The organism is Bacillota bacterium, from assembly GCA_012727955.1.
Taxonomy (GTDB): Bacteria; Bacillota; Limnochordia; order DTU087; family JAAYGB01; genus JAAYGB01.
Window position 1 is genome coordinate 57,672 of sequence record JAAYGB010000066.1, and the last position, 40,482, is coordinate 98,153.

The 40,482-nt window shown below is 53.2% G+C and carries 33 protein-coding genes, 1 pseudogene and 1 other annotated feature (1 of these 35 cut by a window edge); of the genes and pseudogenes, 9 read left to right on the forward strand and 25 right to left on the reverse strand.

Annotated elements, in window-relative coordinates:
- Together GX030_10905 and GX030_10910 are read right to left on the reverse strand one after the other, a co-directional pair.
- Window positions 1-394, reverse strand: the 5' portion of a protein-coding gene (locus tag GX030_10905; GenBank protein ID NLV92882.1) for a threonine/serine exporter. 59 nt of this gene lie to the left of the window's left edge; 394 of the gene's 453 nt are visible here — the first part of the coding sequence; it begins with the start codon at window positions 392-394; its stop codon lies off the left edge, out of view.
- Between the two features lie 2 nt (window positions 395-396).
- Window positions 397-1,188 (reverse strand): threonine/serine exporter family protein, encoded by a 792-nt coding sequence (locus GX030_10910; GenBank protein NLV92883.1) that lies wholly within the window; start codon window positions 1,186-1,188, stop codon window positions 397-399.
- Between the two features lie 206 nt (window positions 1,189-1,394).
- On the opposite strand from GX030_10910, the gene GX030_10915 reads away from it, so the two are divergent.
- Window positions 1,395-2,351 (forward strand): D-2-hydroxyacid dehydrogenase, encoded by a 957-nt coding sequence (locus GX030_10915; protein ID NLV92884.1) that lies wholly within the window; start codon window positions 1,395-1,397, stop codon window positions 2,349-2,351.
- Window positions 2,352-2,391: 40 nt separating this feature from the next.
- Here the strand turns inward: GX030_10915 and GX030_10920 are convergent, their stop codons facing one another.
- From GX030_10920 to GX030_10960, 9 genes are all read right to left on the reverse strand, one after another.
- A complete protein-coding gene (locus tag GX030_10920) occupies window positions 2,392-5,952 on the reverse strand; it encodes a DNA polymerase III subunit alpha (GenBank protein ID NLV92885.1) in 3,561 nt (1,186 codons plus the stop codon).
- 47 nt (window positions 5,953-5,999) lie between these two features.
- Window positions 6,000-7,781, reverse strand: coding sequence for a DUF4080 domain-containing protein (locus GX030_10925; protein NLV92886.1), 1,782 nt, complete (start codon window positions 7,779-7,781; stop codon window positions 6,000-6,002).
- 33 nt (window positions 7,782-7,814) lie between these two features.
- Window positions 7,815-8,762 (reverse strand): serine acetyltransferase, encoded by a 948-nt coding sequence (locus GX030_10930; GenBank protein NLV92887.1) that lies wholly within the window; start codon window positions 8,760-8,762, stop codon window positions 7,815-7,817.
- Window positions 8,763-8,976: 214 nt separating this feature from the next.
- Window positions 8,977-10,200, reverse strand: coding sequence for a D-alanyl-D-alanine carboxypeptidase (locus GX030_10935; protein ID NLV92888.1), 1,224 nt, complete (start codon window positions 10,198-10,200; stop codon window positions 8,977-8,979).
- Between the two features lie 76 nt (window positions 10,201-10,276).
- Window positions 10,277-11,581 carry a pyrimidine-nucleoside phosphorylase gene (locus GX030_10940; protein ID NLV92889.1) on the reverse strand — a complete coding sequence of 435 codons (1,305 nt, stop codon included), beginning with the start codon at window positions 11,579-11,581 and terminating at the stop codon, window positions 10,277-10,279.
- A gap of 12 nt (window positions 11,582-11,593) precedes the next feature.
- Entirely contained in the window at window positions 11,594-12,766 is a 1,173-nt protein-coding gene (locus tag GX030_10945; protein NLV92890.1) for a phosphopentomutase, read from the reverse strand.
- A 14-nt stretch (window positions 12,767-12,780) separates the two neighbouring features.
- Window positions 12,781-13,422, reverse strand: a complete 642-nt coding sequence (gene spoIIM, locus GX030_10950; GenBank protein ID NLV92891.1) for a stage II sporulation protein M — start codon at window positions 13,420-13,422, stop codon at window positions 12,781-12,783.
- A 92-nt stretch (window positions 13,423-13,514) separates the two neighbouring features.
- Complete coding sequence (locus GX030_10955) at window positions 13,515-14,159, reverse strand: histidine phosphatase family protein (protein NLV92892.1); 645 nt, start codon at window positions 14,157-14,159, stop codon at window positions 13,515-13,517.
- Between the two features lie 48 nt (window positions 14,160-14,207).
- On the reverse strand, window positions 14,208-15,404 hold the full coding sequence (locus tag GX030_10960) for a TIGR00375 family protein (GenBank protein NLV92893.1): 1,197 nt from the start codon (window positions 15,402-15,404) through the stop codon (window positions 14,208-14,210).
- A 204-nt stretch (window positions 15,405-15,608) separates the two neighbouring features.
- Here GX030_10960 and GX030_10965 point away from each other — a divergent pair, with 204 nt between their 5' ends.
- Window positions 15,609-16,598, forward strand: coding sequence for a zinc-dependent alcohol dehydrogenase family protein (locus tag GX030_10965; protein ID NLV92894.1), 990 nt, complete (start codon window positions 15,609-15,611; stop codon window positions 16,596-16,598).
- Window positions 16,599-16,694: 96 nt separating this feature from the next.
- On the opposite strand, the gene pflA is transcribed toward GX030_10965, so the two are convergent.
- The 9 genes from pflA to GX030_11010 form a co-directional block, all read right to left on the reverse strand.
- The gene (pflA, locus tag GX030_10970) at window positions 16,695-17,465 is read right to left on the reverse strand and encodes a pyruvate formate lyase-activating protein (GenBank protein ID NLV92895.1); all 771 of its coding nucleotides are present in this window, start codon (window positions 17,463-17,465) and stop codon (window positions 16,695-16,697) included.
- A 7-nt stretch (window positions 17,466-17,472) separates the two neighbouring features.
- A complete protein-coding gene (gene pflB, locus GX030_10975; protein ID NLV92896.1) occupies window positions 17,473-19,701 on the reverse strand; it encodes a formate C-acetyltransferase in 2,229 nt (742 codons plus the stop codon).
- A 330-nt stretch (window positions 19,702-20,031) separates the two neighbouring features.
- Window positions 20,032-21,210 (reverse strand): sugar isomerase, encoded by a 1,179-nt coding sequence (locus GX030_10980; GenBank protein ID NLV92897.1) that lies wholly within the window; start codon window positions 21,208-21,210, stop codon window positions 20,032-20,034.
- A 179-nt stretch (window positions 21,211-21,389) separates the two neighbouring features.
- On the reverse strand, window positions 21,390-23,369 hold the full coding sequence (locus GX030_10985; protein ID NLV92898.1) for a sodium-translocating pyrophosphatase: 1,980 nt from the start codon (window positions 23,367-23,369) through the stop codon (window positions 21,390-21,392).
- Between the two features lie 297 nt (window positions 23,370-23,666).
- Window positions 23,667-24,221, reverse strand: coding sequence for a cob(I)yrinic acid a,c-diamide adenosyltransferase (locus tag GX030_10990; protein ID NLV92899.1), 555 nt, complete (start codon window positions 24,219-24,221; stop codon window positions 23,667-23,669).
- Entirely contained in the window at window positions 24,202-25,011 is an 810-nt protein-coding gene (locus tag GX030_10995; protein ID NLV92900.1) for a tRNA 2-thiocytidine biosynthesis protein TtcA, read from the reverse strand. Before GX030_10995 ends, GX030_10990 begins: the two co-directional genes overlap by 20 nt.
- Window positions 25,012-25,070: 59 nt before the next feature.
- Window positions 25,071-26,036 (reverse strand): glycosyltransferase family 2 protein, encoded by a 966-nt coding sequence (locus GX030_11000; GenBank protein ID NLV92901.1) that lies wholly within the window; start codon window positions 26,034-26,036, stop codon window positions 25,071-25,073.
- A gap of 152 nt (window positions 26,037-26,188) precedes the next feature.
- Window positions 26,189-26,980, reverse strand: coding sequence for a DUF2797 domain-containing protein (locus tag GX030_11005; GenBank protein ID NLV92902.1), 792 nt, complete (start codon window positions 26,978-26,980; stop codon window positions 26,189-26,191).
- Window positions 26,981-27,034: 54 nt separating this feature from the next.
- On the reverse strand, window positions 27,035-27,874 hold the full coding sequence (locus GX030_11010; GenBank protein NLV92903.1) for a histidinol-phosphatase HisJ family protein: 840 nt from the start codon (window positions 27,872-27,874) through the stop codon (window positions 27,035-27,037).
- Window positions 27,875-28,058: 184 nt separating this feature from the next.
- On the opposite strand from GX030_11010, the gene GX030_11015 reads away from it, so the two are divergent.
- Window positions 28,059-29,036, forward strand: coding sequence for a bile acid:sodium symporter family protein (locus tag GX030_11015; protein NLV92904.1), 978 nt, complete (start codon window positions 28,059-28,061; stop codon window positions 29,034-29,036).
- On the opposite strand, the gene GX030_11020 is transcribed toward GX030_11015, so the two are convergent.
- Entirely contained in the window at window positions 29,020-29,742 is a 723-nt protein-coding gene (locus tag GX030_11020) for an amino acid ABC transporter ATP-binding protein (protein ID NLV92905.1), read from the reverse strand. The genes GX030_11015 and GX030_11020 overlap by 17 nt on opposite strands.
- A 178-nt stretch (window positions 29,743-29,920) precedes the next feature.
- Window positions 29,921-30,182 (forward strand) — a binding site (T-box leader).
- A 75-nt stretch (window positions 30,183-30,257) separates the two neighbouring features.
- On the opposite strand from GX030_11020, the gene lysS reads away from it, so the two are divergent.
- On the forward strand, window positions 30,258-31,724 hold the full coding sequence (gene lysS / locus GX030_11025; GenBank protein NLV92906.1) for a lysine--tRNA ligase: 1,467 nt from the start codon (window positions 30,258-30,260) through the stop codon (window positions 31,722-31,724).
- A gap of 128 nt (window positions 31,725-31,852) precedes the next feature.
- Window positions 31,853-31,960 (forward strand): annotated as a pseudogene (locus GX030_11030) (spore coat protein).
- 369 nt (window positions 31,961-32,329) lie between these two features.
- On the opposite strand, the gene GX030_11035 reads toward GX030_11030, so the two are convergent.
- From GX030_11035 to GX030_11045, 3 genes are read right to left on the reverse strand one after another with little or no spacing between them, the layout of a single operon-like run.
- A complete protein-coding gene (locus GX030_11035) occupies window positions 32,330-33,382 on the reverse strand; it encodes a carbohydrate kinase (GenBank protein NLV92907.1) in 1,053 nt (350 codons plus the stop codon).
- 1 nt (window position 33,383) lies between these two features.
- Entirely contained in the window at window positions 33,384-34,367 is a 984-nt protein-coding gene (locus tag GX030_11040) for a hypothetical protein (protein ID NLV92908.1), read from the reverse strand.
- A gap of 49 nt (window positions 34,368-34,416) precedes the next feature.
- Complete coding sequence (locus GX030_11045; protein ID NLV92909.1) at window positions 34,417-35,256, reverse strand: HAD family hydrolase; 840 nt, start codon at window positions 35,254-35,256, stop codon at window positions 34,417-34,419.
- A gap of 174 nt (window positions 35,257-35,430) precedes the next feature.
- Between GX030_11045 and GX030_11050 the strand changes: the two genes are divergently transcribed.
- Genes GX030_11050 through GX030_11065 form a run of 4 tightly spaced genes read left to right on the forward strand, consistent with a single transcriptional unit; the run spans window position 35,431 to window position 39,506 of the window.
- Entirely contained in the window at window positions 35,431-37,002 is a 1,572-nt protein-coding gene (locus GX030_11050; protein ID NLV92910.1) for a spore germination protein, read from the forward strand.
- Entirely contained in the window at window positions 36,992-38,140 is a 1,149-nt protein-coding gene (locus GX030_11055; protein NLV92911.1) for a Ger(x)C family spore germination protein, read from the forward strand. Before GX030_11050 ends, GX030_11055 begins: the two co-directional genes overlap by 11 nt.
- A gap of 32 nt (window positions 38,141-38,172) precedes the next feature.
- Entirely contained in the window at window positions 38,173-39,285 is a 1,113-nt protein-coding gene (locus GX030_11060) for a GerAB/ArcD/ProY family transporter (protein ID NLV92912.1), read from the forward strand.
- Window positions 39,282-39,506 carry a hypothetical protein gene (locus GX030_11065; protein NLV92913.1) on the forward strand — a complete coding sequence of 75 codons (225 nt, stop codon included), beginning with the start codon at window positions 39,282-39,284 and terminating at the stop codon, window positions 39,504-39,506. The genes GX030_11060 and GX030_11065 overlap by 4 nt, the downstream gene beginning before the upstream one ends.
- Before the next feature lie 32 nt (window positions 39,507-39,538).
- On the opposite strand, the gene GX030_11070 is transcribed toward GX030_11065, so the two are convergent.
- Entirely contained in the window at window positions 39,539-40,357 is an 819-nt protein-coding gene (locus GX030_11070) for an FprA family A-type flavoprotein (GenBank protein NLV92914.1), read from the reverse strand.
- Window positions 40,358-40,482 lie beyond the last annotated feature (125 nt).

The window sequence follows — 40,482 nt, forward strand, 5'->3', positions numbered from 1 at the left end:
TCAAGACAACTCCGGCAGCAATTGCTCCGGCTAAGAACAGGGTCGTAGTGGCGCTGGTGATGCCCCGTTCCCATTGGGACTCCAGAAAATATAACATCGTCAAGTAGGCGTCGGCTCCCGGGACCAGGGTAATCAGCCCCGGTACCAAGAAGGCTGTCACGGGAGCTCGAAATCTCCGGGCGCAAATCTCACTGCCCAAACCCACCGCAATCCCACCAAAAAAAGCACCGACGATTCGATTGCCGGGAAAAAGAGCCATTCCCACCAGATAACCGCCCCAGGTTCCCGCTCCCACGAAGCCCCCAGCCAGGAGATAACGACGGGGAACCTGAGCGACAACGCCGTAGGAGTATCCGACGACAAAGCTTGCCAACAATTGGAGGAGCGCTTTCATGACTATACCACTCCCCCTAGGCCAAAGACTGCAGCCACACCAACGGCGATGGCTAGAGCCACCATGAGAGCTTCAGCGGCGCGACTTACCCCTGAAACCAGTTCTCCAGACATCACGTCACGCACAGCACCGGTGATAACCGCTCCCGGCACCAATACCATAAGCCCACCCAGGATTACTGCATCCCGACTGCAGGTCGCCGAAACCGTGGTGGCAATTAATCCCCAGATGGCGGCAATCACCCCACCCAGGGACGAGCGGAGAAACATATTAACTCCCCAACGCCGAAGAAAATAAGAGCTAGTAGAAAGTGAATAACCACACAAGAGAGCAAAGAGCATATCAAGGGCTTTACCTTGGAAGAGGTGGGCAAAGGCGCCACTGAAGATTCCCGCCGCTATCGCCACCACGGCCGGAGTGTAGGCTAACCGATTCCTTTTTACGGCGCACAGCTTGTCCCAGGCCTGAAAGACATCGCTTTTTCCTTCGGCCAGGTCCCGAGACATACTGTTGATCGCGGTAATCACCGCGATATTGTTCTCTATGTAGCGAATTCGGCGCACCGTTGTGAAGGAGGCACCATCGGCATCCTCCATCGCGGCAAAAAGACCCGTGGGAGTAACAAAGGCATCAATCTTCTTCGCTCCTACGGCCCGGCCAATTCGCTCAACGGTATCCTCCACCCGGGCTGTCTCCGCCCCTGCCCCCAACAATTCCACACCGGCCTCAACGGCTAGCCTCCAACCCAGACAAATAACGTCGGTGCTCGGTGCAGCTGCAACCTGTTGTTTCATTATAGTATCTCCGTTTCTTTCCATGATCCTTCCCATCCTATTATCGGGCTTTCGCCACCCAGGGTCAATATCTCACCGCTGTCAGCGGAAAAACAAGGGTCTTTGCCAGTTTCCGCCGAAACATCCTAGGGATCCCTGGTGCATTGTTGCTGATGGTTTCGGGTATAGAGACACATGGAGAGTTTCCAGGAAGAGGTGCTGCATTAATGACCGATAAGTTTCACGTGCTGTTGCTTTTTGACCTAGATGATGAACAGATCGGGGAAATTGAGGCTGTGGATAGTAACATCGTGGTGCACAAAGTTACCGCCGATGAGGAGCCAACGGAACTATTAAGCAAAGCCAAAGCGATTTTCGGCTGGCCGCCTGTGGAGTGGCTAAGTCAAGCCAAGGAGCTGCAGTTGCTGCACTTGCCCAGTGCTGGAGCCGATCGCTACACTGATCCAGCGATCTTTGCCAACCCCAATGTGGTGGTCACTAACTCCTCGGGCGTCTTTGGAATTCCCATCGCCGAGCATGTCCTAGGCATGTGCTTGGATTTTGCCCGGAAACTGTCAACCTTCGCTATTGCCCAAAGACAGCGCCGTTGGCAGAAGCTGGAACTAGGCGAGCTGTATGGCAAGACCATGGGAATCGTTGGCCTGGGAGATATTGGCCTGGAAACCGCCGCCCGGGCTAAGGCCTTTGGCATGCGAATTGTCGCCAGCAAGCGCACCCCTGCCCCCTGTCCCGATGTAGTGGATGAATTGTATCACGGCCCCACGGCCATCCAGCGGGTGATGGAACAAAGCGATTATATCGTCCTTGCCCTGCCGGGAACTAGACACACCGAGGGGATCATCTCCCGGGAACTGTTGTCGGCGTGCAAGCCTGGGGCCTTTATCGTCAATGTCGGGAGGGGTAAGATTATCGATGAGGAGGCTTTAATCGAGTTCTTGCAGTCAGGAAGACTGGGAGGGGCTGGACTAGACGTTTTCCATACAGAACCCTTGCCTGCTGACAGTCCCCTCTGGGATCTGGACAATGTCCTGATCACTCCCCACAACGCCGGAAGTACGCCAGAACACGGCCGGCGAACCACTGCGATCTTCACCGAGAATCTCAGGAGGCTCTTTACCGGCGAAGAGCTGCGAAACGTCGTTGACCTCCAGCTTGGCTACTAGACAAAGGACCACCTAAGTTTAAGCGACCTTGCCCTATAGGCTAAGGTCGCTTAGTACTTTGGACCACCACGGTACCCACGCCGGTAACGGCCTCGATGGCAGCGGGCAGCTGACTCACGGAAGCATCAACCCAATGCTTCTCATCAACGATGCATGCCACATTCTGTTCCTTAAAGACCAGATACACTGGATGTTCCCCGCGATGGTTGACCAGCACTTCTCGTAGGGTATACAGCTGCTCAGGATCGGAACCAGAGACTTTGATCCACAGCTCCAAGGTGTTTGGTTCAGCGGGCTTGCCATTGGAGCTCAAGGGCTGAGCTTCCTTCAGCAGTTGAATCCCGTTGACAATCAGACGAGCCTGGAAGACCTCCTCGGTTTCCTCCTCTTCGGTCTCCCCCGCTGCCCCCGAATCCGTTGTCTGCGCTGGTTCATCGATTATGGAGTCATTTCTCCCCTCTACTAGGAGGGGTTCATGGCTGTCCAAGAGGTCCTTATACCTTTGCCAGGTTCTGGGAAAAATCGTCAAGTCGATGGGTCCGCTGCGGTCTTCTAAGGTGGCAAAGGCCATCTCATCGCCCTTCTTGGTGGTTATCCGCCGCAGCTCGGTAATGACACCGGCCACCTGGACCTTGGCTTCGTCGGGTTGTTTACTCAGACTGCGGGAATCGACTATGTCGAGGTTCGCCAACAGGTCCTGATACTGATCCAAGGGATGTCCCGAGAGGTAGAAGCCCACCAACTCCCTTTCATCCTGCAACCGGACGGAGACCGGCAGTTCTTCGATCTCGGGCAAGGGCAGTTCCGTATCTAGTTCGGAAAACCCTGTGGCAGCAACATCAAAGAAACTAATTTGATCTTCGTGGGAGCTAGCTTTGTTCCCCAACTTGAGGGCGTCATCGACTATGGCGAGCAGTTGTGAGCGCTTTGCCCCTAGACTGTCGAAGGCACCTACCTTAATCAAACTAATCAGTACCTCTCGTCCCACGGAAACTCGGCTGCAGAAATCATATAAGGAGGAAAAGATTCGCTTGCTCCGCTCCTTGACTATGGCTTCCACCACGGATTCACCGACGTTTTTCACTGCCGTCAGTCCAAAGACGATGCTTCCATCGGACCTGGGCACGAAAACCTTCTCACTGGTGTTCACGTCCGGCGGCAAGACGGTGATCCCCATTTCCTGGCATTCCTGTAGGTATTCACCGAGCTTGATGTTCTTGTTCTTGGCCATCACCGAAGTCAGTAGGGTAGCCATATACTCCGATGGGTAATGCACCTTCAGGTAAGCAGTCTGATAGGCCACAAGGGCGTAGGCACAGGAATGGCTCTTGGGAAATCCGTAATTGGCGAATTTCTCAATATCAGCATAGATATCGGCCGCCAGTTTGGCGTCATACCCCTGCTCCACCGCTCCATCGATAAACCGCTGCCGCTGCTCCTCTATAATTCTGGCAACCTTCTTCCCTATCGCTCGCCGTAACAGGTCTGCCTCTCCAAGACTCATACCGGCAAAGCGGTGAGCCACAGCCATAATCTGCTCCTGATAGGCCATGATCCCGTAGGTTTCCTCGAGGATCGACTGCAGATCAGGATGGGGCCATTCCACCCTCTCCTGTCCATGGCGGCGTCGAATCACCGTGGGGATATACTGCGCGGGTCCGGGCCGATACATGGCATTGAGCAGGGTGAGATGCTCCAAACTCTCGGGCTGAAAGTCCCGCAGCATCTGACGCATCCCTTCAGACTCAAACTGAAAGACCCCGGCGGTCTGCCCCTGGCTAAAGAGTTGAAACACCTTTGGGTCAGACAGATCTATCTCATCGATGTCCAGGGTAATCCCCCGGAGCTTTTCAATCCACTCCAGGGTCCCTTGGATGACCGATAGATTCCGCAGCGCCAGAAAATCCATCTTCAGGAAGTTCATATCCTCTAACACGCCCATGGGATATTGAGTGGCGTACTTTGTTACCACCTTCTGTCCCTCGGGCTTGTACAAGGGGATGTCTTCCCTTAAGGGGCGGGGGGCAATTACCACGCCCGCGGCATGGGTAGAAGGATGACGGGGAAAACCCGCCATAAAGTCGGCAATCTCGATGACCTCTTTCGTCTCCTCGTCGGTGTCAAAGACACTCTTCAGCTCCGGTGATTTCTCCAAGGCATCGGGCAGTGATTTGGCATCAAAGGGGATAGATTTGGCAATCCTATCTGCCTTGCGCAAGGGTACCCCCAAGGCCCTGGCTACGTCTCGGACGGCAGCCCGAGGTTTCAAGGTCCCGAAGGTGATGATCTGGGCCACTCGATCAGGCCCATACTTATCGATGACATACCGAATTACTTCATTACGGCGGTGGTAACAAAAGTCGATATCGATGTCCGGCAAGGTTACCCGCTCGGGATTGAGGAAGCGTTCAAACAACAGACCATAGCGCAAGGGATCGACATTAGTTATCTCCAAGGAATAGGCTACCAAAGAGCCCGCGGAACTCCCCCTCCCTGGACCCACCGCGATATTTTGGCTGCGGGCAAAGCGAACAAAGTCCCAAACAATAAGGAAATAGTCGGCATACCCCATCTGGCTAATGACGCCCAGCTCATATTCTAACCGCCGAACCACCGGATCGCTCAGCTCTCCGTAACGCCGCATCGCCCCCTCCCGGGCCAGATGCTCCAGGTATTCATCGGCGCTTTTAAACCCGGGAGGAATGTCAAATTCCGGAAGATGGATGGTATCAAAGTCCATCTCTACGTTGCTGCGTTCAGCAATCACCAGAGTATTGTAGAGAGCTTCGGGATAATCGCCAAAGAGCCGATACATTTCCTCGGCAGACTTGAAATAGGCCTGGTCCGTGGCCATCCGCATCCTGTTGGGGTCGTCTACGGTCTTACCCGTTTGAATACAAAGCAGAACATCATGATAGTAGGCATGTTCAGGGCGAAAGTAATGATAATCATTGCTGGCCACCAGGGGAAGCTGGTTCTCTCTGGAGATCTGCACCAAGCCGGTGTTGACAATTTGCTGTTCCTGCAGTCCATGATCCTGGAGCTCCAAGAAAAAGTTGCCCTTACCCAAAATCTCCTGGTACCCAAGGGCAGCCCCCTTGGCGGCAGAGTAATCCTGGCTCAGCAACAACTGCCCAACTTCCGAGCCGATACAGGCAGTTGATCCCGCCAAATGGCCCTGACCATAGGTTTCAATCAGTTCAGCCAGGAGTATTTTATCAATGCGGGGCTTGTAATACATCTCGCTGGAAGATACCAGCTGGTAGAGCATCGACAGGCCGATGTTGTCTAGAGCCCAGAGCACCAGATGCCAATTGGCATCGTCGCCCTGGTCCTTTTCCTTATCGAACCGGGAGCGGGGGGCGACATACACCTCTACTCCGGGAATGAATTTGAAGGGTTTGCCTAATTTCTCACTGAAACTTTGCGCCAAGCGATAAGCCTGAGCCGTCCCATACATGGCTCCGTGATCCGTTACCGAGAGTGCAGGCATGCCCCACTCGATGGCTTGGGGAATAATCTCCTCCAGCCTCGCTGCCCCATCTAGCAATGACCAAGGGGAATGACCATGAAGGTGTACGAAGTTACCACCCGCAACCACGCCGGTATCCTCCTTTCAGAAAAGGTCAAATGATGTAGTTACACACTCTAATCCACCGAGAAGCCAGATATTGCTGTCACTGCCGCCCGTCCCGTAATGGGATCCTGCTGATCATAGTCAAAGAGATACCAAGGCCCCTCTCCAAGGATTGCCTCTGGTCCAGTCTTGTCCAGTCTAATCTGTACAATGCGAAGGTGCCGATCAATCTGCCGATTCGGCAGGCCCTTGAGCGCAGGGATAAATTTCTCCTGCCAACGGGGATCTCCAATGAGCCTGTGGTAAGTGTCGCGGTTTCTCAATTTTAGATCCCGAGGTTTTGACCCCAGCACCGGCAAATCTCGCCGGGGCTCCTTGGCAGCGTAGTCATAAAGCATCGCTTCCAGTGTCCAAGCATCTTTTCTGTGCCGCTCTCGGAAAAACTCTGCCAAGAAGCGGTACAAATTGTACTGCTTGTGGGCCACGGAAAAAAGCCCTCTGTCCAGCCAGTACTTGGCAAAGTCTTCCAAAAAAGCCATGAAACTACCGTCATACAAATGAGTAACCACCAAATCCAAGGTGAGATCAAAGCGATGGGTGTTGTAGTAAGACTCTACCAGGAGTTCCACTTGCTTTAGGTATCGCAGATCATCATAGGACATGGTTGGCGTTGTCAATATCTCGTAGGGAGGTTGTCCTTGGTACACCAGACCCAGCTCTTGGCTGTCATACCACAGCCCCGACCCCTTCAAAACCTTGAGGAATCCCAATTGGATCCTGGTGGGCTTGAGGGAAAAAACCCGATCCAAAGCTTGTCCAAACTCCGGTAACGTGTCCTGTGGCAAACCGGCGATCAAGTCCAAATGGGTTTCAATATTCCCCCGGTTGGTCAGTGTCGAGACCGTCTCTGCCAACTTGTTCCAATCCTGGCGGCGGGAAATAACTGCCAAAGAATCCTCTGTCGTGGTCTGGACTCCAATCTCAAACTGGAATTTCCCGGCTGGAACTGTGGCCAGTAACTGGAGCATGTCGTCGTCCAGCAATTCCGCATCGATTTCAAAGTGAAAAATGCTATCGCCGGGCAGGTCCCGCATAAAGCGCCACAGCTCCATAGCCCGCTCCTTGTGGCAGTTAAAGGTCCGATCAACAAACTTGATTTGAGAACATTTGTTCTCCACTAAGGCGCGAATCTCCTGCTTCACCCGATTTAGAGGGAAGTATCGCACACCCCTGGAACGAGAGGAGAGACAATACCGGCAGGAAAAGGGACAGCCGCGACTGGTTTCTAGATAAACCAGCTTGTTTTCCAGATTTTTCAGGCCTTCTTCAGAGTAGGCTGAGGGAACCTGGGACAGATCCTTGATGGACTCCGGCGGGTTACTGGCAATTGTTCCATCGGGCAACCGATAGGTTAATCCCGGGATTCGGCGTAAACTGCCGCTTCCCTCCGTTAAGTAGGTCAGCAGCTGGGGAAAACTCTCTTCTCCCTCGCCACTAATGATGAAATCTATGTCGCCCTGGGCCGCTAGGAGACTGTCAGCATCATAGCTAACCTCGGGACCCCCGAGGATAATCTGGCAGTTGGGCCAGATCTGCTTGATCATTGTCGCCAACTCCAGGGTCTGGGTAATGTTCCAGATGTAGCAGGAAAAGCCCAAGATATCGGGCTTTTCCTCGTAAATTCCGCTTAGGATGTCTAGGGGTGGCATGTTGATGTGATACTCTTGGGTCTTAATGTTGATGGGGAGATGGCGGCAAGCCTCCCGCAGGTACCGCAAAGCCAGCGATGAGTGGATGTATTTCGCCGTCAGTGTAGCTAGAACTAGCTTTGGTTGTAGATCCTTCTTAGTCATGGGAATGTCGCCTTCTTTTTTCGTCAGTAAGATTTATTCTTCGCTTTCGTTGGAAATTCCGCTGCCCCTACGTAGTTTTTCTACCACGGGGCGGGCCAGAACCAAACTCTGGGGCGGAACACTTTCGGTCAGCCAAACATTACCACCGATCACCGACCCCTCACCCACCACCGTATTCCCACCGAGCACCGTGGCCCCAGCGTAGATGGTCACGTTATCTTCGATAGTTGGGTGGCGTTTTTGCCCCTTAATCACTCGTCCGTCCTTATCCTTGGGGAAGCTCAAGGCGCCTAGGGTTACTCCCTGATAGATCTTGACGTTATCGCCGATAATTGTGGTCTCACCGATCACTACTCCCGTGCCATGATCAATAAAGAAACTCTTGCCAATGGTGGCTCCGGGATGAATGTCAATGCCCGTCTTGCTGTGGGCATGCTCGCTCATTATTCTCGCCATCAAGCTATAACCTAGTTTTGCCAGTTCGTGGGCAATCCGATGCACGAAAATAGCATACATTCCAGGATAAGCCAAGATGATCTCATCGTAGGACTTCGCTGCGGGATCCCCATCGTAGGCGGCCTGCACATCGGTCATCAGAATATCTCTGATCGCCGGCAGCTGCTGCATAAAACTGTGGGCGTCTTCGATGGCTTTGACCATTACCTCACACTGCTGTCCCCCGGCAATACAGTCGTCTTTGCACTCATGGCCCTGCGAGTTATGCAGGAGCCTGACCAGCTGCCAATAGGTGATCCCGATTTGCTCCAACAAGCAGATGGGACTGGTGCACTTTCCCGTTCGACTGATGAAGTACTTGGGAAACATGAGCCAGCGGAGATCCTCTAGGAGGCTAACCACTTCCTCGGGCTCAGGAAGAAGGGGAGCCTGTCTTTCGATGTCCTCATGGCTGCGAATCGAAGCCATCAGTCTGTTGGCTACGTCAGTCAAATCAATATCGTTGGCAAAATGTGAATAGATCATTTTTTCCTCCAACCTGATTACATATCATAATTTACTTTGACTCCAGCCCGCCTGTTCCCTTCCCGAGAGCATCGGCTGAGGTCTCTGTCCTTTCTTTCCCTCCGCAGCCCAGGACCAAACCGGCCACCAAGTTGTCCCCACATAGGAAAGCCTTCCCATTTTGATGGGAAGGCTCATAAACTTACCGTGTTTTCCCGATACCCTTTGCCACCTCTTAGTTGCTTGGTCCGGGAATCAAGTTGCGAAAGAGTCGTTTGGTCGAACGGACTGCGTTTTGGATCCAAGTCCCCTTCTCTACTTCCTGTTGGGCTAACAGGGGAACACGAGATAGCTCCATCTGATCCTTACCGGCGATGAGATAACCCACCGTGGTACCTTGCGGGATGGGAGCCGTCAGACTATCTTCATCCCACTCAAACCAAGTGGTCACCTGATCCTCTTCACCCCGCCGCACCCCAACCGACAGGTCCCGAGCCGGCGCAACCTCCACAGCATCGACATTACCCCGATGCACTTCAACCTTGCCTAGGATCTGCCCCTTGCGCGCCAGGTTGACGGCTGTATAATGCCGGAAGCCGTAATTGAGCAAAGCCGTAGTATCCTGGGTGCGGGCCTGGGCTGTAGGGGAGTTTAGTACCACAGAGATCAGGCGGAGATTGTCCCGTTGCGCGGTGGCTGCCAGGCAATAACCGGCATCGCTGGTCATCCCTGTCTTAATTCCATCAAGACCGGCATAACCGTAGCGACGCCCTGAACCCAAGACCCGATCCAGCATAGTGTTATAGGAGTAGAGATGGGGTTCTCGGCTAGAATCCTGCCGCATCGTGTATTCATAGGTGGAAACCAGCTCCAGGAAATTGGGTACCGTCAGGGCGTGTCGGGACAGTAGGGCCAGATCATAAGCTGAAGAGTGATGCTCGGCATCACCGAGCCCCAACACCCGGGGCGGTAGTCCCGAAGCATTGGAAAACACCGTATTATCCATCCCCAATTCTTTGGCCCTCTGGTTCATCATCGCAGCGAAATTGGCCTCTGAACCGGCAATATGCTCTGCGATGGCTACCGCGGCGTCGTTGGCCGAACCTACGGCGATGGCATAGAGCAGATCCTTTACCGACATCTGTTCCCCGGTCTCCAGCCAGATTTGCGAACCACCCATGCTCTTGGCATACTCACTGGCGGTAACAACATCGTCCCATCCCAGCAAGCCATCTCGAATCTGCTCCAGGGCAATAACCATGGTCATGACCTTAGTGATACTGGCCATGGGCAATGGCTGATGACTGTTTTTCTCGTAGATAATATCTCCGGAGGAATACTCCATCAAAATTGCTGCCGTGGCAGAAACATCCAGCTCCTGTGCCATCGCGGGAAGCACACCGATGACGACAAGGAGCAAGGCCAACCCGATGGCCATCATCGGCCTCAGTTTGTTCATGAAGATCCCCCTTTTGAAGACCCAAGTCGCAAAACACAGTTAATTTCTATGCCCCACGCCCCTAGTATATGTCCCTTTACTCTGCGGCAATGCGCTCGAGCACCAAGGGAGAAGAATCAGCTGCTTCGGAAAAACCAAAGGCCTGTTGCACTAGATCCACTAATGCCTGCTCGATGGGCTTGGCACTATGTAGTGTTGCCAATGTCTCTCCCCTTCTGCATAGGTCATCCACTTTTTTGTGCAGCAAAACTCCAGCACTTAAATCGATGGCGTCATCCTTATGGCGTCTCCCAGCGCCGAGGTGCATGGACACGTTACCTATAGTCCTGGCATCAAGGCCGGCAACATAACCCTGATGATCGCTCTTAACCTCAAGACGATAGGTCGCCTGAGGCAATAGGCTGAAGTCATCGATAACCCCAGGATCTCCTCCCTGGGCAACAATTAGTTGGCGAAACTTATCGAGGGCTGCTCCCGAGGCAATGGCTTGGTCCAACATATCCCTGGCCTGATCGATAGAATCTGCCTGCTTAGCCATTACCAACATCTCTGAACCCAAGGTGAGGCACAACTCCGTCAAGTCGCTGGGTCCCTGGCCTTTTAGAGTCTCAATTGCCTCTATCACCTCAAGGCTGTTTCCCACTGCGTATCCCAAGGGCTGATCCATCGCGGTCAAATAGGCAACCACCGAGCGACCGGCTCCCTGACCGATCCCTACCATCGTCTCTGCCAGCTCCTGGGCCTGGGACAGGTCCTGCATAAAGGCCCCGGAACCCACCTTGACATCAAGTACAAACCCATCGGCCCCAGCAGCCAACTTTTTGCTCATAATTGAGCTGGCAATCAAAGGGATGGAGTCCACCGTGGCGGTGACATCCCGGAGACTATAAAGCTGTTTGTCTGCCGGTGCCAGGGATTTGGTTTGACCGGCGACGGCAATCCCGATATTGCGCACCTGCTGGACAAATTCCTCTGTAGACAACTCACTGGAAAACCCAGGAATGGCGGCTAACTTGTCAATGGTTCCTCCGGTATGACCCAGCCCCTTACCGGACATCTTGGCAACGGGAGCTCCACAGGCTGCCACCAGAGGACCTAACACCAGAGTAGTCTTATCCCCCACTCCCCCCGTTGAGTGCTTGTCCACTTTAATTCCCGGTATTCCTGAAAGGTCTAAGGTGTCGCCGGAATGCACCATGGACATGGTCAGATCAATGGTTTCTTGACGGGTCATTCCCTGAAAGTAAATCGCCATGCAAAGGGCTGACATCTGGTAGTCTGGGATTTCGCCAGCGACATAGCCCCGAATCATGAAGTTGATCTCCTCGGTGGTAAGGGCCTGTCCGTCGCGTTTTTTCTCCAAGATATCGACAAAGCGCATTGCCTTCACCTCTCAGCTACGCAACTGGGAAAGAAAACTGACCCCAGGACCGGGATTGGTCACAGAAAAAAGTTCCGCCAGTGTGGCTGCCACATCGGCAAAGGTGGCCCGGACACCGAGGTTGACTCCGCGGCTTAGATTCCGCCCATACACCAGTAGGGGCACATATTCCCGGGAATGATCGGTGCTTTCCGTCGTGGGGTCACAGCCATGGTCAGCGGTAATCACCAGGATATCATCATCGGATAGCCCTGCCATCAGTTCCGGTAGCCGGACATCAAATTCCTCTAGTCCCTTGGCGTATCCCGCCGGGTCATTGCGATGGCCCCAAAGGGAGTCAAAATCAACTAGATTAGCAAAAATCAAGCCGGAATCGATCTCTGTCATTAATTGCAAGGCAGCATCGACCACCGCCATATTGCCGTGGGGATGCTCTGACCTAGTTATTCCTTGCCCGGCAAAGATGTCCTCTATTTTGCCAACGGCACAGACTTCGTATCCTGCCTGGGAGAGATGATCTAAAATCGTTGGTCGTGGTGGTTTGAGACTGAAATCCCGACGATGGGCCGTTCTGACAAAGCTACCGGGCTCACCGATAAAGGGTCTGGCAATTACCCGACCGACTCCATGGGGACCGGTCAACAGGTTACGGGCGATCTGGCACATGCGATACAGCTCATCCAGTGGGATAATCTCCTCGTGGGCCGCGATCTGAAAAACGCTGTCAGCCGAAGTATAGACAATGGGATACCCTGTCCGCAGGTGCTGTGGCCCTAAGTCTTCAATGATTTCCGTTCCCGAGGCCGGGATGTTGCCCAACACCCGACGCCCGATGGCCTCTTCAAAGGATGTAATTACCTCGGGAGGAAAACCTTCGGGATAGGTGGGAAAGGGCTTGTCCAGGGGCAAACCGGCAATTTCCCAATGGCCGGTGGTGGTATCCTTCCCAGCTGAGACTTCCGCCATCTTTCCATAGCAGCCTAGGGCTTCAAAGACCGGTGCCACGCCTTGAATGGACGCAATATTACCCAATCCTAACTGCTGCAAATGGGGCAATGATAGCCCGCCAACGGCCTGGGCGGTATTCTGCAGAGTGGCACTACCTTCGTCACCAAACAAATCAGCATCGGGCAACGCCCCGATCCCAACACTGTCGAGGATAATTAGTACAGTCCGAACGCCCATAACATCCCTCCGTGTTATCCGTAAAAGATGTACACCCTCGCCAACTCGATCAAAGTAGGAGTGATATACCCTTCGATGAAGGCCGCTCCCACCAGGCCCAAGGCTGCCATCAGGCACAGCAAAGTGGTACTGAGAAACTGGTAATACATGTTTTCCTGGCCATTACCAAAGAGCTTACGAATCGCAGCCAAGGAAAAGGACAAACTGGCACCCGCGGCCACCACCACCGAAGGCAGGATCACTAGATTGTGGGGAACGATAGCTACGGCCGCTAAGGCCACACCCTTGTATACCATCTGGTCGACCAAGAAACCGACGGAAAAACCAATGACAAATCCCCGCAGAAACAGCAAAGCGACTATCAGGGGTGAGCCAATCAAGGAAAGGCCCAGGATCCACATTAAACCCGTGGTCTTGACCACGTTGTCGATAATCGACTGACGGGCAATTTCCTCCGGAGTAATGGGATCACCAGTGTGGGGAGTTTGGAAAAATCCTTGCAGGAACCCCATTAGGTCGGACTTCTGATTCTGGGGTAGAGTTCTGGCCGCCAAGGCTCCCGCAATGGCCCCCATGATCATTACCATTCCCAAGAATAAGAAGAGTATCGCCCTGCGTCGAAAATATCCGCCCAGTCCCGATGTTGAATATCTCATGCCAGTCGGTCCTCCCTCTTAATGCCCAAGCTATACCCCATAATATGAGGGGATGTACACAAATATGAGAGAACCGGCGGGACTTGCCTTAATTAGTAAAGTTCCGAGGGAAGGTAACAATGATCGTTATACCCAATGACCCTGGGTTCCTCACCGGGTTTTCCCCTGACTTCACTGGTACTGCAGTTGAAAATTCGCACATGTCTTGACAAGAGGGGATCGATTCCCAGCAAATTGGAAATCAAAATCCGGATCAGGCTTCCATGACTGAAGACAATACCCAGTGAGTTGGGGTGCTCGTCGATGAGCCGGAGCAAAGCCGTTTTGGACCGGTGTAAGACCTCTTCCTGGGTCTCTCCTTCGGGAACCCGAGTTCGAAAGGGATCGGCTCGGTGTTGTTTCTCTACTTCGGGATACTTGATACCGATCTCATCCCAAGTTAGCCCTTCCCACACCCCAAAGGCAATCTCCCGCCAGGCGGGATCCAGTTGAATTGGCGGGATCTTCAGTCCCTCGGTGGCAATGCGAGCCGTCTCCCTTGCCCGCTCTAAGTCCGAAGCCACAACGAACTCGGGAGTAGGTAGGTCAACACCGATCCGCCCCCGCAACCACCGACCCAGGGCTCTGGCTTGAGCCTTACCGACCTCACTCAAGGAAGTATCGGTCATCCCCTGGCACCGCCCCTGTACGTTCCAATCGGTCTGTCCATGTCTAATGAGTAAAATCCGTGTTGTCATCTCTTCAGCTCCTGTTCTGTAAGTAGAGCAGCGGTAACACCTGTGATGTCAGTCTGCGATATCTGGCAGGACCTTGCCGTATTCCCCGCCACCCCCGTGGGCGATGGCTAATTTCCCAGTTCTGGCTCCCTGAATGCTCCTGGCTAGCTTCGCTCCCACCACTTCCGCCAACTCCTCTTCTGACGCCCGATGCAAGACAGCCATCTCACTGCCAAAGCGCTGAATCAAGCGCCGGAGGGTCTTAGGCCCCACTCCCGGGACAAACTCCAAGGGTATCTGATAGTAATAAGGGGGCCGATGGGCTGGGGTTGGCAGGTCGGTACCGATATACCGAACCCGATCCAGTACACCCCACAGGATCCGATCACTGCCACACCGACTGCAGTTCATCGGTGGGCGATACTTGTCCACCTGGGCACCACAGCCCAGGCATCGGCTGCGGTGGAATTTTCCCAATCGGGGGTCTAGTCCATAATTGGCTATCACCCCTCTGCCATCCTGCCTGAATAGCGCCTTTTTCCATTCTGTGAAGGACAACTCTTTCATCATGAGCACATTGTATTCTCGGGCAATCTTGGGAAGCGAATGGGCATCGGAATTGCTTAGAAAGCTCACCGAAGTAAACTCAGGGATGGAATCGCCCATAGCGGTGTCGGCACTGAGGCCCAATTCGATGGCCGCCAGGCTTTGTATCTGCTTCCTAGTAAGTACAGTGGTAACAGACTCAGCCATATTGCCCAGCAGTCCCTTATAGGGGGTGAAGACGTGGGCAGGGATCAACAGCCCCCCCATCTGGGCCACGATGTCAAACCACTGCTGGGGTGTCCCCGCCGCCCTTTGAGAGCTGAGATTGATATTGGTTACCGCCGCACCAAGGCGCTTACTAAACTCCTCCATCTGCTTCAATGTGGGCATGAAGGCCAGAAAGTGGGCCGAGCCTCCCCTGTCGCCTCCCAGTTCAAATTCCGCGGCCAAAAGCACCAAGAGCCGTTCTTGATACAACAGGCCTCCACCGGGGATCTCCTTCATATGGCACTGGTCAACTAGACTGTGCAAATCCTTCAGGACCAGGGGAGAAGCACAGTCGACAACCCCGATGATGTCAAGGCCCTTAGACATTAGGGCTTCCTTGGCAATGTTTGCTAAAGTAAGATTAGCGGCACTGGGAATCTTGACGATTTGGTCCAAATTGTTTCGCCCAATATGAATATGAAAGTCTCCATAGTAGATTTTCACCCTTGGCAGCCTCCCATTGGCGCTAGACGCCTACTTCTCTCACAGGCTTTCCCAAACCCGGCACCTTTACCTTCCCTATGCTCAATCCTTGTTTCACCATCGACGCTGCCATCTCTCCAACGCAGGTGAACCAAAGCCTGATCTAGAATATAAAAGAGATATTGTATACAGCCCATGCAACCGAGATTAGGTTTCGTATAGGAGGAAATTTAGATGCTGGGATACTTGTTTTCTGAGGTAGGGAATGCCAACCTGCAGCAGCTTCCCAATCCAGTGATCGGTGAATCCGACGTCTTAATTAAAGTAAAGGCCTGCGGGATCTGCGGAACCGACATTCACATTCTCAAAGGTGAGTCCAGTTCCACTCCCCCGGTGGTCTTGGGTCACGAGTTTTCCGGTGAAGTGGTTGCCGTCGGTTCACTAGTTACCACCGCAAAAGTCGGCGATCGGGTTTGTATCGACCCCAATATTTTCTGCGGCCTGTGTCACTACTGTCGTAACGGCAAGGAGCATCTTTGTGAAAACCTCACCGCGATTGGAGTCGACATCCACGGAGGCTTTGCCGAGTACGCCGTCGTACCCCAGACTCATGTCTACCCCTTGCCTGCCAATGTCAGCTACGCGGCCGGTGCCATGGTGGAACCAGTGGCCTGTTGTGTCCGAGGCATGGATCTAGCTAAAATCAGGCCTGGAGATGAAGTGGCAGTACTAGGAGCCGGTCCCATTGGCTTAATTCTCGCTCAAATGGCCAAAGCCGCCGGTGCAGTGGTGACCATCAGCGAGCCCAATGAGGAAAAGGTAGAGCTGATCACCAGCCTTGGCTTTGATCGCATCCTCAAACCCCAGGATCTACCACCAAACAGCTTTGATGTGGTCATCGAGGCAGTGGGAATTCCTGCCACCGTAGAGCAAAGCATCGAAATCGCCCGCCGGGGCGCCAGAATTGTGTGGTTTAGCGTAGTTGCCCAGGGAGCCAAGGCTCAGATCGAACCCTATAAAGTCTTCCAAAAGGAATTGACCATCTGCGGCTCCTTTATCAACCCCAGCACCCACGCCCGAGCTATTAAGCTAATCGCCTCGGGCCAGGTCCAGGTGGACCCCCTAATCACGCACCAATATCCCTTGCAGGAGATCGAAGCTGCCTTTGCCAAACAACAGGATCCCGAGTCTGCTAAGGTGATCGTTGTTCCCAACGAAGACTAATCGCTAGGCAGAGACGCAAAAATAGCAAAATAGTAAAAAGGATTGTCTGGGAGAATCTCCCGGACAATCCTTTTTCTATATTCTCGCGCACTTATCTTAGGCACTTCGTCTCGTTCCCGCCGAGGGAGAGTCACCCAGCACTTTGAGACCATGTCCTCTCAAGGAGAGAATGAACTGCTCCATCTCCTCACTGGTCGGCGGCCGCAAATCCTCCAATTGATAGGGTCGGCCTAGAGCCTCCCACTTTGGAATGCCCATGGTGTGATAGGCGATGGGCTCAACTACAAAATCACAGGGCAAGTCCCGCAGGAAACGAGACAGCTGCGTTAGTTCTTCGTCGGTGTCGGTGACACCGGGGATCACCAAGTACCGAAGGCGTGCCTGGCTCTTTGACCGGCCCAAGAGCTTCAAATTCCTCCGAACCAGAGAGCCGTCATGGGCCGTCAACTTTCGGTAGACTTCGGTGGAAAACCCCTTTAAGCCGTACATAACCGAATCCGCCAGCTGCACAAGCTTGCCAAATTTATCGCTATCGCCGTGACCCGATGTTTCCAGACAGGTGTTGATGCCCGCGGACTTAGCCTGCCGTAATATCTCGGCGGTGAATTCCGGCTGAACCAAGGGATCGCCACCGGAGATGGTCAAGCCCCCTCCCGTAGCCTCATAGTAGGCCCGATAGGATTGAACTTGAGCGATGACTTCCTCAGCACTCATCGGCTCACCGGCTGCGATATTCCAACTGTCGGGATTGTGACAAAACTTGCATCCCAGTTTACACCCCGCCAAGAACAGGACAAACCGGATTCCATCGCCATCAACGGTTCCGAAGGTTTCGATCGAATGGACAAATCCCTTCACCTGTCTCACGTCCTTTCTAGACCACCGAGGAGTGAATCGTCCGACTGATTACCTCCTCCTGTTGCTCTCGGGTCAGCTTGATAAAGTTAACGGCATATCCAGAAACCCGGATGGTCAGTTGTGGGTATTTCTCAGGGTGTTCCATCGCATCCCGCAGCAATTCCCGATCAAAGACATTGACATTGATGTGATGTCCCTGGGAGCCAAAGTAGCCGTCAATCAAGCCGACAAGGTTGGTAACTCGAGCCCCATCATCCTTACCCAGCGCCTTCGGGGTAACGGAGAAGGTGTAACTGATTCCATCGAGGGCATCATCGTAATCAATCTTGGCGACAGAACTCAGGGATGCCAAGGCACCGTTCTTGTCTCGGCCGTGCATCGGATTTGCGCCCGGTGCAAAGGGCTCCCCTGCCTTTCTGCCATCGGGGGTTGCTCCGGTTTTCTTCCCGTAAACAACATTCGAGGTGATAGTCAAAATACTCAAGGTGTGTTTAGCATCACGATAGGTTGGCTGCTCCTTGAGATATCTGGAAAACTCCGCGACTAGCTCTTTAGCGATATCATCGACACGGGGATCGTTATTGCCAAACTGCGGATACTCCCCTTCAATCTCAAAGTCTTTAATCATCCCATTTTCATCGTAGATGGGAGTAACCTTGGCGTACTTGAGGGCAGAGAAGGAATCAGCCAACACCGACAGTCCTGCCATACCAAAGGCCATCAGTCGCTCAACTTTGGCATCATGGAGCGCCATTAACACACTCTCATAGGCGTACTTGTCATGCATATAGTGAATCACATTCATGGTATCGACGTAAATCGCTGCCAACCACTTCAGCATCTTTGAAAAGGCGCTGCGAACGGTATCGTAATCGAGAACTCCCTCTTGCTTGGGCAAGAATACCGGAGCGACCTGCAGACCCTCCAGTTCGTCCTTCCCTTCATTGAGGAGAACCAGCAGCGCCTTGGGCAGGTTGGCCCGGGCCCCAAAGAACTGCATCTGCTTACCCAGGGCCATCGCAGAGACACAGCAGGCGATTCCATAGTCATCGCCGAACCTAGGCCGCATCAGGTCATCGTTTTCAAACTGAATAGAACTGGTATCAACGGCAACCTTGGCCGCGAATTCCTTGAATCCTCGAGGCAGCTGCGTCGACCACAAGATCGTCAGGTTCGGCTCTGGGGCGGGGCCTAGGTTGTACAGCGTGTTGAGCATCCGGAAGGAAGTCTTGGTCACTAGCGTTCTTCCATCCTCTGCCATTCCACCGATGGATTCCGTCACCCAGTTGGGATCCCCAGAAAACAGCGCGTTGTACTCCTCGGTCCGCAGCTGCCGCACTAATCGGAGCTTGATCACAAACTGGTCAATAAGTTCTTGGGCCAGTTCCTCGGTCAAAGTACCTTCATCAAGATCCCGCTGGATGTAAATATCTAGGAAGGTAGAGGTGCGTCCCAAGGACATCGCGGCGCCGTTTTGCTGCTTGATTGCTGCCAAGTAGCCAAAGTAGAGCCACTGCACCGCTTCTAGGGCATTTTCCGCCGGCCGACTAATGTCAAAGCCGTAACTGGCAGCCATACTTTTCAGATCCTGAAGGGCGGTAATCTGATCGGCCACCTCTTCTCGCAGGCGAATGGTCTCCTCATTGATCACTGTGAGATTGTCCAATTCCTCTTGCTTGGCAGCAATCAGTCGATCCACGCCGTATAAGGCCACCCGACGATAGTCACCGATGATCCTTCCCCGACCGTAGGCATCGGGCAACCCCGTCAACAGTCCCGCGTGCCGCAGTGCACGCATCTCCTTGGTATAGGCCTTAAACACCCCGTCATTGTGGGTACGGCGGTACTTCGTGAAAGTCTCAGTCACCTGAGGGTCTAACTCATAACCATATTGGTGAGCGGCCTGGGTGGCCATCCGTATTCCACCCCAGGGGTTAATGGCACGCTTCAGTGGTGCGTCGGTCTGTAGTCCGACAATAATCTCATTGTCTTTATCAATGTATCCCGGCCGATGACTGGTGATGGTGGTTGGAGTACCGGCATCAATATCCAGTACTCCGCCGGCGGCATGTTCCTTCTCCAGAAGCTTCAAACATTGCTTCCACAGATCAGTTGTCCTTTCCGTGGGACCGACGAGAAAGTCACCGGTGCCGGTGTAGGGAGTCACGTTATTGAGAATAAAGTCGCGGACATCGATTTGGTTCCTCCATACACTGCCGCGAAAATTCCGATAGGCTTGGCTCATTTGACTACACTCCTCCGCTTTCCGAAACTGGCAGCATAGCGGCTGCCAACAACCACTAAGCTCTAAATCACTGGACTTTAGAGCACCGGGCTTTAAGGATAATTGTTCTCATTCTCTGTTCACTTTCAGTGTAACCGAGACGGAGCCAAACCTCAATACTAATTCCGAGCCTTTTACTAAGGTTTAACAACCAGCCCAGATGCTATTACCTCGAGGCCCAAGGCTTCCTGCCCGCAAGTTTGCCAGAAAAAGGAAGTAGAAAAAGGAGGCGGATTTCTCGCCTCCCCAGCAAACAAAATCTGGCTTTTCGAACTGACGGGTAATCGTAGCTTAGACCAAGGGATCTAAGCTTAGGTTCTTGCTGTCCCGATAGGCCTGCAACAGAGGCCTCGGGTCACAATTGAAACCATCTCGCAAAATAGCATCGGCCCTAATCAGGTCCTTTTGAGCACGAGCTTCAGCCAGGGCCTGTTGATCCACCATGCAGGCTCTAATAAAGGCCATCTGAATGTTCTCAATGGTTTCTGCCAGTTCCATGGTGGGATTCTTGATACAGTGGCTTTGGTCGATGGTGAAGTTGATCTCCGCCACCGGCGTCAAGCCCCGCTCCTCTCCCTCGAGAATGGTGACGAATATCCTAAAGAGCTGAGCAGGATCGATGGACCCCGCGGCCAAATCATCGTCGGCATACTTTCTATCATTAATGTGGAAACCACCGAGGCGTCCTTCTCGCAGCAGCAATGCAACGATCTGCTCAATATTAGTGGCCAGGGGATGATGGCCTAAGTCCACCAAAACCTCGGCCTGGTCACCGAGCTTTTCGCAGACCTTTAAGGCCCTGCCCCAGTCGGCAACGGCAGTGGAATAAAATCCTGGTTCAAAGAACTTGTACTCCAGTAGGAGCTTCTCTTGCGGCTGCAAGGCAGCGTATATTTCCTGGAGACTGGACTCCAGCCAATCGGCCTGATCGTAGAGACTGGTCTGGCCCGGAGAATTGCTGCCATCGGGAAGCCACACGCTCAATAGGCCGCTGCCCAAGGCGCGACCAATTTCCAAGCAGTCGATGTTATGGGCTACCGCAGCGGCCCGCACCTTCTTGTCGGGGTGGGTAAAGGAGCCCAGTCGCAGTTCATAGTTGAGGGGACCCTCAGCTCGGGGCTCAAACATATTGGAGTTGATAGCTCCGGCCTCCAGTCCGTACTTCTTCAGTAACACCTTGATCTCAGGAGCACACTCCGGACCCTCTCCGTCCCAAGGAAAGTGAAAGGCGACTTTCTTCCCCTGCCCCGTTAGCTGATACAGCTTCCCAGCCTCAGCCAATCGCCCGGCCAAGTCCCGCGGCTCACTACCGTCAATAAAGGAGCCAAACCGGGTACCTCCCCGGCCAAAGCCCCAGCTGGGCACCTCGATTACCAGCTCGCCCAATTTGGCCATCGCAGAACTTACCCGATGCTCTCCGTATACTTCGACGAGATAATCAAGACCCGTTTTCCAAGCCTTTGCCTCCATGCTGTTGACCTCCCTTTCACACTGATCCACTCACTAAGTTACCCATCGCCGTTTCATCTCCTGTTATTTCCCCCCAGACAACGGGCCCGATAGAAAAATCGGCACCACCTAGGAAAATCCTTAAGGGGTGCCGAAATAGGTCTAGTTGCTATTCATGCCTGTGGTTACACTTCTTGCGGCTACATGAATAGCGGTGCGAAGACCAGCGCAACAATGGTCATCAGCTTGATCAAAATGTTGATGGAAGGTCCAGAAGTATCCTTGAAGGGGTCGCCTACGGTGTCGCCGACAACGGCAGCATGGTGGGCCTCGGAACCCTTACCGCCGTGAGCGCCTCCTTCAATGTACTTCTTGGCGTTGTCCCAGGCTCCACCGGCGTTAGCCATAAAGATGGCCATCATTACACCGGAGAACAATGCGCCAGCCAACAAGCCACCCAAGGCGGCCTTACCCAACAACAGACCTACGGCTAAGGGAGCGACAACGGCAATTAAGCCTGGAACGAGCATTTCACGCAGCGCGGCAGCGGTAGAAATGTCCACGCACTTGGCATACTCAGGCTTTGCCTTTCCTTCCATAATTCCAGGAATGCTCCGGAACTGCCGGCGCACCTCTTCAATCATCTGGTTCGCCGCCTTACCGACAGCATCCATGGTCATGGCTGAGAACACAAAGGGCAACATACTACCGATAAACAGGCCAGCAATTACCAACGGATCCAGCAGGTCGATAAGGCTTAGCTGCACAGCCTGAGAATATGAGGCAAAGAGCGCCAGAGCCGTCAAGGCTGCGGAACCAATGGCAAAACCCTTACCGATGGCAGCGGTGGTGTTACCGACGGAGTCAAGTCTATCGGTAATATCCCGTACCTCAGAGGGCAAGTCAGCCATCTCAGCGATTCCACCGGCGTTATCAGCAATGGGACCATAGGCATCGACAGCAATGGTCATCCCACAGGTTGCCAACATACCAACGGCCGACAGAGCAATGCCATACAATCCCTTGGTAATATCGCTACTGCCACCGGCGGCAAAGAAGGCAACGAGAATACCGGCCACAATCAGTATGACAGGAATAGCAGTTGAATACATACCTACAGACAGACCACTAATAATGGTGGTAGCAGGACCAGTCTCGGACTGGGCTGCAATTCTCTTGACGGGAGCATAGGCATCAGAGGTGTAGTACTCGGCAGCCTGACCGATAGCCATTCCAACAACGAGACCGGCAACCACAGCCACGAAGGGAGCCAGGGTTCCCAACAAGCTTTGGCTGAGGACCAAAGTACCGATGACTACAATAGCAGCGGCTACGTATTCACCCATACGCAAAGCCTTAGCAGGATCTCTGTCGCCTCGGACAAAGCGGGTTCCAATGATGGACCCAACAATCCCGAGAGCAGACAAGAGGATGGGTAAGGCAACTCCCTGCACACCATAGGCCAGAGCACCCAAAGTGATGGCCGAGATGATGGCACCGACGTAGGATTCAAAGAGATCAGCACCCATGCCCGCTACGTCACCGACGTTGTCACCAACGTTGTCAGCGATAACCGCAGGGTTGCGGGGATCGTCCTCGGGAATACCGGCCTCTACCTTACCAACAAGGTCAGCGCCAACGTCAGCAGCCTTAGTGTAGATACCACCACCGACACGGGCAAAGAGCGCTATCGAGGAAGCGCCAAGACCAAATCCGGTAATGATGTTGGGATCACCGTAAATGATGTACAATAAACTGACTCCCAGCAGACCTAATCCCACTACAGACAATCCCATAACGGCGCCACCGGAAAAGGCTACGTTCAAGGCTTGGGCCAGTCCACTTTCCCGAGCTGCATTAGCAGTACGTACGTTAGCTCTAGTAGCTACCCGCATGCCAAAGTAGCCGGCCAGAACGGAGAAAACAGCCCCTAGCACAAAGCACAGTGCAACGGAAATACCAAGACCCGGTGCAAAAGTAAGGATAAGAAACATCACGACGGCAAAGATTGCCAAGGCTCGGTACTCTCTTTTGAGAAAAGCCATAGCGCCCTCTTCTATGTAGCCTGCAATTTCCTTCATCCGTTCAGTGCCTGCGGATACGGCATTGATCCGGGATGAGTACATGTAGGCAACCACGAGGGATAGAATACCAATGATCAGACCGACGGTAGTACTCATGTCCTCTCCTCCTTCTGTTTTGACAACTGCAGTTGGCAACTATCATACAGCGCTAAATTAATTGATAATTCAGCTTAGGCCAGAATCCTCGTCTCTTGTGCCCCTCCTTTCTACAACTTAAGATTGCCGCATTAGACAACTGCTGGTTTCCTTGCTATGTTCTGAACAATTTGTCTGGCCTTACATTTCGTGCTGTTGCCAATCCAGCCATATTTTAACACAGGCAACCACCCGTTTCAATACACTGACAAGCACTGTCTTACCAGTGTATTTCGACAACTTTCCCTGGAGTGGCCGCTAATACTCTATACCCTTTCTGGCAGAAATTCCCTCCCCAAAAGGGTGCTTAATTTCTTGAATTTCAGAAATAAGATTAGCTTGTTCCAAAATTTCCTCGGGAAAATCCCGTCCAGTGAGGATTATCTCCATGGGATATCGTCGGGCTGCCAGCAGGTCATTTACCTCCTGGGCCGACACCAGGTTGAGATTAACAGCATGGCTGATCTCATCGAGGATGAGAATGTCTGCTCCACCAGAAGCCACAATTTCCGCCGCCGCAGCCATCCCCTCCTTAGCTGAAGCTACTTCCTCCGGGGTTGCTTGGCGATTGATGATAAATTCTCCAGTGCCAAATCGGTGAAATCGCAGCAGGCTGGGACAGAACTTCTCGGCAAAGATCACCTCGCCCGGTCGATCTTTGCCCTTCAGAAACTGAATAACAACCACTCGCATACCATGGCCAATGGCCCGAATTGCTAGCCCTAAGGCAGCGGTGGTCTTCCCCTTTCCGGGCCCGGTATAGATCTGCACCAATCCCAAAGCCCCATTTTTGTCATGAACGGTCTGTGTCATCGTTGATCCTCTCCTGTTGTCCCATCAGTTGGCGATGCCGGGTGTGCATCTCTTCCTTGCTCAATTGTCGGGGCCATAACTCGACATGAGCCCCCTCCCGCATAGCCGCCGCTATGTTAGAGAAAATATAAGGATTATTCCTGGTTAGTTCATGGATTAACTTTGCGGTTTCTGCCCGCTTAGAGTTTCCATCCAGGGGACAGGGGGAATCAATGGGGGTAAAATCCAATTGCTTTAGCATCTTGATGATTTCATGCTCCCGTAGATAGACTAGGGGGCGAATAACGGTAATTCCGGATCGATCGAGGACGGTTTTGGGCAGGAAGGTACGCAGGTGTCCGGAATACAATTGGCTCATCAAGAAGGTAATCACGACGTCGTCGAGATGATGGCCGTAGGCAACTTTATTGTATCCCTCCCTGACGGCGGTTCTGTTCAAGACACCGCGACGAAAATAGGCGCACTGAGCACAGGGATTCTGCCTATGGTGGTTGAGGGCGATTTCAGCAATTTGGGTGTGCTCAATCAAAAGCTCAACCCCCGCTTCCTGACAGAGCCTTGCGATATCCGCCAGATTGTTTCTTTCAAATCCCAAATCGATATGAATCGCGCCCAGGTCAATGTGAAAGGGAGCGGTATCGGCAATGACCTTCATCGCTCGCAGTAGGAAGGCACTATCCTTCCCACCGGAAACTCCAATCAAGACGCGGTCACCTTCGGAGAGTAAATCAAATTCAATCACTGCCCGCCAAATCCGCTTAATTATCGGGCGTGGTATCCTAAAGCTCATCTTTCAATCCTTCCTTGTGCAACGTTAGTGATTACGATAATTACTGGAATCACTGGGCCCTATGGCACCAACCTAGCTAAGCTCCAGGCCAGAGGGTTCTGGGAGCTAACCAGTCGATACTTCCACCGCTCTGAGCTCTTTAGAGTAGCGGGATCGACATCATCAAAGTACCGGCGGTATCTAGGATCCTGCAGTAATCTCATCGCATCTTCATGGTACCCGTTTTTCACCATCCGCCAAAAAAAACGATAGGCATCGTAGGCAGTTCTTTGGCGCAGGGCTTGCAAAATCTCCCTCCGCTGTGGGCCCTTGGGCAAGTGCTCCTGGATAAAATCCGCCAACCGCTCCTTCACCCAGATGCCGTGAATCCGCTTGCGCCAGTCCCATTGAGAGTGGATTGCAGAACCGCGGCGAACCCGATAGATCAGGAGACTTTCAGATACCCTCGCTGCGTCCGTCAAGGTCAACACCTTGGCGATGAACTCCCAATCTTCGGCATAGGGGCAGTCTGGAGTAAAACTCAGATTGTTGGCGGACACTATGGACCTGTCCACAACCAAACCGCAAATGTGGATTCGGACGGTACCTTTGATCGCGGCCAGCAAGATCCGGCCGCTGGGGGTCTGATATCGGTATTTTCGCCGTAGGCGGTTCCGATGCAAATGATCATAGGCACAATAGGCCATCCCTGCTCCGGTACGGTTCTTAGCTTCAATTAAATCAGCCAAGAAAGTGGGTTCCCACAGATCATCACCATCGAGGAAGCTGATTAGGCTGCCCTTTGCCAAATCCAATCCGGTATTTCTGGCCCGAGAGACTCCTCCATTGGCTTGATTGATCAGCTTGATGCGGTGATCTTTATCTGCCAGAGCAGCAACAACCTCTGCCGTATCGTCGGTGGAACCGTCGTTAACCACCAGTAATTCCCAATTGACGTAGGTTTGGTCTTGAATGGACTTGATACTCTCGCCAACGTAGTCAGTAACATTATAAACAGGCATGATGATTGATACCATATCTTCCATGTCTGTAACCCTCACCTTCGGGGATCACCCACTAGGAATAGTGCTTCTGTAGTCCGGTAGAATTCCCTGCAATATTGTAGCCCATCTGATAACAACGACCCCCTAGACCTGAGCCCCAAAAGGAGCCAGTTTAGGGGATCGGTTTCGAATTACTAGTAACTAAAGCTGATGTAAAACCCGGAATGCTTCCTGACGTTAAATACTCCGTTATCAAGAATTAAGTATTGTCCCTTGATTCCCACCAGCTGCCCGCTAACCGTTGCCTGCTTTAACAGGTCAAAGGACTTAAGCTTTGGTGCCGCAGCCACCATGGGATACTCCAATTGAACAATCTCTTGCGCAGGAAGTAGATACTGCCGGTATTCGGCGGGCACCCGCTCAATCAGCTCGGTGCGAGCCTGCGCTAAATCTCGATCGGTAACTCTATTTTGTAACATCCTGCGCCAGTCGGTGCGATCCGATACATGTTCTGCTAGGGCTAACTCCAACTCCCCAGCCAGTTTCCGGGTGGGCAGTTCCGCCAAAACAAGGCCCTCCACCGCACCCTGGTCCGTCCACCGGGAAAAATGATTATCCCGACGGGTCAAGCCCACCTTGAGTTCACTGCTAATGGCTAGATAGACAATGTGGGGCTGCATACAATGACTTTCTCCCCACTGACTGTCTCGACAGGTCCCCTTGTGATGGTGACAGAGACTGGGTTTAACGATACAGAGGTCATTTTCCGGTAAGTCGCGAAAACAGGGATAGCAATAACCGCTATTGTAAGTTTTCTTGATCACCCGACCGCAGGCGATGCATTCGATCTTATCCTCGAAGGAAATAGTAATCCTTTTCTCCAGTAAGTCATTGAGGGAAATCCGTTCGTTGCCTAGGCGTAAGTGATATTGAATCGGCTTGTCCCGTTGATGCTCCAGTTTAGTCAACTGTCCCGAAAGACTCATCGGTCACGCTCCTATCCTATGTCCTTTGCTTTGCCCTTTTCTCCAAAAAAGCTGCTAATCTAGGGGATACAGTGTCATCTGGCGGGCAGTAAAGGTGGCGGCCTGTGTATACCCACAGGATTTGGCAAAGGCCACCGCTTGGTGGAGATTTTCACCGGCCTCCTGAGGATAGTGGGCGTCCGACGAAAAGGTAATGGGCACGTTGCGCCTTTGGCACTCTGCCAGCAGTTCCCGTGCCGGGTAAATTTCCCCTACGGGTTTGCGTATACCCGCGGCGCTGACCTCACAACAAACTCCGCCCTCGGCCATAGACGCTGCCGTCTCTGCGTAGATTCTATCCAATGCTATCCCTGGTCGATGGCCAAAGATCTTGACCAAGTCGGGATGGGTAATCACATCGAAGAGCCCTGAACGAGCCGCCTGTTGCAGAGTCGAGAAATACTCTTCATATACCTGATCTACGTCCCTTTCCTGCCAGCCTAGATCTGGGCTAAAGTCTATCGCCCATTTGCCGAGGTAGTGGACCGATCCCAAGACGTAATCCCACTCCTGTCCCGCGATAAACTCGGCGATTTCCCTCTCAAAGCCAGGGATGTAGTCCACCTCTATCCCAATCTTGATGGGTAAACCGGCCTGCCGCGCCTGGTTAAGCACATCGATGTACTCTGCAATCGGGGTATGAAAACATTGCGAAAAAAACTCGTCAAGTTCCCGGTAAGTACCCGGTCCCGTCGCCAAGTGCTCCATTATTCGTCGGTATTCAACAAAGTGGTGGCAGTGTTCACTGATTCCCACCTCGGTTACTCCCCGAGCCTGAGCGACCTCGACAAACTGAGCAATATATTCCACCGTTAAAGGACCGTTTTCCAAGTGCATATGATAATCCGCCAGCATCGCATCCACTCCTGACCTTGTTCCCTATACGTAATCACCCTTTCGGGGCCCAGGGGCCATTTACCTGCCGCAGCCCTACCCTCTAAGTTGGACCAGGAGCAGGATTCTTGCCGCAGAAAGGGGAATCGATGCATGAACAAACGACAAATCGCAGCCAGAAGCGAAACAGAAAAGAGGAATGACTATGCAGACTGTATCAACCTTCCAGAGGTTTCGGGATTGGGTCGAGCAACGCTACATCGCCCTTATCCTCACATCCCTAGCGTTGGGGTTGCTTCTTCCCCGATTTTTTGCGACATTTGAAGGTTTAACCAGCTTTATTCTTATGGTGAACATGTTTACCTTGGCCTTGGGATGTACGCCCAGGGAGTTTCTTAATGTTCTCAAGTCGCCCTTTCAGATTCTTGCTATCGTCTTGTTTATCTATGGTTTTCTTCCCCTGCTGGCCTTTGGTCTGGGCAGCCTCCTGTTTCCCAATCACCCGGAGATCACCGCAGGGTTGGTTCTGATTGCCGTTTTGCCGGTAGCCATGACCTCCGCCTTCTGGACGGACCTGGCCAAAGGCAACCTTCCTCTAACTCTGTCGATTATTACCTTGACGACTTTCCTGGCTGGACTGGTTACCCCAGGAGTTATGGGCGTTATGGCAGGACAACTGGTGGAGTTTGATGCCCAGGCCCTGGTTGTCAAGCTGATTAAGACAGTAATTATTCCCTGTATCATTGGCCTGTTGTTTCGCCAGAAATTCCCTGCAACAACGAAAAAAGCCAAACCCTACCTAGACTTGGGGGTCCGGCTTAACGTGTTTCTCATTTTGGCCATCAACGGTGCGGTCATGCGTCCCTACCTCAGTGATGTGGGACCCAGGGTATTTGTCATCATCTTTGCGGTGTTCGCCTACGTACTCCTATCCTATCTGACGGGATTTGGTTTTGCGTCACTGCTTTTTCCCAAGGATTTGGGATCGAGAATCTCCGTTTCCTTTGTCTCGGGAATGCGCAACAACGGCGCTGGAATTGTCATTGCCCTGGCGTATTTCCCTCCCCTAGTGGCCATGCCGGTGATCTTAAGTATCTTGCTGCAGCAACCCATGGCCAGTATCGTGAAACGCCTAGTTGACTATCGGGCTGGCCAAGTCCAACCGGTCAAAGAATCTTACTAAGAAAGGCCTTAGTCCGCTCCTGGGTCGGATGATCAAAGAAGTGATCGGGAGTACCTTCCTCGATGATTCTTCCGCCATCGATAAAGAGGATCCGATCGGCGGCTTCTCGAGCAAAGCCCATTTCATGGGTGACTAGGACCATGGTCATTCCTTTGCCGGCCAGGTCCTTGATCACATCGAGGACCTCCTTGATCATTTCTGGGTCCAAAGCGGAAGTGGGTTCATCAAAGAGCATGATTTTCGGCTCCATAGCCAAGGACCGGGCTATCGCCACCCGCTGTTGTTGTCCACCGGACAGCTCACTGGGATAGGCGTGGGCCTTGTCGGGAATCCCAACTCGCTCCAGGAGCTGATGTCCCCTTTCCTCAGCAACGGTTCGATCCAGTTTCAGCACCCTCCTGGGAGCCAAGGTGATGTTGTCCAGTACCGTCATATGGGGATAGAGATTAAAGGATTGAAACACCATCCCAATCTGAGCACTGAGCTCTTTCATATCGGTATTGGGGTCCGTCAGATCATAGCCCAGTACCTGTAAGCGACCACTTTGTACCTTCTCTAGACCGTTGATACACCGCAGCATGGTGCTTTTTCCCGAACCACTGGGGCCCAGCAGCACCACTGTTTCACCGGCATAGATCTCAGTGGTAATATCAAAGAGAACTTGATGGGAGCCAAAGAATTTGTTTACCCGGTCAAAGACAACCACCGAGTTGTCTTGGTGACCGACTGCCTCTTGGTTTGCCATCGGAAACCTCCAGTCTGGGATTTATGAAGTGCTTTTTCATAATCATACAGGTTAGGGTGACCGCCGGTCAACTCTAACCCCTTGACGCTGACAACCAGAATCGGTATAATACAGCCGCAAGCATGCCAATTGATTCCTGCTACAGGCGTTGATGCAGACCTAGTAGCCGATGAGAACCGGTTTCCCAGAGAGCTGCAGGAAGGTGGAAGTGCAGTAAACCAGCATCGGTGAATAAGAGCTGCGGAGCCGCAAAACGAAAAAATCTCACCTTGGGATCTGCTGATCCTGTGAGAAAGTAGTTTTGCCGACTACTCCCCCGTTACCGGGAGATAGAGAGGGTCGCGCCGTTGTCGGTGGCGACCAAGTTAGGTGGTACCGCGGAAAATGCTTTCGTCCTAATGGGGCGTGAGCATTTTTGTTTTTTGCATATACTTTATCTTTGCATACACTCTAACAAGACAAGGAGGCTATAGCTGATGGCCTTAACGGATCAAGAACTAGTCCGTCGGGAAAAACTGACCCGACTGCGGGAGTTAGGGATTAACCCCTACCCCGAAAAATACGAGGTGACTCACACCTTAGAGGAAGCAGCCAAGCTAGCCGATGGGGTGGCCGACGTCCAGGTAGCTGGCCGCATCCTCAATATCCGCCGCTTTGGCAAGCTAACCTTTATCCGAGTCAGCGACTTACTGGGAGATCTCCAATTGGCCCTACGCCAAGACGTAGTCGGCGAAGAGGTGTACTCTGTCTTTCATTCAACCATTGATATTGGCGATTTTATCGGGGCCAAGGGTGAGATGTTTACCACCCGTACTGGAGAGAAGACCCTGCGGATTGATGAATACACCTTCCTGGGTAAAGCCCTGCGGCCTCTACCGGAGAAGTGGCACGGCCTGACCGATGTCGAAGCCCGCTATCGCCAGCGCTACCTTGACCTAATTATGAATCAAGAAACTAGGCAGCGCTTTGTCCTTCGCACCAAGATGGTCAGTGCTATCCGTCGCTTCCTGGAAAATGAAGGGTTCTTAGAAGTTGAAACCCCGGTGTTACAACCCAAACCTTCGGGAGCCTTGGCCAAGCCCTTTGTCACCCACCACAATGCCCTGGACATTGACCTATATCTGCGAATTGCTCCAGAGACCTACCTCAAGCGACTGATCGTCGGTGGCTTCACCCATGTCTTTGAAGTGGCAAGGAACTTCCGTAACGAAGGCATCAGCCCTACTCATCTGCAGGACTTTACGATGATTGAGGGGTACAGCGCCTATTGGAACTACCAGGACAACATGCAGCTGATTAAGCGCATGTTAGTGCAGGTGGTGAAAGAGCTCTTTGGCTCGACGGAAATTCAAATCGGGGACCATCGCATCGATTTCTCCGGGGAATGGCCGGTGAAATCCTTCCGGGACCTGCTAATTGCCGATGCTGGGATCGACATCAATGAGTATCCCACGGCAGCAGATCTGCTCGCGGCCATCGAAGAACGGGGCATTACCCTGGAGCACGATAATATCAAGGCCTTAGGCAAGGGCAACCTGATTGACCTGCTGTACAAGAAGGTCAGTCGACCCAAGTTGATCCAGCCGACCTTCTTAGTGGGACATCCCATCGAACTTTCCCCTCTGGCCAGAGCCAATGATGAGGACGGTCGGATCACCGATCGCTTCCAGCTGTTGGTCAATGGCGCTGAGATCGTCAACGCCTATTCTGAGTTGGTGGATCCCATTGAGCAAAGGAAGCGCCTGGAAGAACAGGCTAGGCTGCGAAGTGCCGGCGATGAAGAAGCCATGGTGATGGATGAGGACTACATCACGGCAATGGAGTACGGTATGCCTCCTATCTCCGGCTGGGGATTGGGGATTGACCGCTTAGCTCAAGTCCTCCTCAATACTGAGAATATCAAGGATTGCGTCCTCTTCCCCCTTATGCGGCCCGTAGACTAATCTGGGATCCCGTTCCTATTTTGGGCTGGGAAGATAAGAATAGGAAAATTCTCCTTTCCAAGTTTTTTTCTTAGCGAGTATGCTATGGTAAATCCTACTCTACACAGAAAGGAGAATTGGGTATGGCGTACGGATATAGCGGCTACGACTATGGCTGCTACGACGATTGTCGCTATGGCGGCTATGATGGCTATGGTGACTACCGCCGGGAACCCTATGGATATGGCTATGGCGGCTATGACTACGGCGGAGACTGGTATCGGCTCCTGCGGCGGCAAGTCAACGATAACGTCCTAGTGATCCTAACCTCCGGCGGACGGTATAGTGCCGTATCGGGGATCCTTACTCGTGTCTATCCCGAATATATTGTCCTCATCAACGGTAACGTCATTCTCGAGATTCCGATGAATCGAATCGCTACCGTGTCTAAGTTAGCCGGCGGCGGTCCCGTTGCTCCGGCTCCGGGTTCTGTGGCCGGCTTCCCTGTTAAATAGATGGGAGAACGAAAGATTCGACGACAAGTGCGGGGTTGAGCGCTGCCAACCCCGCATTTGCTATTTCCCGGGAAATTCAGATAATTGACTTATTATCTGGCTATTAACTACCTATGAACTGCCCCACTTGCGAGGCGTCAGATGTTGAAATAGTGGGGCTTGGGCCAAGACTTCTGCAGGGGAAGCTGTCCCCGTTGTGCCTAACTTCTGGATAGTGATAGACGCAGTGACATTGCCGAGCTTGGCGGCGTCTATGGGCTCCCATTGGGACATCAGGGCTGCGAGAATTCCCGCCATGGCGCTGTCTCCTGCCCCAACAACATCAATGGGGCCAGGGACGAAGATGGTGGGCACTAAAGAGGAACGGGACTTGGTTATGACCAACTGCCCCCGACTTCCCAGGGTGATAAACACCGGCCGGCCAGCCTGGCTGTATAACTCCTGTCCAACGGCTGCTAATTGCCCATCGTCAACCTCTTCAGACTCGTACCCACCTCTACCTGCCAATACTTCCTGGGCATTGGGAGTTAGCATCACGTTGCGATACTGCCAAGCGCGGGCCCTGGAATCGACTATGATAGGCAAATCAGGGTAGGTCTGGGCGATTTGGGTTAGGTGTTGCCGAAGGGCAGTAGTGACAACGCCGCACTCTGCCTCTGCCACTTGGTCGATGACCGCGATTCCGTCGACCTTCGGAGCCAACGCCGCCAATCTCGCCGCGATTTTGTCCACGATGTCCGGGGGAGTGGGAGAGAAATTCTTGATGTCCAAGCGATTCAGTTCGACGTCTCCTTCTCCCTGCTGCCGCATCGGCTTGGTGTAGGTTGGAGTCCGAAGTCGGTCATCGATAATCATCGCCTCGGTATTAATTCCCCTTCGGTGCAGTTCCCGGCGTAAATCATACCCAGCACCATCGTCTCCCAGCAGGCTCAAAGCCATCACGTGCCCGATTTCCAAGGCCGCCAAACTGTCGGCAACGGAACCTGCGGCTCCCGGGCTGTTCCTCACTTCGACGACCTGGTATGCCGTCAGTCCCGTCTCCAAAGAAGGTTCATCCTTGGCCGGGTCAATCATCAGATACCGATCGAGGAAAAAATCACCCACTACCAACACGGTTTTCTGCTTCAACCGGGAAAATAGCTGCTCCAGACACCTTCTATCCACCCTACCCTCCCCTTTCTGTACCCTTAGCCGCTGATGCCAGCAGATGATACAAGGCAGGCAGCGTTTGCCGGTGCTCCCCTTGGATATAGTAACTCTCGCCGCCATCGGCTACCGTTCTCACCAAAATCGTTTTCCAAGGCCGGTAGTAGTAGCGAGGATCCTCCTTGGACATCTCCCGATGGTAGTCCTCATCGGCGTAGGGGTGTAGGTCAAAGACGGCAGTGGTAAACCGGCTTACCCTTCGTCCTGTCTGTTCTGCGACATTGCGCACCATCGACAATGCCTTGAGGTAGACCTCCGGCCCCATCACCGCGGTTCCGATGTTCAGGAGCACACCGCCCTCAAGGTTGTCAACGGACTGTACATAAGTAAGAAAGTCCCGATAGCTTACCTCACCCAAGGCGGCACCGCTGCAGTTGGGATGCTGATGAATAATGTCCTGACCTAGGGCTACGTGAATCGTCACCGGAACCCTGGCCCGATATCCTGCCGCTAGGATGCTGATATCCTTGTAGGGAAAATCCCCTTCAGAAATAGCACGACCCAAAGCTTCCCCAAAGCCAAGATCGGTGGTCGCGGCCTGTCGGGCGATGTCGTTGATGCCGCCGGTCTCCTGCCACAGACCAAATTCTCCCTTCCTGATATACCGAGCCACACTTTCACTGGTTGCTCCCACTAAGGCCAGTTCATAGTCATGAATCGCCCCAGCACCATTGAGCGCGATATGGGTCAGGTAGCCCTCCTTCATCAGTTGAATGACAAACCGACTCATGCCCGTCTTGATCACATGAGCTCCCATCATCGCAATGACCGCGGACCCTTGAGATCGAGCCCGTTGAATCCTCTCGGCGACGATAGACAACGCGGGATGGGAAAACTCCCCGGTATAGTCGAGATCAACTAAGTCAGCTACCGACACGTCGTGCTCGCGCTCGGTCACGGGTCTTAACCTCAGCTTGGTAGGATCGAATCTGGGATAGACCACAGTTACTCCCCCCTTGTTTCGCTGTAACTGCCCACTTCTAGATTCCTTTCTAGCTCAAGGCTTTCTCAAGCCAGGTAAGGTCCTGGTAGTCGGCGATAATCCCATCGGCACCTGCGGCAATCAACCGCTCCCGCTTCCAGGAGTCCATTCCCCCCTGACCGGTTTCATCGGAGGCCACTCCGATGGCGATTCCTCCCACTTCCTTGACGTTTTCTATTTCAACAAACCCGTCGCCAAAGCCCAACAGCCGTGAACCATCGATGTTGTGAGCACTGATGATCCGTTCGATGACCATGGCTTTGGAAAATCTCTTGTAGTCATCCAAGGCACCGAAAATCCCGGCAAAGTAACCGTCGATGCCGAGGGCTTTGGCTTCCAATTTAACGTCGGGATCGTCGGTACCACTGGCTAGATACATGGTTATTCCTCGTTCCTGAAGCAAGGTAAGCAGCTGAATCGAGCCCGGGACCAGAAGTTCCTCGGGATCAATGGTCCCATCTAGCAATCCCTGTCGGCGGTGACCGACCCGGAGCATCAGCCGACGCAGATATTCATGTTTGTAGTCCAAGGGATCCGCCGGTTCCTTTCCTCGCAATTTCACTTCTTCGGCCAAACGAATCATCTGATAGATGGTTTGTTTGCCGGTAAGTTCGGTGACAAACTCCGTCACCAATTCCTCCAGCTGCCAAGCCATCTCATCGGTCTTGGTCTCTTGCAGAACTTCAACCCCGTAACTGATCATTACCTCTTGCCAGCCGCCACGAATCAAACTAAGAGTGCCATCAAAGTCAAAGAGGCAAAACTGAATTTGCTGCAGTGAATCCACGGGGTTAATCCACTCGATAACCGATATATCTCGCCGATGAAGATCCTTTCCTTGCCTTGCCATCGCTGCATCTCACCCCTCTTTGGAAAGTCTATACTCCTTCGTCCCCCTTGCCGCTACTGCTTCTGCCTCTAACCGCTAATACCTGCCAAGACCCACCCCCTCAGTCCGATGGACCAGTCGTATAAATGCAGGGTTCTGAGCCATACTCCATACAGATGGGGGTGACAATTGCAGATGGCAAAATCCCGTAAGCCTAGCAAGACAAGAAGAAGGGGTATCTCCTTCGGTCACGATCAATTGCCGAGAAGTCTAGAAGAAATCAAGGAACTGTTGGATTTTGTCCTGCAGGATGCCACCGATGTTGTCCGGCGAGAGATCCTGTTGGGAACGGAAAGAAAACATAAGGTCTTGGTGCTTTTTACCGAAGGTCTCGTGGATAAGGCGGAAGTGGAGAATCATATTATTAGACCGATTCTCATCGACGCGAGATTGACTCCCCCCAGTTACGCCACTCCCAGCCAGGCCTTTGAGTATCTCGAGGCGGCCCTGGTATCAACGGCTTCGGCCACCAGGGTTGAAACGATGGATGAGGTCATCCTGGCGGTCATGTCAGGAGTTTCTGCCGTATTCGTCGACGGTCATAATCAAGCTCTGCTCTTTGAGACCAAGGGTTGGCCCACCCGCAGTGTCTCGGAACCCGCTGTAGAGAATGTGATTCGCGGCCCCCGGGACGCCTTCACCGAAACCCTGCGGGTCAATACCGCACTGATTCGCCGTCGCTGGCGAGACCCCAATATTGTGTTTAAGCCCCTTAAACTGGGGCGGCGGAGTAAAACCGACGTCGCCATGGTTTACGTTGGTGACCTGGCAGATCCGAAATTGGTGGAGGAAGTGGAAAAGCGTCTCCTTGAAATCGACTCCGATATTGTCCTGGAAAGCGGTCTCGTGGAACAGCTCATCGAGGAAAACTCCTATACGCCCTTTCCCACCTGCCAGACCACCGAAAGGCCCGACAGTGTCGTGGGCGCGATTGCCGAGGGAAGAATTGGAATCATCGTGGATGGGGCTCCCTTGGTGCTGCTGGTCCCCACCACCTTGAATACTCTGATGCAATCGCCGGAGGATTACTACAACCGTTGGTATGTTACCACCTTGGCCCGACTGGTCCGCTTCGTCGGCAACTTCTTTGCCTTGGTCCTGCCGGGACTGTATATCGCCTTGACCTCCTTTCACCCGGAAATGCTGCCGACGGCCCTGGCCCAAAGCATTGCCGGTTCTCGGGTCGGGGTACCCTTTCCCGCTGCCCTGGAGGCCTTCGTTATGCAAGGGGCCTTAGAGCTGCTGCAGGAAGCGGGAGTCCGACTGCCCAGCGCCATTGGACAAACCGTGGGAATCGTCGGCGGACTCATCGTCGGTGAAGCCGCGGTGTCCGCGGGTCTGGTCAGCCCGGGAATCGTCATCGTCATTGCCTTGACAGCCATCTCCAGCTTTTCCCTTCCCTCATGGCCCTTGGCAACGGCCTTTCGGGGCTTGAGGATCCTGATCATGCTTGGAGCTTCGCTGTTTGGGCTGTTTGGCGTCGTGGTAGTATGCTGGCTGATCATGGTGCACCTGTTATCTTTGAAAAGCTTTGGCGTACCCTACTTGGCTCCATGGGCGCCCCTGAAGCTGGGAGATCTTAAAGACTCCTTGGTGCGACTACCCCTGGAGGTCTTCCGTCGCCGTCCCTCGATCTACGGAAGTGCTGACAAGGAAAGACAAAGACCGATTCAGTCTGATCAGAAAGGGACCCAAGATGATGCGTAAAGCCCTAAGTTGCCTGTTGGTAATACTGCTGATGTTCTCCCTGGGGGGATGTTGGGATCAGATTGAAATTCAAGATCGGGCCTTCATTCAAGGCATTGGCATCGATCTCGCCGAGGATCCAGAACACCCAGATCACTATCTAATCACCTTGGAAATTCCCAAACTCGGCGCCTCAGCCCAAGGTGAATCTGGCGGCGTTCAGGGAAATGGCGGGGGCGAGAACTTCTGGTTGCTGGCGGGAACAGGCCCCTCCATCTATGACACCGCTCGAGAATTGGCCAATCGGGCTAACTTAGATCTCTTCCTGGGCCATACTCGGGTAGTAGTGATCAGCAAAGCCGTGGCCGAAGAGGGGCTCGACAAGATCCTTGATTTTTTCGAGAGACACAGGGAGTTTACCCGACGATTTCAAGTGGTCATCGCCGCGGACAAGGCCAAGGATGTCTTTGCCGTTCAGCCTCCCATTACTCCGCTGGCCTCCACATATATCTATGATATTCTCGAGCACAGCCGTTTAAGTAACTCCTTTATTCCCCGGGGATATAACCGGATCATTAGGTCATTGCGGGAGACGGGAAACGCCCATATCCCCCGAGTTACTCCGGGAAAAACCGATATTAAAGTTGGTGGCACCGCGCTGATCAAGGATTGGAAAATGGTGGGCTGGTTAGGTGAGGAGGAAACTGCCGCCCTGGCCTACATGCTCAATGAGGGAGAAGGCGGCGACATCGTGATCTCAGGATACCCGGAACCGGAAAGCAAATTGACCTTCGGCATCGGGAAGTTTAAATCCACCATTAAGCCGAAGGTGGAAAGGGGTCAAGTCCGCTTTGAAATCAAGATGTCCGTGGAGGGCAGTGTCGCGGAAATCAGCCCCACCAGACCACTGATTAGCCTGCAGGAGATTCGCGAGGCGGAGTTGTTGGTGGCCAAGGAGATTGAAGAGGACGTCCGAGCCACCCTGGACAAGCTCCAGTCAGAGTTTCAAACCGATGTCGTGAGATTCGGCTGGCTGATCAGTCGCTATTATCCCAAGGCATGGGAACAGCTGCAGGACAATTGGCCCGAGGAGTTTTCCCGAGTCCAGGTTGACATTGACGTGCAGGTGCAAATCACAAGTATCGGGATGACGGCCTAGTCCTGACCCATAGGTTTGGAGTGATCACCAACATGTATCGAGATAACGACAAGATATCAGTGATGCAGCTCATCGCGATCTTAATTGTCGCCCTCTTTGATGTCCAACTTCTGTCCTTTCCCCGAGACTTAGCGGTGGCCGTTGGTCCCGATTGTTGGTTCGTCCTACTGTTGGTGCTCGCGATAGGCGCCGGTCTCGGCTGGTGTTTTCTCAAGATGGGCCAGATGTTTCCCGGTGAGGGAATCGTTGAAATCCTACAGGCAGTGGTGGGCAAGACCCTAGGATGGGTATTGGGGGCGGGACTGTTTCTCTTGTGGCTGGGACAGACGGCTCGGGTAGTCCGCTTATCTTCGGCATTGGTGCAAGTCAGCCTGCTGGATTCTACTCCCAATGAGGTGATCTCGCTAGTTTTCCTTTTGGTCTCTGTGCATATGGCCCGCAAAGGGATTGAGCCCATGGGAAGAATGGCTACCCTTGTAGCCCTTGGTGCCATCTCCATTGCGTCCCTCTTGCCCCTTCTCACCTGGCCTGAAGCCGATTGGCTGAGTTTGCGCCCCATTCTTCATGGAGGCATTCTGCCCGAGCTAAAGGAAGCTCTGCTGATAACGGGCCGTCTCAGTGCTGTACTGGTGCCCTTGTTGCTCCTGTCATCGACGGAGAGCACCGCCCGAGAGCATCGGTATATTGTGCCCTCTGCCCTGATATTTGTGGGAATGCCGGTATTTGTCCTCAGCCTCATCACCCTCGCAGTCTTTGGCGTCCAACAAAGCCAAGTCCTGATTCTCCCCGGCCTGGAGGTGGTTACTTCCATCGAGATGCCTACCTTACTTGTCGAAAGGTTAACGGTTTTCTACGTCGGAGCCTGGGCGCTAATTGTGTTCATGAGTCTGTCGATTTTGCTGTACCTCTTGGCGATGATCTTTGGCCAGCTGTTTCATGTTACCAGTTACATTCCCCTGGTGGGATTTTTAGTTCCTCCCGTCTACCTGATTTCCCGAATCCCGCCTAACGATGTTGCCGTCTACGCCTTCGCAGACTGGCTCTCACTGGCAACGGGTATCTATCTCGCCCTGATTCTAGGCGTATTCTTCCTTGCCATTCTCAATGGCAACAGACCGAGATGGAAAGGAGATGAAGAGGTTTGACCCCCGTATTGCTTGACTCCCTCCTGGGCTGGCTCGCCGACCGCTATACCCTGTGGTTCGGGCTCATCGTCTCCTTGATCGGACTTTGGGCAGTGTTCGTTGACTGCCGGCGGTTAGAGCAGCTGAACTTTGTGAAGGAAGCCAAATTCTACCGGGCCTTGGGAATAATCTACGGCATCGGCGGTATCGGTGTGGCAGTGCTGCTGCTAATCATTGGTTAGGCCGGAGGTACCCCGCCTCCGGCCTAAAACGTCTAGCTCTTCGCTGTAGGTTCCCTCACCATAGCCGTGGCAAAGTCCCTGCCCCATTCTTTGAGAGCAGCCAACTCCTCGGCCGTTGGGGCAAAGTTGATCCGCATCCCCGGCTGTACCAAAGCCAATTTCGCGGAGTGCATTTTCTTCTCCAGGAGTTCAACGGCTTCCCCACTCCAGCCGTAGTTGCCAAAGGCCCCGGCCAGAATCCCCTTGTGCTTAATCGGATTGATGTGAGACAACAGCCGCCAAATCGGGGCAACGGCATCGGCGTTAAAGGTAGGGGAGCCAACAATCAGTCCGTCGATGTCAGTCAGGAGTGTGTCCATCTCTTCATCGGTCATCTCACTGACATCGACTAAAATCGCGGTGACCTCGGGCACCGATTGTACCCCCTCCAAAATCCCTTCAGCCATCCGTCGGGTGTGACCATAGGCGGAAGCATAGGCGATCACGATCCGCTTTTCTCCCTCGGCTTCATCGCTGCTCCAGCGTTGGTATGCATCAACATAGGACCAAAGATCTTCATCGAGGATGGGTCCATGTCCCGGAGCGATGAGCCGCATCGGTAACCCCTTGATCCTTTCCATTGCGTCGAGGATCTTTGGTTTAAAGGGGCTCATGATGCTGTCATAGTAGTAGCGGACCTGGTCCATGTGACCGCCAATGGCACTGGCCCACATCCTCCCCTTAGGGTCGCAGTAATGGGCACCGAAACCATCACAGGTAAATAGAACCTGCTCCTCCTCTAGATAGGTGAATATGGTATCCGGCCAGTGCAGGAAGGGCGCCGAGATAAACCTCAGCCTTCTATCTCCCAAACCGAGGGCTGCGGGTTCGAGTCCTGTCTCCCCTGCCACTTCAAACATAGACGCCGTGCATGTTACGGCGTTTTTCCTTTTTATCCCAGTCCCTCAAAAAACCGGTTTTGGGGCCACTTTGGGGC

Excerpts from the sequence above, each read along its gene's own strand:
- GX030_10935 (NLV92888.1), bottom strand. The coding sequence starts at position 10,200 with ATGAACAAACTGAGGCCGATGATGGCCATCGGGTTGGCCTTGCTCCTT.
- GX030_10940 (NLV92889.1), bottom strand. The coding sequence starts at position 11,581 with ATGCGCTTTGTCGATATCTTGGAGAAAAAACGCGACGGACAGGCCCTT.
- GX030_10985 (NLV92898.1), bottom strand. The coding sequence starts at position 23,369 with ATGAGTACTACCGTCGGTCTGATCATTGGTATTCTATCCCTCGTGGTT.
- GX030_11055 (NLV92911.1), top strand. The coding sequence starts at position 36,992 with ATGATGCGTAAAGCCCTAAGTTGCCTGTTGGTAATACTGCTGATGTTC.
- GX030_10910 (NLV92883.1), bottom strand. The coding sequence starts at position 1,188 with ATGAAACAACAGGTTGCAGCTGCACCGAGCACCGACGTTATTTGTCTG.
- GX030_11005 (NLV92902.1), bottom strand. The coding sequence starts at position 26,980 with ATGAGTCTTTCGGGACAGTTGACTAAACTGGAGCATCAACGGGACAAG.
- GX030_11060 (NLV92912.1), top strand. The coding sequence starts at position 38,173 with ATGTATCGAGATAACGACAAGATATCAGTGATGCAGCTCATCGCGATC.
- GX030_10995 (NLV92900.1), bottom strand. The coding sequence starts at position 25,011 with ATGAGCTTTAGGATACCACGCCCGATAATTAAGCGGATTTGGCGGGCA.
- lysS (NLV92906.1), top strand. The coding sequence starts at position 30,258 with ATGGCCTTAACGGATCAAGAACTAGTCCGTCGGGAAAAACTGACCCGA.
- GX030_10930 (NLV92887.1), bottom strand. The coding sequence starts at position 8,762 with ATGATCTATTCACATTTTGCCAACGATATTGATTTGACTGACGTAGCC.
- GX030_11045 (NLV92909.1), bottom strand. The coding sequence starts at position 35,256 with ATGGCAAGGCAAGGAAAGGATCTTCATCGGCGAGATATATCGGTTATC.
- GX030_11050 (NLV92910.1), top strand. The coding sequence starts at position 35,431 with ATGGCAAAATCCCGTAAGCCTAGCAAGACAAGAAGAAGGGGTATCTCC.
- spoIIM (NLV92891.1), bottom strand. The coding sequence starts at position 13,422 with ATGAGATATTCAACATCGGGACTGGGCGGATATTTTCGACGCAGGGCG.
- pflB (NLV92896.1), bottom strand. The coding sequence starts at position 19,701 with ATGAGCCAAGCCTATCGGAATTTTCGCGGCAGTGTATGGAGGAACCAA.
- GX030_11015 (NLV92904.1), top strand. The coding sequence starts at position 28,059 with ATGCAGACTGTATCAACCTTCCAGAGGTTTCGGGATTGGGTCGAGCAA.
- GX030_10945 (NLV92890.1), bottom strand. The coding sequence starts at position 12,766 with ATGGGCGTTCGGACTGTACTAATTATCCTCGACAGTGTTGGGATCGGG.
- GX030_11010 (NLV92903.1), bottom strand. The coding sequence starts at position 27,874 with ATGCTGGCGGATTATCATATGCACTTGGAAAACGGTCCTTTAACGGTG.
- GX030_11000 (NLV92901.1), bottom strand. The coding sequence starts at position 26,036 with ATGGAAGATATGGTATCAATCATCATGCCTGTTTATAATGTTACTGAC.
- GX030_10990 (NLV92899.1), bottom strand. The coding sequence starts at position 24,221 with ATGACACAGACCGTTCATGACAAAAATGGGGCTTTGGGATTGGTGCAG.
- GX030_10965 (NLV92894.1), top strand. The coding sequence starts at position 15,609 with ATGCTGGGATACTTGTTTTCTGAGGTAGGGAATGCCAACCTGCAGCAG.
- GX030_10915 (NLV92884.1), top strand. The coding sequence starts at position 1,395 with ATGACCGATAAGTTTCACGTGCTGTTGCTTTTTGACCTAGATGATGAA.
- GX030_10955 (NLV92892.1), bottom strand. The coding sequence starts at position 14,159 with ATGACAACACGGATTTTACTCATTAGACATGGACAGACCGATTGGAAC.
- GX030_10980 (NLV92897.1), bottom strand. The coding sequence starts at position 21,210 with ATGGAGGCAAAGGCTTGGAAAACGGGTCTTGATTATCTCGTCGAAGTA.
- GX030_10925 (NLV92886.1), bottom strand. The coding sequence starts at position 7,781 with ATGACTAAGAAGGATCTACAACCAAAGCTAGTTCTAGCTACACTGACG.